50 protein-coding genes and 1 tRNA gene (2 of these 51 only partly in view) are annotated in these 57,055 nt (G+C 70.6%); 31 read left to right on the plus strand and 20 right to left on the minus strand.

Annotated elements, in window-relative coordinates; all coding sequences use genetic code 11:
* Nucleotides 1-657, minus strand: the 5' portion of a protein-coding gene (speB, locus tag ACZ48Z_RS32835; protein ID WP_468739537.1) for an agmatinase. It extends 312 nt beyond the left edge of the window; only the first 657 of its 969 coding nucleotides appear in the window; its start codon is at nt 655-657; its stop codon lies off the left edge, out of view.
* A gap of 295 nt (nt 658-952) precedes the next feature.
* Here speB and ACZ48Z_RS32840 point away from each other — a divergent pair, with 295 nt between their 5' ends.
* Nucleotides 953-1,741, plus strand: a complete 789-nt coding sequence (locus tag ACZ48Z_RS32840) for a phosphatase (protein WP_468739538.1) — start codon at nt 953-955, stop codon at nt 1,739-1,741.
* Here the strand turns inward: ACZ48Z_RS32840 and ACZ48Z_RS32845 are convergent.
* From ACZ48Z_RS32845 to ACZ48Z_RS32860, 4 genes are all read right to left on the minus strand, one after another.
* A complete protein-coding gene (locus ACZ48Z_RS32845; protein WP_468739539.1) occupies nt 1,719-2,717 on the minus strand; it encodes a cation diffusion facilitator family transporter in 999 nt (332 codons plus the stop codon). The two genes, ACZ48Z_RS32840 and ACZ48Z_RS32845, sit on opposite strands and share 23 nt — an antisense overlap.
* Nucleotides 2,718-2,728: 11 nt before the next feature.
* Entirely contained in the window at nt 2,729-3,595 is an 867-nt protein-coding gene (locus ACZ48Z_RS32850; protein WP_468739540.1) for an acyl-CoA thioesterase, read from the minus strand.
* A gap of 34 nt (nt 3,596-3,629) precedes the next feature.
* Nucleotides 3,630-4,787: an acyl-CoA dehydrogenase family protein gene (locus tag ACZ48Z_RS32855; RefSeq protein ID WP_389111243.1), complete on the minus strand. Its 1,158-nt coding sequence runs from the start codon at nt 4,785-4,787 to the stop codon at nt 3,630-3,632.
* 164 nt (nt 4,788-4,951) lie between these two features.
* Complete coding sequence (locus tag ACZ48Z_RS32860; RefSeq protein ID WP_468739541.1) at nt 4,952-5,545, minus strand: SACE_7040 family transcriptional regulator; 594 nt, start codon at nt 5,543-5,545, stop codon at nt 4,952-4,954.
* A gap of 98 nt (nt 5,546-5,643) precedes the next feature.
* Between ACZ48Z_RS32860 and ACZ48Z_RS32865 the strand changes: the two genes are divergently transcribed.
* From ACZ48Z_RS32865 to ACZ48Z_RS32920, 12 genes are all read left to right on the plus strand, one after another.
* A complete protein-coding gene (locus ACZ48Z_RS32865) occupies nt 5,644-7,260 on the plus strand; it encodes a carboxyl transferase domain-containing protein (RefSeq protein ID WP_468739542.1) in 1,617 nt (538 codons plus the stop codon).
* A gap of 6 nt (nt 7,261-7,266) precedes the next feature.
* Entirely contained in the window at nt 7,267-9,183 is a 1,917-nt protein-coding gene (locus tag ACZ48Z_RS32870; RefSeq protein WP_468739543.1) for an acetyl/propionyl/methylcrotonyl-CoA carboxylase subunit alpha, read from the plus strand.
* On the plus strand, nt 9,180-10,100 hold the full coding sequence (locus ACZ48Z_RS32875) for a hydroxymethylglutaryl-CoA lyase (RefSeq protein WP_468739544.1): 921 nt from the start codon (nt 9,180-9,182) through the stop codon (nt 10,098-10,100). Before ACZ48Z_RS32870 ends, ACZ48Z_RS32875 begins: the two co-directional genes overlap by 4 nt.
* A gap of 7 nt (nt 10,101-10,107) precedes the next feature.
* Nucleotides 10,108-11,268 (plus strand): acyl-CoA dehydrogenase family protein, encoded by a 1,161-nt coding sequence (locus tag ACZ48Z_RS32880; RefSeq protein WP_468739545.1) that lies wholly within the window; start codon nt 10,108-10,110, stop codon nt 11,266-11,268.
* Between the two features lie 129 nt (nt 11,269-11,397).
* The gene (locus ACZ48Z_RS32885; RefSeq protein ID WP_468739546.1) at nt 11,398-12,444 is read left to right on the plus strand and encodes an ABC transporter substrate-binding protein; all 1,047 of its coding nucleotides are present in this window, start codon (nt 11,398-11,400) and stop codon (nt 12,442-12,444) included.
* Between the two features lie 42 nt (nt 12,445-12,486).
* Nucleotides 12,487-13,320, plus strand: a complete 834-nt coding sequence (locus ACZ48Z_RS32890) for a siderophore-interacting protein (protein ID WP_468739547.1) — start codon at nt 12,487-12,489, stop codon at nt 13,318-13,320.
* A gap of 138 nt (nt 13,321-13,458) precedes the next feature.
* Entirely contained in the window at nt 13,459-14,901 is a 1,443-nt protein-coding gene (desA, locus tag ACZ48Z_RS32895; RefSeq protein ID WP_468739548.1) for a lysine decarboxylase DesA, read from the plus strand.
* On the plus strand, nt 14,885-16,162 hold the full coding sequence (locus ACZ48Z_RS32900; protein ID WP_468739549.1) for a lysine N(6)-hydroxylase/L-ornithine N(5)-oxygenase family protein: 1,278 nt from the start codon (nt 14,885-14,887) through the stop codon (nt 16,160-16,162). The genes desA and ACZ48Z_RS32900 overlap by 17 nt, the downstream gene beginning before the upstream one ends.
* Nucleotides 16,159-16,710, plus strand: a complete 552-nt coding sequence (locus ACZ48Z_RS32905; protein WP_468739550.1) for a GNAT family N-acetyltransferase — start codon at nt 16,159-16,161, stop codon at nt 16,708-16,710. Before ACZ48Z_RS32900 ends, ACZ48Z_RS32905 begins: the two co-directional genes overlap by 4 nt.
* Nucleotides 16,707-18,479, plus strand: a complete 1,773-nt coding sequence (locus tag ACZ48Z_RS32910) for an IucA/IucC family protein (protein ID WP_468739551.1) — start codon at nt 16,707-16,709, stop codon at nt 18,477-18,479. The genes ACZ48Z_RS32905 and ACZ48Z_RS32910 overlap by 4 nt, the downstream gene beginning before the upstream one ends.
* A 165-nt stretch (nt 18,480-18,644) precedes the next feature.
* Entirely contained in the window at nt 18,645-20,351 is a 1,707-nt protein-coding gene (locus tag ACZ48Z_RS32915; RefSeq protein ID WP_468739552.1) for an RICIN domain-containing protein, read from the plus strand.
* 23 nt (nt 20,352-20,374) lie between these two features.
* Entirely contained in the window at nt 20,375-21,268 is an 894-nt protein-coding gene (locus ACZ48Z_RS32920) for a DUF4429 domain-containing protein (RefSeq protein ID WP_468739553.1), read from the plus strand.
* A gap of 17 nt (nt 21,269-21,285) precedes the next feature.
* Here the strand turns inward: ACZ48Z_RS32920 and ACZ48Z_RS32925 are convergent, their stop codons facing one another.
* A complete protein-coding gene (locus ACZ48Z_RS32925) occupies nt 21,286-22,848 on the minus strand; it encodes a purple acid phosphatase family protein (protein WP_468739554.1) in 1,563 nt (520 codons plus the stop codon).
* A 186-nt stretch (nt 22,849-23,034) separates the two neighbouring features.
* Between ACZ48Z_RS32925 and ACZ48Z_RS32930 the strand changes: the two genes are divergently transcribed.
* Nucleotides 23,035-23,292: a hypothetical protein gene (locus tag ACZ48Z_RS32930; protein WP_468739555.1), complete on the plus strand. Its 258-nt coding sequence runs from the start codon at nt 23,035-23,037 to the stop codon at nt 23,290-23,292.
* 39 nt (nt 23,293-23,331) lie between these two features.
* Complete coding sequence (gene glmS, locus ACZ48Z_RS32935; protein ID WP_468739556.1) at nt 23,332-25,149, plus strand: glutamine--fructose-6-phosphate transaminase (isomerizing); 1,818 nt, start codon at nt 23,332-23,334, stop codon at nt 25,147-25,149.
* 147 nt (nt 25,150-25,296) lie between these two features.
* On the opposite strand, the gene ACZ48Z_RS32940 is transcribed toward glmS, so the two are convergent.
* Nucleotides 25,297-25,857, minus strand: a complete 561-nt coding sequence (locus ACZ48Z_RS32940) for a GPR1/FUN34/YaaH family transporter (protein ID WP_468739557.1) — start codon at nt 25,855-25,857, stop codon at nt 25,297-25,299.
* A 116-nt stretch (nt 25,858-25,973) separates the two neighbouring features.
* Nucleotides 25,974-26,501, minus strand: coding sequence for a universal stress protein (locus ACZ48Z_RS32945; RefSeq protein ID WP_086855635.1), 528 nt, complete (start codon nt 26,499-26,501; stop codon nt 25,974-25,976).
* A gap of 350 nt (nt 26,502-26,851) precedes the next feature.
* Here ACZ48Z_RS32945 and ACZ48Z_RS32950 point away from each other — a divergent pair, with 350 nt between their 5' ends.
* From ACZ48Z_RS32950 to ACZ48Z_RS32965, 4 genes are all read left to right on the plus strand, one after another.
* Nucleotides 26,852-27,157: a hypothetical protein gene (locus ACZ48Z_RS32950; protein WP_468739558.1), complete on the plus strand. Its 306-nt coding sequence runs from the start codon at nt 26,852-26,854 to the stop codon at nt 27,155-27,157.
* 386 nt (nt 27,158-27,543) lie between these two features.
* The gene (locus ACZ48Z_RS32955) at nt 27,544-28,770 is read left to right on the plus strand and encodes a GlxA family transcriptional regulator (RefSeq protein WP_468739559.1); all 1,227 of its coding nucleotides are present in this window, start codon (nt 27,544-27,546) and stop codon (nt 28,768-28,770) included.
* 100 nt (nt 28,771-28,870) lie between these two features.
* A complete protein-coding gene (gene orn, locus ACZ48Z_RS32960) occupies nt 28,871-29,473 on the plus strand; it encodes an oligoribonuclease (RefSeq protein WP_468739560.1) in 603 nt (200 codons plus the stop codon).
* A 77-nt stretch (nt 29,474-29,550) separates the two neighbouring features.
* Nucleotides 29,551-29,623, plus strand: a tRNA-His gene (locus tag ACZ48Z_RS32965).
* A gap of 332 nt (nt 29,624-29,955) precedes the next feature.
* Here the strand turns inward: ACZ48Z_RS32965 and ACZ48Z_RS32970 are convergent.
* Nucleotides 29,956-31,011 (minus strand): LacI family DNA-binding transcriptional regulator, encoded by a 1,056-nt coding sequence (locus tag ACZ48Z_RS32970; RefSeq protein WP_468739561.1) that lies wholly within the window; start codon nt 31,009-31,011, stop codon nt 29,956-29,958.
* A 380-nt stretch (nt 31,012-31,391) separates the two neighbouring features.
* Between ACZ48Z_RS32970 and ACZ48Z_RS32975 the strand changes: the two genes are divergently transcribed.
* The 4 genes from ACZ48Z_RS32975 to ACZ48Z_RS32990 all read left to right on the plus strand — a co-directional run bounded on the left by ACZ48Z_RS32975 (nt 31,392) and on the right by ACZ48Z_RS32990 (nt 36,202).
* Complete coding sequence (locus ACZ48Z_RS32975) at nt 31,392-32,720, plus strand: ABC transporter substrate-binding protein (protein WP_468739562.1); 1,329 nt, start codon at nt 31,392-31,394, stop codon at nt 32,718-32,720.
* A 5-nt stretch (nt 32,721-32,725) separates the two neighbouring features.
* Nucleotides 32,726-33,739 (plus strand): carbohydrate ABC transporter permease, encoded by a 1,014-nt coding sequence (locus ACZ48Z_RS32980; RefSeq protein WP_468739640.1) that lies wholly within the window; start codon nt 32,726-32,728, stop codon nt 33,737-33,739.
* Between the two features lie 11 nt (nt 33,740-33,750).
* Nucleotides 33,751-34,659, plus strand: coding sequence for a carbohydrate ABC transporter permease (locus ACZ48Z_RS32985; protein ID WP_468739563.1), 909 nt, complete (start codon nt 33,751-33,753; stop codon nt 34,657-34,659).
* 103 nt (nt 34,660-34,762) lie between these two features.
* Complete coding sequence (locus tag ACZ48Z_RS32990) at nt 34,763-36,202, plus strand: GH1 family beta-glucosidase (protein ID WP_468739564.1); 1,440 nt, start codon at nt 34,763-34,765, stop codon at nt 36,200-36,202.
* Between the two features lie 81 nt (nt 36,203-36,283).
* Here the strand turns inward: ACZ48Z_RS32990 and ACZ48Z_RS32995 are convergent, their stop codons facing one another.
* The 8 genes from ACZ48Z_RS32995 to ACZ48Z_RS33030 all read right to left on the minus strand — a co-directional run bounded on the left by ACZ48Z_RS32995 (nt 36,284) and on the right by ACZ48Z_RS33030 (nt 46,629).
* On the minus strand, nt 36,284-38,272 hold the full coding sequence (locus ACZ48Z_RS32995) for a beta-galactosidase (RefSeq protein WP_468739565.1): 1,989 nt from the start codon (nt 38,270-38,272) through the stop codon (nt 36,284-36,286).
* Complete coding sequence (locus ACZ48Z_RS33000; RefSeq protein WP_468739566.1) at nt 38,269-39,582, minus strand: glycoside hydrolase family 36 protein; 1,314 nt, start codon at nt 39,580-39,582, stop codon at nt 38,269-38,271. The genes ACZ48Z_RS32995 and ACZ48Z_RS33000 overlap by 4 nt, the downstream gene beginning before the upstream one ends.
* A gap of 26 nt (nt 39,583-39,608) precedes the next feature.
* On the minus strand, nt 39,609-40,514 hold the full coding sequence (locus tag ACZ48Z_RS33005) for a carbohydrate ABC transporter permease (RefSeq protein ID WP_468739567.1): 906 nt from the start codon (nt 40,512-40,514) through the stop codon (nt 39,609-39,611).
* Nucleotides 40,511-41,488 carry a carbohydrate ABC transporter permease gene (locus ACZ48Z_RS33010; RefSeq protein WP_468739568.1) on the minus strand — a complete coding sequence of 326 codons (978 nt, stop codon included), beginning with the start codon at nt 41,486-41,488 and terminating at the stop codon, nt 40,511-40,513. Before ACZ48Z_RS33010 ends, ACZ48Z_RS33005 begins: the two co-directional genes overlap by 4 nt.
* Nucleotides 41,485-42,789, minus strand: a complete 1,305-nt coding sequence (locus ACZ48Z_RS33015; RefSeq protein ID WP_468739569.1) for an ABC transporter substrate-binding protein — start codon at nt 42,787-42,789, stop codon at nt 41,485-41,487. Before ACZ48Z_RS33015 ends, ACZ48Z_RS33010 begins: the two co-directional genes overlap by 4 nt.
* A gap of 200 nt (nt 42,790-42,989) precedes the next feature.
* Nucleotides 42,990-44,456, minus strand: a complete 1,467-nt coding sequence (locus tag ACZ48Z_RS33020) for a glycoside hydrolase family 18 protein (protein ID WP_468739570.1) — start codon at nt 44,454-44,456, stop codon at nt 42,990-42,992.
* A gap of 74 nt (nt 44,457-44,530) precedes the next feature.
* The gene (locus tag ACZ48Z_RS33025) at nt 44,531-45,928 is read right to left on the minus strand and encodes a sensor histidine kinase (protein ID WP_468739571.1); all 1,398 of its coding nucleotides are present in this window, start codon (nt 45,926-45,928) and stop codon (nt 44,531-44,533) included.
* A complete protein-coding gene (locus tag ACZ48Z_RS33030) occupies nt 45,925-46,629 on the minus strand; it encodes a response regulator transcription factor (RefSeq protein WP_468739572.1) in 705 nt (234 codons plus the stop codon). Before ACZ48Z_RS33030 ends, ACZ48Z_RS33025 begins: the two co-directional genes overlap by 4 nt.
* A gap of 98 nt (nt 46,630-46,727) precedes the next feature.
* Between ACZ48Z_RS33030 and ACZ48Z_RS33035 the strand changes: the two genes are divergently transcribed.
* The gene (locus ACZ48Z_RS33035) at nt 46,728-47,228 is read left to right on the plus strand and encodes a hypothetical protein (protein ID WP_468739573.1); all 501 of its coding nucleotides are present in this window, start codon (nt 46,728-46,730) and stop codon (nt 47,226-47,228) included.
* A 25-nt stretch (nt 47,229-47,253) separates the two neighbouring features.
* Here ACZ48Z_RS33035 and ACZ48Z_RS33040 read toward each other — a convergent pair whose 3' ends face one another.
* Together ACZ48Z_RS33040 and ACZ48Z_RS33045 are read right to left on the minus strand one after the other, a co-directional pair.
* The gene (locus ACZ48Z_RS33040) at nt 47,254-48,123 is read right to left on the minus strand and encodes a spermidine synthase (protein ID WP_468739574.1); all 870 of its coding nucleotides are present in this window, start codon (nt 48,121-48,123) and stop codon (nt 47,254-47,256) included.
* Between the two features lie 117 nt (nt 48,124-48,240).
* Nucleotides 48,241-48,627 (minus strand): hypothetical protein, encoded by a 387-nt coding sequence (locus ACZ48Z_RS33045; protein ID WP_468739575.1) that lies wholly within the window; start codon nt 48,625-48,627, stop codon nt 48,241-48,243.
* Nucleotides 48,628-48,891: 264 nt separating this feature from the next.
* Here ACZ48Z_RS33045 and ACZ48Z_RS33050 point away from each other — a divergent pair, with 264 nt between their 5' ends.
* Nucleotides 48,892-50,322 carry a tetratricopeptide repeat protein gene (locus ACZ48Z_RS33050; protein WP_468739576.1) on the plus strand — a complete coding sequence of 477 codons (1,431 nt, stop codon included), beginning with the start codon at nt 48,892-48,894 and terminating at the stop codon, nt 50,320-50,322.
* 144 nt (nt 50,323-50,466) lie between these two features.
* Here ACZ48Z_RS33050 and ACZ48Z_RS33055 read toward each other — a convergent pair whose 3' ends face one another.
* Nucleotides 50,467-51,063: a histidine phosphatase family protein gene (locus ACZ48Z_RS33055; RefSeq protein WP_468739577.1), complete on the minus strand. Its 597-nt coding sequence runs from the start codon at nt 51,061-51,063 to the stop codon at nt 50,467-50,469.
* 208 nt (nt 51,064-51,271) lie between these two features.
* Between ACZ48Z_RS33055 and ACZ48Z_RS33060 the strand changes: the two genes are divergently transcribed.
* The 6 genes from ACZ48Z_RS33060 to ACZ48Z_RS33085 form a co-directional block, all read left to right on the plus strand.
* The gene (locus ACZ48Z_RS33060) at nt 51,272-52,225 is read left to right on the plus strand and encodes a phosphatase PAP2 family protein (protein ID WP_468739578.1); all 954 of its coding nucleotides are present in this window, start codon (nt 51,272-51,274) and stop codon (nt 52,223-52,225) included.
* Complete coding sequence (locus tag ACZ48Z_RS33065; protein WP_468739579.1) at nt 52,122-53,297, plus strand: hypothetical protein; 1,176 nt, start codon at nt 52,122-52,124, stop codon at nt 53,295-53,297. Before ACZ48Z_RS33060 ends, ACZ48Z_RS33065 begins: the two co-directional genes overlap by 104 nt.
* Nucleotides 53,288-54,880, plus strand: coding sequence for a hypothetical protein (locus ACZ48Z_RS33070; RefSeq protein ID WP_468739580.1), 1,593 nt, complete (start codon nt 53,288-53,290; stop codon nt 54,878-54,880). The genes ACZ48Z_RS33065 and ACZ48Z_RS33070 overlap by 10 nt, the downstream gene beginning before the upstream one ends.
* Entirely contained in the window at nt 54,877-56,214 is a 1,338-nt protein-coding gene (locus ACZ48Z_RS33075; protein WP_468739581.1) for an AAA domain-containing protein, read from the plus strand. Before ACZ48Z_RS33070 ends, ACZ48Z_RS33075 begins: the two co-directional genes overlap by 4 nt.
* A 116-nt stretch (nt 56,215-56,330) precedes the next feature.
* Entirely contained in the window at nt 56,331-56,699 is a 369-nt protein-coding gene (locus ACZ48Z_RS33080; RefSeq protein WP_468739582.1) for a hypothetical protein, read from the plus strand.
* A 136-nt stretch (nt 56,700-56,835) separates the two neighbouring features.
* Nucleotides 56,836-57,055: the 5' portion of a bifunctional DNA primase/polymerase gene (locus ACZ48Z_RS33085; RefSeq protein WP_468739583.1), read on the plus strand. 368 nt of this gene lie beyond the right edge of the window; only the first 220 of its 588 coding nucleotides appear in the window; the start codon lies at nt 56,836-56,838; its stop codon lies off the right edge, out of view.

Here is a 57,055-nt window from a genome sequence, read left to right on the forward strand (position 1 = left end):
GCGCCGCATGACGTCCGCCGAGGTGACGATGCCGAAGCCCATCTTGGCGTCGTCGTCGAGGTCCTGCTTGCCGTACAGCGGCCCGCGCGTGCCGACGTGGGAGAGAGCCGAAGTGTCCAGGATCCCCTCCTCGACCGCCCGCCGGAACGGTGTCCCGTGCGTGTACTCCGCGCCGAAGTACGTGTCCCAGGTGTCGAGGTGCGCATCGAAGTGCAGCAGCGCCACCGGGCCGTGCTTCTTCGCGACGGACCGCAGCAGCGGGAGGGCGATGGTGTGGTCGCCGCCGAGGGTCATCAGCCGGGCGCCGGTTCCCAGCAGGTCGTCCGCCGCCGCCTCGATCGTCTCCACGGCCTCGTGGATGTCGAACGGGTTGACGGCGATGTCGCCCCCGTCCGCCACCTGCGCCAGCGCGAAGGGGGACGCGTCCTGCGCCGGGTTGTAGGGCCGCAGCAGCCGGGACGCCTCGCGGATCGCGTTGCCGCCGAAGCGGGCGCCCGGCCGGTAGGAGACACCCGAGTCGAACGGCACCCCGACCACGGCGACGTCGGCCCGGCCGACCTCGTCGAGGCGCGGCAGCCGGGCGAAGGTCGCCGGGCCGGCGTACCGCGGGATGCGGGAGGAGTCGACGGGGCCGCGGGGTGTCTCGTTGCTGCTCATGGGGGATGCCTTCTTTCCTGCGCTTCGTTGCGGAGGCGACGCCGCGGGTGTGAGCGCGGCAGCCGGCCGTAGTGCCTGCCCGGATCCGGGCGGGCCCGTCCGAGTCGACACTAGGCGGCCGGGAAGCGATCGCGACTTGTGCGTTTCGTACACAGCAGTGCGACAGGATGGAGGAAACGTCCATCAGGCCGAGGGTGAGCCGGATTCGCGCTGCGCCGGTCATGATCGCGTGACCCGCGTCCCAGCGTGCGGGATGCGCGGCGACGGTGTGAAGGCGTGCTTCAGAATGGGAGACATGCCGATACCCGGGACACCCAGCCGCGCCGAGCTCGTCGACCACCTCGTGAAGACCCGTATCGCGGGTGAGGTCGCCACCCCGCGTGAGAACAACCTCTCCCACTACCGCCAGCTGGCGAACGGCAACCGTCACTACTGGCTCGGTCTGGAGCTGGGCGACCGGTGGACCGACGAGCAGGACGTGCTCGCGGTGATGGCGGAGCGGGTGGGCGTCAGCGACGACCCGGAGCACCGGTACGGCCAGGACACCATCGACCCCGAGCTGACCGTCGGCGGCCTGGAGCGGATGGCGGCCCGGCTGCGCAAGGCGGCGGACGGACAGCAGCGGGTGCTCTTCGCGACCGGCCACCCCGGCGGGCTCCTCGACGTGCACCACGCCACGGCGGCGGCACTGCGCGCAACCGGCTGCGAGATCGTGGTCATCCCGGACGGGCTGCAGACCGACGAGGGGTACGTGATGCAGTTCGCGGACGTGGCGGTCCTGGAGCACGGCGCCACCCTGTGGCACACCCACTCCGGCGAGCCGATGAAGGCCATCCTCACCGCCCTGGAGCGCGAGGGCCGCCCGCTGCCCGACCTGGTCGTCGCCGACCACGGCTGGGCGGGCTACGCCGGACAGCACGGCGTGGACTCCGTCGGGTACGCCGACTCCAACGACCCGGCCCTGTTCGTGGGCGAGTCGGAGGGCACGGTCCAGGTGACGGTCCCGCTCGACGACCACGTGGTGAGCCCGCGCCACTACGACCCGATGACGGCGTATCTCCTCAGCGAGGCCGGTCTGCGCTAGCTCCCGGCGCCTGCGGCCGCTTCCGTCCCGGCGTCGGATCCAGATACACCCGGCTCACCCCGGGGTACACCGCCCGGATCCGCTCCTCCGCCAGCTCGCAGGCCCACTCGATCTGCGCCGCCGTGGACACGTCCCGGAAGTCCACCTTGGCGGCGACCAGGGCCTCGTGCGGGCCCTGCACGAGGGTCGTCAGTTCCAGTACGGCCTCGATGTGCTCGACCGTGAGCAGTTCGGCCCTGATCCGCTCCCGCATCGGCTTCGGGAGCGGGCGGCCGATGAGGAGTTCGGCGTTGGAGCGGCCGAGCACCCAGGCGACGTACAGCAGGAGCAGGCCGATGAGGAGCGAGGCGGTGCCGTCCCACACCCCGGAGCCGGTGAGCTGCCCGCCCAGCAGGCCGCCGGCCGCCAGCAGCAGGCCGGCGAGCGCGGCCGAGTCCTCCAGGACGACGGCCTTCACGGCGGTGTCGGGGGTGTGGCGCAGGTAGACCTTGAAGGGGGCCCGGAAGCGGGCGGCCTCGCCTCGGGCCTGCTTCAGTCCGGTGCGCAGGGAGTAGCCCTCCAGGAGGAAGGCGAGCGCGAGGACGACGTACGACGCGAGGGGGTCGCCGAGTTCCTCCCCGGCGACCAGGGTGTGGATGCCGTCGTAGAGGGAGAAGACGGCGCCGCCGACGAAGGTCGCCACGGCGGCGAGCATCGCCCAGATGTACCGCTCGGGGCCGTAGCCGAGCGGATGGTCCTCGTCGGCGGGCTTCTCGCTGCGCTTGAGGGCGGTCAGGAGCAGGACCTCGGTGACGGTGTCGGCGACCGAGTGCGCGGCCTCGGAGAGCATCGCGCTGGATCCGCTGATCACTCCGGCGACGGCCTTGGCGGCGGCGATCCCGAGATTGGCGACGGCGGCGACGATCACCGTGGTCGTGGACTCGGTGGTCGTGGACTCCGGGGTGGATGCGTCGCCGCTGTCGTCAGGTGAACTCATGGTCCCCAGTGTCACCTGGGCGCCCGGACGACGCCCTCCTGGATCACCGAGATCGCCAACTGCCCGTCCTGCGTGTAGATACGGGCCTGGCCGAGACCGCGGCCGCCCGAGGCCGACGGCGACTCCTGGTCGTACAGGAGCCATTCGTCGGCGCGAAACGGGCGGTGGAACCACATCGCGTGGTCCAGCGAGGCCCCGACGACGTCACCGACGGCCCAGCCGCCGCGGCCGTGCGCGAGGAGGACCGAGTCGAGGAGCGTCATGTCGGAGACGTAGGTGGCGAGGACGACGTGCAGGAGAGGGTCGTCGGCCAGCTTGCCGTTGGTGCGGAACCACACCTGCGAGTGCGGCTCGCGCGGTTCGCCGAACTTGCCGTACGGCGGCTCCTCGACGTAGCGCAGGTCGATCGCCTCGCGGGTCTCCAGGAACTTCTCCACGACCGCCGCGCCCAGGTGGTCGTAGCCGCGCATCCGGTCCGCGTTGGTGGGGAGCGTCGCCGGGTCGGGAGCGGCCGGCATCGCGGTCTGGTGGTCGAAGCCCTCCTCGTGCCGCTGGAAGGAGGCGGAGAGGGCGAAGATCGGCTGGCCGTGCTGGACCGCGAGGACCCGGCGGGCGGTGAAGGAGCGGCCGTCGTTCATGCGGTCGACGGTGTAGACGATCGGCGCGCCCGGGTCACCGGGGCGCAGGAAGTACGCGTGCAGGGAGTGGGCGAGCCGGTCCTCGGGGACCGTCCGCCCGGCGGCGACCAGCGCCTGCGCCGCGACCTGCCCGCCGAAGACGCGGGGGACGACGGCGGGGCGGGACCGGCCGCGGAAGATGTTCTCCTCGATCTGCTCGAGGTCGAGCAGATCGAGGAGATCCTGAAGTGCCTGGCTCATGGAACTGTTGTACCGGCCGGTGATTCCGCGCGGCTTACAGGCCCATGTCCTTCGCGATGATCGACTTCATGATCTCGCTGGTGCCGCCGTAGATGCGGTTGACGCGGTTGTCCGCGTACAGGCGGGCGATCGGGTACTCGTTCATGAAGCCGTAGCCGCCGTGCAGCTGGAGGCAGCGGTCGATGACGCGGTGGGCGACCTCGGTGGTGAACAGCTTGGCGCTGGCGGCCTCGGCGGGGGTCAGCTCGCCCGCGTCGAGGGCTTCGAGGGCGCGGTCGACGACGGCCTCGGCCGCGTCCACCTCGGCCTGGCAGGCGGCCAGCTCGAACTTGGTGTTCTGGAAGGTGGCGACCGTCTTGCCGAAGACGGTGCGCTCCTGGACGTACTCCTTGGCGAACCGGACGGCGGCCTTGGCCTGCGCGTAGGCGCCGAAGGCGATGCCCCAGCGCTCGGAGGCGAGGTTGTGACCGAGGTAGTAGAAGCCCTTGTTCTCCTCGCCGAGGAGGTCCTCGACGGGAACCTTGACGTCGACGAACGCCAGCTCGGCGGTGTCGGAGGTCTTCAGGCCCAGCTTGTCCAGCTTGCGGCCGATGGAGTAGCCCTCGGACTTGGTGTCCACGGCGAAGAGGGAGATGCCGAAGCGGCGGTCCTCGGCGGTGGGCGCGGAGGTGCGGGCGCAGACGATCACACGGTCGGCGTGGACGCCGCCGGTGATGAAGGTCTTGGAGCCGTTGAGGACGTAGTGCGTGCCGTCCTCGGAGAGCTTGGCGGTGGTCTTCATGCCCGCGAGGTCGGAGCCGGTGCCCGGCTCGGTCATCGCGAGGGCCCACATCTCCTCGGCGGAGACGAACTTCGGCAGGAAGCGCTTCTTCTGCTCGTCGGTGGCGAGCATCTTGATGTACGGCAGGCCGAGCAGGACGTGCACACCGGAGCCGCCGAACTGGACACCCGCGCGGGCGGTCTCCTCGTACATCACGGCTTCGAACTTGTACGAGTCGATGCCGGCGCCGCCGAACTCCTCGTCCACGCGGATGCCGAAGATGCCGAGCTCGGCGAGCTTGTAGTAGAAGTCGCGCGGCGCCTGGCCGGCCGCGAACCACTCGTCGTAGACCGGGACGACCTCGGCCTCGATGAAGGCCCGCAGGGTCTCCCGGAACGCCTCGTGGTCCTCGTTGAACACAGTACGGCGCACCGCCGACACCTCTCTGCGCCTAAGCCGGCGCCGCTCTCGCGTAAGTGGTTGCTCGCCGTGGGGGTTGCTCAATTGATGGTTGCGGTCCCTGGGCTAAGCGCTTGCTCAGAATTAAGGTACCGGTCGGTAGGGAGGGGCGTCCAGAGGTGATCCCGTAACCCTCGTCACGCTCCCGCCGCCCCGAAGGCACCGCGCGCCATCCGGTGCAGCAGCTCTGCCGTGACCGCCCGGCCCGGCAGTGACCCCGGCCGCCCCAGGTGCGGGGTCGAGTTCAGCAGGCCGAAGACCGAGTGGACCGCGGACCGGGCCGCCGGTTCGGTCAGTGCCGGGTACACCTCGCGGACCACCTCCACCCACAGCTCGACGTACTGCCGCTGGAGCTGCCGGACCAGCTTGCGGTCACTGTCGCGCAGGCGGTCCAGTTCGCGGTCGTGGAGGGTGATGAGGGGACGGTCGTCGAGGGCGAAGTCGATATGGCCCTCGATCAGCGAGTCCAGCAGCGCCTGCGGGTCGTCGCCGCCCCACTCGGCCACCCTGCGCTTGCCGCCCGTCAGCAGCTGCCCGCTGATCCCCACCAGCAGCTCCGCGAGCATCGCGTCCTTGCCAGGGAAGTGCCGGTAGAGACCGGGGCCGCTGATGCCGACCGCGGCGCCTATCTCGTCCACGCCCACACCGTGGAACCCGCGCTCGGCGAACAGCCGCGCGGCCTCCTTGAGGATCTGCTCCCGGCGCGTGGGGGAGTCGGTTCTGGTGGCCATGGAAGCAATTCTAGACAGGGAGGTTAGCGGTCGTTAACCTGAGAGAGATGGTTAACGCTCATTAACAGCAGATCACTGGGTGAGGGAGACCGCGGGACATGGATCAGGCACCCGAGCTGACGAGCGCGGCGGACCCCGCGTCGGAGGCCTGGAAGGCCAACGAGGAGGCCCACCGGGCACTCGTGGACGAGCTGCGGGACAAGCTCGCCGCGGCCCGGCTGGGCGGTGGGGACAGGGCCCGGGCCCGGCACACCGCGCGCGGCAAGCTGCTGCCGCGGGACCGGGTGGACGGCCTTCTGGACCCCGGCTCGCCCTTCCTGGAGCTCGCCCCCCTCGCCGCCGACGGGATGTACGAAGGACAGGCCCCGGCCGCCGGGGTCATCGCCGGGATCGGCCGGGTCAGCGGGCGGGAGTGCGTCGTCGTCGCCAACGACGCCACCGTCAAGGGCGGCACGTACTACCCGATGACGGTGAAGAAGCACCTGCGCGCCCAGGAGGTCGCGCTCGACAACCGGCTCCCCTGCATCTACCTCGTCGACTCCGGCGGCGCCTTCCTGCCCATGCAGGACGAGGTCTTCCCGGACCGCGAGCACTTCGGGCGGATCTTCTACAACCAGGCCCGGATGTCGGGGGCGGGCATCCCGCAGATCGCCGCCGTGCTCGGGTCGTGCACGGCCGGCGGCGCCTATGTCCCGGCCATGAGCGACGAGGCCGTCATCGTGCGGAACCAGGGCACGATCTTCCTCGGCGGCCCCCCGCTGGTGAAGGCCGCCACCGGCGAGGTCGTCACCGCGGAGGAGCTCGGCGGCGGCGAGGTGCACTCCCGGGTCTCCGGCGTCACCGACCACCTCGCCGAGGACGACGCCCACGCCCTGAGGATCGTGCGGAACATCGCCGCGACCCTGCCCGCGCGCGGGCCGCTGCCCTGGTCCGTCCGGCCCGCCGTGGAGCCCAAGGTCGACCCCTACGGCCTCTACGGCGCGGTTCCCACCGACTCCCGCACCCCCTACGACGTCCGCGAGATCATCGCGCGCGTGGTCGACGGCTCCCGTTTCGCCGAGTTCAAGGCCGAGTTCGGGCAGACCCTGGTCACCGGCTTCGCCCGGATCCAGGGCCATCCGGTGGGCATCATCGGCAACAACGGCATCCTGTTCTCCGAATCGGCCCAGAAGGGCGCCCACTTCATCGAGCTGTGCGACCAGCGCGGCATCCCCCTGCTCTTCCTCCAGAACATCTCCGGCTTCATGGTCGGCAGGGACTACGAGGCGGGCGGCATCGCCAAGCACGGCGCCAAGATGGTGACCGCGGTCGCCTGCACGCGCGTGCCCAAGCTGACGGTGGTCGTGGGCGGTTCGTACGGCGCCGGGAACTACTCCATGTGCGGGCGGGCCTACTCCCCCCGGTTCCTGTGGATGTGGCCCAACGCCAAGATCTCCGTCATGGGCGGCGAACAGGCCGCATCGGTCCTCGCGACCGTCAAGCGGGACCAGTTGGAGGCGCGTGGGGAGACGTGGCCCGCCGAGGACGAAGAGGCCTTCAAGGACCCGGTCCGCACCCAGTACGAGCGTCAGGGCAACGCCTACTACGCCACCGCCCGCCTGTGGGACGACGGGGTCATCGACCCGCTCGACACCCGGCAGGTGCTCGGCCTGGCCCTGACCGCATGCGCCAACGCGCCGCTGGGCGACCCCCAGTTCGGCGTCTTCCGGATGTGAGGACCCATGTTTGACACAGTGCTTGTCGCCAACCGGGGCGAGATCGCGGTCCGCGTCATCCGCACCCTGCGCGCGCTGGGTGTGCGCTCGGTCGCCGTCTTCTCCGACGCCGACGCCGACGCGCGGCACGTCCGGGAGGCGGACACGGCGGTACGCCTGGGACCGGCGCCGGCCGCGGAGAGCTATCTGTCCGTCGAGCGGCTCCTGGAGGCGGCCGCCCGCACCGGCGCCCAGGCCGTGCACCCGGGCTACGGCTTCCTCGCGGAGAACGCGTCCTTCGCGCGCGCGTGCGCCGACGCCGGGCTGGTCTTCATCGGGCCCCCGGCGGACGCGATCGCCCTCATGGGCGACAAGATCCGCGCCAAGGAGACCGTGCAGGCGGCCGGGGTGCCGGTCGTGCCCGGCGGCCGTGACCCCGATCTCGCCGAGGCCGCCCGCGAGTTGGGCGCCCCGGTGCTGCTGAAGCCCAGCGCGGGCGGCGGCGGCAAGGGCATGCGGCTGGTCCGGGACCTCACCGTCCTCGACGAGGAGATCGCCGCCGCCCGCCGTGAGGCCCGCGCCTCCTTCGGCGACGACACGCTGCTCGTGGAGCGGTGGGTGGACCGGCCCCGGCACATCGAGATCCAGGTCCTCGCCGACGGCCACGGCAATGTGATCCACCTCGGTGAGCGCGAGTGCTCGCTGCAGCGGCGGCACCAGAAGGTCGTCGAGGAGGCGCCCTCGGTCCTGCTGGACGAGGGCACGCGCGCGTCCATGGGCGAGGCGGCGGTCCAGGCGGCCCGCTCCTGCGGCTACCGGGGCGCGGGCACCGTGGAGTTCATCGTCCCGGGCAGCGATCCGTCGTCGTACTACTTCATGGAGATGAACACCCGCCTCCAGGTGGAGCACCCGGTGACCGAGCTGGTGACCGGCCTTGACCTGGTGGAGTGGCAGCTGCGGGTCGCGGCGGGCGAGCCGCTGCCGTACGGGCAGGAGGACGTCCGACTGACCGGGCACGCGATCGAGGCCCGCGTCTGCGCGGAAGACCCCGCGAAGGGCTTCCTCCCGTCCGGCGGCACCGTGCTCCGCCTCCACGAACCCCAGGGCGACGGCGTCCGCACCGACTCCGGGCTCAGCGAGGGCACCGAGGTCGGCAGCCTCTACGACCCGATGCTGTCCAAGGTCATCGCATACGGCCCGGACCGCGCGACCGCGCTCAGGAAACTCCGGGCTGCCCTCGCGGAGACGGTGACGCTGGGCGTGCAGACCAACGCGGGGTTCCTGCGGCGGCTGCTGGCCCATCCGGACGTGGTGAAGGGCGAGTTGGACACCGGGCTGGTCGAGCGGGCGGTGAACGGCCTGGTCTCCACGGACGTCCCGGAAGAGGTGTACGAGGCGGCGGCGGCCGTCCGCCTCGAAGCACTGCGCCCGCACGGAGACGGCTGGACCGACCCGTTCTCGGTGCCGAGCGGCTGGCGGCTGGGCGGCTTCGAGAAGCCCGTCGGATTCCACCTCCGGGTACAGGAACCCGTGGAGTACGTCCCGCGCGGCACCCACACGGTCACCGAGGACCGGGTCACCGTCACCCTCGACGGGGTCCGTCACACCTTCCACCGTGCCGCCGACTGGATCGGCCGTGACGGCGACGCCTGGCACGTGCGCGACCACGACCCGGTGGCCGCATCCCTCACCCGCTCCGCGCACGCCGGTGCCGACTCGCTCACCGCGCCCATGCCCGGCACGGTGACCGTCGTGAAGGTCGCCGTCGGGGACGAGGTGGCCGCGGGCCAGAGTCTGCTCGTCGTCGAGGCGATGAAGATGGAGCACGTCATCTCCGCCCCGCACGCCGGCACCGTCGCCGAACTCGACGTCACGCCGGGCACGACGGTCGCCATGGACCAGGTCCTGGCCGTGATCGCACCCCACGAGGAGGCGGCGAAGTGACCCTGCCCATGACGGTCCCCGAACCCGGCCTGCCCGCCCGCGTCCGTATCCACGAGGTCGGCGCCCGCGACGGCCTGCAGAACGAGAAGTCGACCGTGCCGACGGAGGTGAAGGCGGAGTTCGTGCGCCGCCTCGCCGACGCGGGGCTCACCACGATCGAGGCGACGAGCTTCGTCCACCCGAAGTGGGTGCCTCAACTGGCCGACGCGGAACAGCTGTTCCCGCGCGTCAGCGACCTGGCGGCGGACCTCCCCGTCCTCGTGCCGAACGAACGCGGCCTGGACCGCGCCCTCGCGCTGGGCGCCACCCGGGTGGCCGTCTTCGCGAGCGCCACCGAGTCCTTCGCCAAGGCCAACCTCAACCGCACGGTGGACGAGGCCCTGGCGATGTTCGAGCCGGTCGTCGGCCGGGCCAGGGCGGCGGGCGTGCACGTCCGCGGCTATCTGTCGATGTGCTTCGGCGACCCGTGGGAGGGCGCGGTCCCCGTCCCGCAGGTGGTCAGGGTCAGCCGCGCCCTGCTCGACATGGGCTGCGACGAACTCAGCCTCGGCGACACCATCGGCGTGGCGACACCGGGCCACGTACGGGCGCTGCTGACCGAACTCGACGTCCCGGTCGAGACGTTGGGCGTGCACTTCCACGACACGTACGGCCAGGCCCTCGCCAACACCTACGCGGCCCTCCAGCACGGCGTCACCACGGTGGACGCCTCCGCGGGCGGCCTCGGCGGCTGCCCGTACGCCAAGTCCGCCACCGGCAACCTCGCCACCGAGGACCTCGTGTGGATGCTTCAGGGCCTCGGCATCGACACCGGGGTCGACCTCGGCTCTCTCGTCGCCACCAGCGTCTGGATGGCCGAACACCTGGGCCGACCCAGCCCGTCCCGTACCGTCCGCGCCCTCTCCCACCAGGAGTGACCCACCGATGGACCACCGCCTCTCCCCCGAGCTGGAAGAACTCCGCCGCACGGTCGAGGAGTTCGCCCATGACGTAGTGGCGCCGAAGATCGGCGAGTACTACGAGCACCACGAGTTCCCGTACGAGATCGTCCGCGAGATGGGCCGCATGGGCCTGTTCGGGCTGCCGTTCCCCGAGGAGTACGGCGGGATGGGCGGCGACTACCTGGCCCTCGGCCTCGTCCTTGAGGAACTCGCGCGCGTGGACTCCTCGGTGGCGATCACCCTGGAGGCCGGCGTCTCCCTGGGCGCCATGCCGATCCACCTGTTCGGCACCGAGGAGCAGAAGCGCGAGTGGCTGCCCCGGCTGTGCTCGGGCGAGATCCTGGGCGCGTTCGGCCTCACGGAACCGGACGGCGGCAGCGACGCCGGGGCGACCCGCACCACGGCCCGCCTCGACCCGGACACCGACGAATGGGTCATCAACGGCACCAAGTGCTTCATCACCAACTCCGGCACCGACATCACGGGCCTGGTCACCGTCACCGCGGTCACCGGGCGCAAGCCGGACGGCAAGCCGCTGATCTCCTCGATCATCGTGCCGTCGGGCACCCCGGGCTTCGCGGTCGCGGCGCCGTACTCGAAGGTCGGCTGGAACGCCTCCGACACCCGTGAGCTGTCCTTCTCCGACGTCCGGGTCCCGGCGGCGAACCTGCTGGGTGAACAGGGCCGCGGCTACGCCCAGTTCCTGCGCATCCTCGACGAGGGCCGGATCGCCATCGCCGCTCTCGCGACGGGGCTCGCGCAGGGCTGTGTGGACGAGTCGGTGAAGTACGCGAAGGAGCGGGTGGCGTTCGGGCGGCCCATCGGCGCCAACCAGGCCATCCAGTTCAAGATCGCCGACATGGAGATGAAGGCCCACACGGCCCGCCTCGCCTGGCGGGACGCGGCCTCGCGCCTGGTCTTGGGCGAGCCCTTCAAGAAGGAGGCGGCCCTCGCCAAGCTGTACTCCTCCACGATCGCCGTGGACAACGCCCGCGACGCCACCCAGGTCCACGGCGGCTACGGCTTCATGAACGAGTACCCGGTCGCCCGTATGTGGCGCGACTCCAAGATCCTGGAGATCGGCGAGGGCACCAGCGAGGTCCAGCGGATGCTGATCGCGCGGGAGTTGGGGCTGACAGGTTAGGGCGCAGCTCACAGGGCACCCACGGCTGCGGTGGGGCGGCGCCCACCCTCTGGACATTCGGTGAGGTTAGGCTAACCTACGTTCGAACTTGTCCGGCGGGCGCTCCGCCCCGTTCGAAAGCAGCCACACATGTCCAACGCACGAGCCGCCCATCTCACCCGCCGTGGCCTCCTCGCCGCGGGAGGCGCACTCGGCCTCGGTGCCGTGCTCGCGGCCTGCGGTGACGACGACTCCGGCAGCGCGGGCTCGAGCAAGGAGACCACGGCCGCGAAGTCCGGCCCCTGGACCTTCAAGGACGACCGCGGTACGACCGTGAAGCTCGACAAGGTCCCCACGAAGATCGTCGCCTTCGTCGGCGTGGCCGCCGCGCTCCACGACTACGGCATCGAGGTCAAGGGCGTCTTCGGCCCCACCAAGACCAAGGACGGCAAGGCCGACGTCCAGGCCGGCGACATGGACGTCAGCAAGCTGACGGTCTTCGGCAACGTCTGGGACCAGTTCAACGTCGAGGAGTACGCGGCCTTCGCGCCCGAGGTCCTCATCACCACGATCTTCGACAGCGCGGGCACCCTCTGGTACGTCCCCGCCGCCTCCGCGTCCAAGATCGCCAAGCTGGCCCCGAGCGTCGGCATCTCCGTCTACGACCGCCAGCTCACCGCGCCGCTCCAGCGGGTGTGGGAGCTGGCCGAGTCCCTCGGCGCCGACATGGCGGCCGCCAAGGTCACCGACGCGAAGAAGCGGTTCGAGGCGGCGTCGGAGCGACTGCGGGCCGCCGCCAAGGCGCACCCCGACATCAAGGTGCTCGCCGGGTCCGCGGCGCAGGACGTCTTCTACGTCTCCGGCTCCAACCTCTCCGTCGACCTGGAGTACTTCAAGGCCCTCGGCGTGAACTTCGTGGAGCCGCCGGCGTCGGTGCTGAAGGCGAGCGGCGGCTGGTTCGAGAGCCTGAGCTGGGAGAACGTCGACAAGTACAAGGCGGACATCATCATGATGGACGACCGTACGGCGACGATCCAGCCGGCCGACATCACCGAGGCGACCTGGAAGCAGCTGCCCGCCGTGAAGGCCGGACAGGTCATCTCGCGCTCGCCCGAGCCGATCCCGTCGTACGACAAGTGCGTGGCGATGGTGGAGAACCTCGCGAAGGCGATCGAGACCGCGAAGAAGGTCAGTTAGTCCCCCGAGCAGGCATCCCTGACGTCGATTCAGGAGTTACCCATGACTACGGCCGTAGCCGCCCCGTTCCGTTTCTTTTCCCTCCAGGTCGAACGGACGAGGCGGCTCGGGCCGTCTCTCGTCCGGGTCAGCTTCAGCGGGGAGGACGTCCGGCACTTCTTCTCCGACGGACGCGATCAGTCCCTGTCCCTGTTCCTCCCCGCCGAAGGGCGGACCGAGCCCGGTGTTCCCGTCGAGCTCGGGGACGGCTGGTGGCAGGCCTGGCGGGAGCTGCCGGACGAGGAGCGCGCGGTCATGCGGTCGTACACCCTCCGGGGTCTGCGGCGCGATCCCGACGAGATCGACATCGACTTCGTGCTGCACGAGCCCGCCGGGCCCGCGTCCCGCTGGGCCGCGCGGGCCTGCGCCGGGGACAGGGTCCAGTTGCTCGGGCCTGCGGTCGCCGACAACCGGGCGATCCGGTTCCGGCCGCCCGAGGACACCGATCTGGTGCTGCTGTGGGGCGACGAGACCGCGCTCCCGGCCGTCTCGGCGATCCTCGAATCGCTGCCCGCAGGACAGCGTGCGCGGGTCTGGCTGGAGGTGCACGACGCCGGGGACATCCAGGATCTGGTCACCGAGGCCGATGCCGAGATCACCTGGCTCGTGCGGGACAGGACCGGGGCCGAGGCGACCCCGCTGGCCCTCGGCGCGCTGCGCGATGCCCAACTGCCGCCCGCCGAGCGGCCGTACGTCTGGATCGCCGGTGAGTCCGGGTGCGTGAAGGAGCTGCGGCGGCACTTCGTGCGGGAGCTCGGGATCGACCGGCGCCGGGTCACGTTCGTGGGCTACTGGCGGCAGGGGATGACCGAGGAGCAGCTGCGCGCGGCTGAATAGCCCTCGTCGACGTGACGCCGGTCACGGGTGAGGCGAGGTTTCCCTCGCGTTAAATTAGGTTAGGCTTACCTAAGTTGAAGCCGTGGTTCCGCCCCGCTCCTGCCCCCGCCCCGGATCGTCCCCACCGGAGGACCCCTCATGCGCTCGCACCTGCTCAATGACACGACCGCGGAGAGCTACCGCCGCTCCGTGACCGAAGGAATCGAGCGGGTGGCGGCCAAACTCGCCACCACCACAAGGCCGTTCACCGGCGTCACCGTCGACGACCTCGCCCCCCGCATCGACGGCATCGACCTCGACAAGCCCCTGCTGGACACGGCGGCGGTGCTCGACGAGCTGGAGGACGTGTACCTCCGCGACGCGGTCTACTTCCACCACCCCCGCTACCTCGCCCACCTGAACTGCCCGGTGGTCATCCCGGCCGTGCTCGGGGAGGCGATCCTCTCCGCCGTCAACTCCTCCCTGGACACCTGGGACCAGTCGGCCGGCGGCACCCTCATCGAGCGCAAACTGATCGACTGGACGACCGCGCGCATCGGCCTCGGCCCCGTCGCCGACGGCGTGTTCACCTCGGGCGGGACGCAGTCCAACCTCCAGGCACTGCTCCTGGCCCGCGAGGAGGCCAAGGCCGACAGCTTCGCCAGGCTGCGCATCTTCGCCTCCGAGGTCAGCCACTTCAGCGTGAAGAAGTCCGCCAAGATCCTCGGTCTGAGCCAGGACTCGGTGGTCTGCATCCCCGTCGACCAAGACAAGCGCATGCAGACCGTCGCCCTCGCTCATGAGCTGGAGCGCTGCCGTCGCGACGGTCTGGTACCGATGGCCGTCGTCGCCACCGCGGGCACCACCGACTTCGGTTCCATCGACCCGCTGCCGGAGATCGCCGAGCTGTGCGATCAGTACGGCACCTGGATGCACGTGGACGCGGCCTACGGCTGCGGGCTGCTCGCCTCCGTGAAGTACCGGCACCGCATCGACGGCATCGAGCGCGCCGACTCGGTCACCGTGGACTACCACAAGTCCTTCTTCCAGCCGGTGAGTTCGTCCGCCGTGCTGGTCCGAGACTCCTCGACCCTGCGCCACGCCACCTACCACGCGGAGTACCTCAACCCGCGCCGCATGGTGCAGGAACGAATCCCCAACCAGGTGGACAAGTCCCTCCAGACCACCCGCCGCTTCGACGCGCTCAAGCTGTGGATGACCCTGCGCGTGATGGGCGCCGACGGCGTCGGCCAGCTCTTCGACGAGGTCTGCGACCTGGCCGCCGAGGGCTGGAACCTGCTTGCCGGCGACCCGCGCTACGACGTGGTCGTCCAGCCGAGCCTGTCCACCCTGGTCTTCCGCTACATCCCCGCCGCCGTCACGGACCCGGCCGAGATCGACCGCGCCAACCTGTACGCCCGCAAGGCCCTGTTCGCCTCCGGCGACGCGGTGGTCGCGGGCACGAAGGTCCAGGGCCGCCACTACCTGAAGTTCACCCTGCTCAACCCCGAGACGACGGTCGAAGACATGTCCGTCGTCCTCGACCTGATCGCCGGCCACGCCGAGCAGTACCTGGGAGAGTCCCTTGACCGCGCGTCCTGACAACCCGTCCACCACCTACGACTTCGTGGGGATCGGGCTCGGCCCGTTCAACCTAGGCCTCGCGTGCCTCACCGAACCCATCGACGAGCTCGACGGGATCTTCCTGGACTCCAAGCCCGACTTCGAGTGGCACGCCGGCATGTTCCTGGACGGCGCCCACCTCCAGACCCCGTTCATGTCGGACCTGGTCACCCTCGCCGACCCGACCTCGCCGTACTCCTTCCTCAACTACCTGAAGGAGAAGGGCCGGCTGTACTCGTTCTACATCCGCGAGAACTTCTATCCGCTGCGGGTGGAGTACGACGACTACTGCCGCTGGGCCGCGAACAAGCTGGGCAACGTCCGCTTCGGCACGACGGTCACCGAGGTGACGTACGAGAGCGACGTCTACGTCGTGAGGACCTCGGCCGGCGACGAGTTCCGCGCCCGCCACCTGGTCCTCGGCACCGGCACCCCGCCGTACGTCCCGGAGGCCTGCCGGGGACTGGGCGGCGACTTCATCCACAACTCCCGCTACATGCAGGAGCGTTCGGAGCTGGTGAAGAAGGAGTCGATCACCCTCGTCGGCTCCGGGCAGTCCGCCGCCGAGATCTACCTCGACCTCCTCGGCGAGATCGACGTCCACGGCTACCGGCTGAACTGGGTGACCCGCTCCCCGCGCTTCTTCCCCCTCGAATACACCAAGCTCACGCTGGAGATGACCTCCCCGGAGTACATCGACTACTACCGCGAGCTGCCCGAGGCCACCCGCTACCGGCTCACCGCCGAGCAGAAGGGCCTGTTCAAGGGCATCGACGGCGACCTCATCAACGAGATCTTCGACCTGCTGTACCAGAAGAACCTCGGCGGCCCGGTCCCCACCCGCCTGCTCACCAACTCCTCGCTGAACAGCGCGCGTCACGAGAACGGCACGTACACGCTCTCCTTCCGCCAGGAGGAGCAGGAGAAGGACTTCGAGATCGAGTCGCAGGGCCTGGTGCTGGCCACCGGCTACAAGTACGCCGAGCCCACGTTCCTGGCACCGGTCAAGGACCGCCTGCGCTACGACTCGCACGGCAACTTCGACGTGTCCCGCAGCTACGCCATCGACGTGACGGGCAGAGGCGTGTTCCTCCAGAACGCCGGCGTCCACACGCACAGCATCACCAGCCCCGACCTGGGCATGGGCGCCTACCGCAACAGCTCCATCATCCGAGAGCTGCTCGGCACCGAGTACTACCCGGTCGAGAAGACGATCGCGTTCCAGGAGTTCGCCGTATGAGCGCCACCACCGCAGGCACCTTCACCTTCCGCCCCCTCGACCCCCTGAAGGACGCCGAGTTGCTGCACGGGTGGGTGACCCACCCCAAGGCGGCGTTCTGGATGATGCAGGACGCCACGCTGGTCGACGTCGAGCGCGCCTACATGGACATCGCCGCCGACGAGCACCACCACGCGGCTCTGGGCCTGGACGAGCACGGCGTCCCCGCCTTCCTGATGGAGAGGTACGACCCCGCGCACCGGGAACTGGTCGGCCTGTACGAGCCGCGGCCCGGCGATGTCGGCATGCACTTCCTGACCCCGGCGACCGACCGGCCCGTGCACGGCTTCACCCGGTCCGTCATCACCGCCGTGATGGCCCACCTCTTCGAGGACCCGGCCGTCCAGCGGGTCGCCGTGGAACCGGACGTCTCCAACAAGGCCGTCCACGCCCTGAACGAGGCGGTCGGCTTCGTGCCCGAGCGAGAGATCCAGAAGCCGGAGAAGAAGGCCCTGTTGAGCTTCTGCACCCGGGATCAGTTCTTCATGGCGACGGGGGTGACCGCATGAGCCTCGCCGACGCCGTGGCCCATCTCTCCCCCGAACGCTGGGAGACCGCCAACCGCCTGCTGATCCGCAAGGGTCTCGCCGAGTTCGCGCACGAGCGGCTGATCGAACCCGAGGAGACGGACAAGGACCAGTACGTCGTCCGCAGCGACGACGGCAAGACCCGCTACGACTTCACCGCCGTCCGCCGCGCCCTCGACCACTGGCAGGTCGACGCCGGCTCGATCACCCGGCACCGCGAGGGCACCGAACTCCCCCTCGCCGCACTGGACTTCTTCATCGAGCTGAAGCAGACCCTGGGCCTGAGCGACGAGATCCTGCCGGTCTACCTGGAGGAGATCTCCTCCACCCTCTCGGGCACCTGCTACAAACTCACCAAGCCGCGGATCCCGGTCGCCGAACTCGCGAAGAGCTCCTTCCAGGACATCGAGACCGGCATGACCGAGGGCCACCCCTGCTTCGTCGCCAACAACGGACGGCTCGGCTTCGGCATCCACGAGTACCTCTCGTACGCCCCCGAGACCGCGAGCCCGGTCCGCCTGGTCTGGCTCGCCGCGCACCGCTCGCGCGCCGCGTTCACGGCCGGGGTCGGCATCGAGTACGAGTCGTTCGTACGGCAGGAGCTGGGCGGGGAGACCGTCGAGCGCTTCCACGGCGTCCTGCGCGACAAGGGCCTCGACCCGGACGACTACCTCCTCATACCGGTCCACCCCTGGCAGTGGTGGAACAAGCTCACCGTCACCTTCGCCGCCGAGATCGCCCGCGACCTGCTCGTCTGCCTCGGCGAGGGCGACGACGAGTACCTGGCCCAGCAGTCCATCCGGACCTTCTTCAACACCTCGCACCCGGAGAGGCACTATGTGAAGACGGCCCTGTCCGTCCTCAACATGGGCTTCATGCGCGGACTCTCGGCCGCCTACATGGAGGCGACCCCGGCCATCAACGACTGGCTCGCCGCACTCATCGACGGCGACCCCGTGCTGAAGTCCACCGGTCTGTCGATCATCCGCGAGCGGGCCGCCGTGGGCTACCGGCACCTGGAGTACGAGGCGGCCACGGACCGCTACTCGGCCTACCGCAAGATGCTGGCCGCGCTGTGGCGCGAGAGCCCGGTCCCCTCCCTCCGGGACGGCGAGTCGCTCGCCACCATGGCCTCGCTGGTCCATGTCGACCACGAGGACCGGTCGTTCGCGGGCGCGCTCATCGAGCGGTCGGGCCTCACCCCGACGGACTGGCTGCGCCGCTACCTGCGCGCCTACTACACCCCGCTGCTGCACAGCTTCTACGCCTACGACCTGGTGTACATGCCGCACGGCGAGAACGTCATCCTGGTCCTCAAGGACGGCGTGGTCGAGCGCGCGATCTACAAGGACATCGCCGAGGAGATCGCCGTCATGGACCCGGACGCGGTGCTGCCGCCGGCGGTCGAACGGCTGCGCGTCGAGGTCCCGGACGACAAGAAGCTGCTGTCGATCTTCACGGACGTCTTCGACTGCTTCTTCCGCTTCCTCGCCGCGAACCTCGCCTCCGAGGGGATCCTGGAGGAGGAGGACTTCTGGCGCACGGTCGCCGAGGTCACCCGCGACTACCAGCGCTCGGTGCCGGAACTCGCCGACAAGTTCGAGCGGTACGACATGTTCGCGCCCGAGTTCGCCCTCTCCTGCCTCAACCGCCTCCAGCTGCGCAACAACAAGCAGATGGTGGACCTGGCGGACCCGTCGGGCGCGCTCCAGCTGGTCGGCACGCTCAACAACCCCATCGCCGGCCTGTAGCAGCCCAACCACCAGGCGGGGCACGGGAGTACGGTCCTCCCGAGCCCCGTCTGTTTCCGGCTTTTCTCGTCGCTGTTGAGCACACGGCGGGGACAGCATCGTCATAGTGAGTGCCACTACGGTCCGCATCCTGCCGTGACCGCGCTCCCTGGAGACGAGACGACGATGCCCGAGCACACGCCACAGCAGGTTCTGCACGACCCGGCGTACGGCATCCCCGCGGAGGACGCCGCGGCCGTCCACGCCTACGCGGGCGCGTTCTGCGGCAGACGGGACGCCGCCGCCCGGCTCGCCGCCGAGGTGCTCGCGGGACAGCGGGGGCCCGCCGTGCGCCCGGCGCTCCTGGCCGACGTACGGCGGACGGCCTTCGAATGGCTGGGCGACGACCGCTCCGGGCTCCTCCGCCCCGGCTTCCGGGACTGGGCCCGGCGGGCGGCCGAGACCTTCGGCACGACGGACACCCTGCGGCTCGTGGAGCACAACGCGCTGCTGCTGCGGACGTTCACGGAACTGGCCGACCAGGAGCGCATCGCGCTGTGGCTGTGCCTCGCGGAGGGCGAACCTGCTTTCGCGGCACGCGTGTTGAACACCTCGGAGGACTTCGCCGCGTCGATGGCCGAGTCGGCCCGCTCCCGGCTCGCCGACACCTTCCTGCGGCTGCGCACCGAGCACACGTCCGACGCCCGCTGCGTGCACTACGGCGGCATGCTCGGCGCGATCGCCCGCGGCACCCACCGCGAGACCCCGCCGGACCTCGAACAGCACCTGGAGACCTGCGAGTTCTGCACCCACGACATGGCACTGCTGCGCACGCTCACGTCGGGAGGGCCACAGGAGCTGCGGCCTCTGCTGGTCGACCGGCTCCTGGTGTGGGGCGGCCCGGCGTACCGGGCAGCGAGACCGACGGCGCCGACGCGCACCGCCGGGAGGCCGTCGGCGGCCTCGGGGAAGGTCTCGCCGGCCGGGCCGGGAGCGTCGGCGGAAAGGGGTTCGCGCGCCAGGCCGGGTTCATGGGCGAGGGTGGCCGCACGGGTCGGACGAGGACGCGGGTCCGGACCGGATCCGGAGATGGGCCCGCCCGCGACCGGCACGACCGGGCCCGGCCCGACGGCACAGCCCGACAAGGGCGTCCCCGGCGCCTCCCCGGTCCCCCACGCCCCCGACAGCCCTGGCACCCCCGCCCCGCCGGGCGCCGCGCCCACGTCTCCCCCCTCCACCGTTCCGGCCCCGCGACGCCCCGTCGTCGCGATAGCCGTCGCCGTCGTGGTCACCGCGGTCGCCACCGCCGTGGCCCTCAGCCTGTGGTCCGGGACGCAGACCGGAACGGCCGTCGACTCCTACGGTCCGCCGTACCGGGCACCCTCACCGGTCCCGTCGGCCCCGGTCTCCGCCTCGGCCTCCCCGGGCGCGGGGACCGTGCTCGCGACCGTCGCGCTGCAGAGCACCGGCAGTCCGGGCCGGTGCGTCGCGGGCGCCGCCGGTGGCTCCCGGCGCAACGGCCCCGCGACGGCCGTCTGCGACGAAGGCGCGGCGCAGCAGTGGCGGGTCGTCGACATCGGGGGCGGGGCCGTCGCTCTCCAGCACGTGGCGTCGACGTTCTGTCTGGACATCGCGGGCTATCGCGCCCTGGGCGATCCCATGCAGATGCGGCCGTGCGCCTACCAGCAGGGCGACAGCGCCCCCTACCCGGAGGACCAGGCGTTCGTCCTGAGGACCCGGCAGGACCAGACCTTCACGCTGGTCTGCCAGGACAATCCCGCCATCGCCGTGGGAATCAGCAACGGCGAGATCCGCATGCTGTCCACCGCGACCGCGGGCAGGGCGATCCGCTTCGCCCTCGACGACGCCCTGGACAGGGCACTGGGCAACTGAGCCCCGAATGCCAGAATTTGCCCATGGCGGAAATCCTCCAGAAGGACGGCACATGGGTCTTCGACGGCGACGCTCTGCGGCTGACTCCGGGAAGGGACAAGAACGTCGGACTGCTCCGCAGGGCACTGGGTGAACTCGTCGTCCCGTTGGGCGCGTTGGTGGGCATCTCGCTCGAACAGGGCAAGAGGAGCGGCCGGTTGAGACTGAGGTTGCGCGACGGCGCCGACCCCCTGCTGCACGCGACCGGCGGCCGGCTGTCCGAACCGCACGACCCCTACCAGCTGACCGTCGAGTCGGACCGCTACGGCGTGGCCGAGTACTTCGTGGACGAGGTCAGGAACGCGCTGCTCCTGGACCAGGTCCCGGCCGACCCGGTCGACGGGTACCTGCTGCTGGGCCCGGCCGTGCCGCTCTCCGTGTCCGCGGGCGACGGCACCGCCGCCTTCGACGGCGAACACATCCGCCTGGAGTGGAACTGGAAGACGGAGGACGCCAAGGCCGCCGCGGGAACCCGCACCCTCGCCGTGACCGACGTCGTCGCCGTGGAGTGGCAGCCCGCGGCCGGTCTGGAGAACGGCCATCTGCGCTTCACCGTGCGGCACGCCCCGACCAAGGCCCCGCCGAAGTACGACCCCAACGCGGTGGAGCTGTGGGGCTTCAAGAAGGACCCGCTGATGGCGCTGGTCGCGGCGGCGGTCCAGGCCAGGCTTCCGCACCCGGCCCGGGCCGCCGCCGTCGGCGTACCCGCGAAGAAGGACCCGCGACCGGAAACGCCTTCCCCTCCGGTCGCCCCCGCCGAGGACGGCCACGACGCCCTCCTGCGCCGTCTGCGCGAGCTCGGTGAGCTGCACCGCACCGGAGTGCTGACGGACGAGGAGTTCGCGATGGCCAAGCAGGCGGTCCTCAAGCGAATGTAACGGCCTTTGCGGGGCCGCTACTTCGCCCTGCGCGCCACTGTGAAGTGGTCGATGCGGTCACCGGTCTCGGCGATGCCCGACACCTTCAGCTTGGCGTAGTGGCCCCGGGGCGCGGGCTCGACGTCCACGCGCAGGAAGGAGTAGTTGAGGTAGCGCACCCGGGACCAGGTGACGGTCTCGTTGACCTTGCCGTCCTTGGTGTTGATGAAGGAGGCGACGGAGTCGACCTCGTTCAGGTGCCCCTCGTAGGAGTCCGGCGCGGTGAACGCGTACAGGCTGCGGCCGGCCGCGCCCGCCGTGACGTAGACGACGCCCTCGGTCTCGGAGTAGGCGGTCTCGCCGATCGGGAGCTTCTTGACGACCTTGTCGCCCTTGATGACGTCGGTGCGCTCGTACTGGTGGTTGTGGCCGTTGATGACCAGGTCCACCGTGTACTTCTCGAACAGCGGCACCCACTCCTGGCGCACGCCCCCCTCCGAGGCGTGCGCGGTGGAGGTGCAGTAGGCGCAGTGGTGGAAGAACACGACGATGAAGTCGATGTCCTTGGACGCCCGGTACTTCTTCAGCTGCGACTCGAACCACTTGGTCTGGGTGCCGCCGGAGATGCCGAGGTTGGCCGGGATCTCGAAGGAGACGTCGTTCGGGTCCAGCGAGATGATCGCCGTGTTGCCGTGGACGAAGGAGTAGACGCCCGGCAGGTTCTTCTTGTCCGGCCCGTTGTCGGGGAGCGTGAAGCGGGCCTCCTCGCCGCCGTAGCCGTTGGGCGAGTACCAGGCCTCCATGTCGTGGTTGCCGAAGCTCACCATCCACGGCACGGATTTGGCGACCGACTCGGTCTGGGCGAGGAACTGGTCCCAGGTGCGCGAGTCGAAGACAGTGTCGGAGGCCTTGCCCTGGCCGGCCGGGTCGGCGTAGGCGATGTCGCCCGCGTGCAGGTGGAAGGACGGGTTCTGGCCGAGGATCAGGCTGTCGTTGGCGAGCGCGTGGTAGCTGACGCCCTGGTCGCCGAAGGCGGTGAAGGTGAAGGGCTTCTTGTGGGCGGGCGCGGTGGTGAAGGTGCCCAGGGTGCCGGTCAGGTGCGGCTCGGCGGGGTCGAAGCCCTGGTGGCCGACGCCGTAGTAGTAGGTCTGGCCGGGGCGCAGGTGGGTCAGCTTGGCGTGGACGTAGTACTGCGTGTGGTCGCCGCTCGCGCCGACGCCGGCGGGCGTGTAGAGGCTGCGGACCTCGGCCTCGATCTTGCGTGAGAGGTCCCAGGGGTGGGCGCCGATGCGGACGAAGGGCTTCTTGACCGCGACCGGGACCTGCCACGAGACGGTCATCTCGGTGCGGGCGTCGGTACCGAAGGCGAGGTGGCGGCCGAAGGGGGCGACCAGGGAGCCGTCGACGGTCGCCGCGGAGGCGAAGGTCTGGGTGGGCGTGGCGGCCTGGGCGACGGCGCCCGGGACGAACGCGCCACCCGCGACGGCGCCCAGCGTGACGGCGCCGCCCCTGATCATGGTGCGCCGCGAGAATCTGGCGCGCAGGTACTCGTGCTGTTCGGCCATGCTCATGCGCTCGGCGAGCTGGTCCGGTACTCCCATGCGAGGAATGTCCATGGCGTCTGAAACTCGTCTCTCTGAGCGACGTCCCGCAAGACGCCGTATGGACAGTCCGCGAACAGGGACTCATGAGAGATTCAATGTTCGCCCAAGGATTTCTAACAGGCCGTTGCCCGATATCGGGCAGATTTCTTGCATAACGCGCCGACGTCCCTCAGGATCTACCGGGTGCACGACGAACTCGTTGATCATCTGACGCGGTCCACGCCCCTGAACCGGGGCGAGGCGCTGCGGGTGATCCAGGACGTGCTCGCCTACTTCGACGAGACGACCGCGGAGTTCGTCCGTCGCCGCCACCGCGAACTCCAGGCCGAAGGCCTGGTCAACGCGGAGATCTTCGGACGGATCGAGGCGGACCTGACCTACCGGGCGGTGGCCCCGCCGGAGCTCACGCTCAGGCAACTGCGCCGCATCGTCTACGGCTGATCCACCGAGATCGCCGGGAACGCTGAGGAATACGTATATATGTGCGGAATCGTCGGATACATCGGGAAGCGCGATGTGGCGCCCCTGCTCCTGGAGGGCCTTCAGCGCCTGGAGTACCGCGGCTACGACTCGGCGGGCATCGTCGTCACCTCGCCGAAGACGGCGGGCCTGAGGATGGTCAAGGCCAAGGGCCGGGTGCGTGACCTGGAGGCCAGGGTCCCGGCCCGCTTCAAGGGCACGACCGGCATCGCGCACACCCGCTGGGCCACCCACGGCGCCCCCTCCGACGTGAACGCCCACCCGCACATGTCGGCCGACAGCAAGGTCGCCGTCGTCCACAACGGCATCATCGACAACGCCTCCGACCTGCGGCGCAAGCTGGAGGCGGACGGCGTCGAGTTCCTCTCCGAGACCGACACCGAGGTCCTCGTCCACCTCATCGCGCGCTCCCAGGCGGAGAAGCTGGAGGACAAGGTCCGCGACACCCTGCGGGTGATCGAGGGCACCTACGGCATCGCCGTGATGCACGCCGACTTCAACGACCGCATCGTGGTGGCCCGCAACGGCTCCCCGGTCGTCCTCGGCATCGGCGAGAAGGAGATGTTCGTCGCCTCGGACATCGCCGCGCTGGTCGCCCACACCCGCCAGATCGTGACGCTCGACGACGGCGAGATGGCCACCCTCAAGGCCGACGACTTCCGCACCTACACGACGGAGGGCACCCGCACCACGGCCGAGCCCACCACCGTCGAGTGGGAGGCCGCCTCCTACGACATGGGCGGCCACGACACCTACATGCACAAGGAGATCCACGAGCAGGCCGACGCCGTGGACCGCGTCCTGCGCGGCCGCATCGACGACCGCTTCTCCACCGTGCACCTGGGCGGCCTCAACCTGGACGCCCGCGAGGCCCGCCAGATCCGCCGGGTGAAGATCCTCGGCTGCGGCACCTCGTACCACGCGGGCATGATCGGCGCCCAGATGATCGAGGAGCTGGCCCGCATCCCCGCGGACGCCGAGCCGGCCTCGGAGTTCCGCTACCGCAACGCGGTCGTCGACCCCGACACGCTCTACATCGCGGTCTCCCAGTCCGGTGAGACGTACGACGTCCTCGCGGCCGTCCAGGAGCTGAAGCGCAAGGGCGCCCGGGTCCTGGGCGTCGTGAACGTGGTGGGCTCGGCGATCGCCCGCGAGGCGGACGGCGGCATCTACGTGCACGCGGGCCCGGAGGTCTGCGTGGTCTCCACGAAGTGCTTCACCAACACGACGGTGGCCTTCGCGCTCCTCGCCCTGCACCTGGGCCGCACCCGCGACCTCTCCGTCCGCGACGGCAAGCGGATCATCGAGGGGCTGCGCAGGCTGCCCGCGCAGATCACCGAGATGCTGGAGCAGGAGGAGCACATCAAGAAGCTGGCCGAGCAGTACGCCGAGGCCCGCTCGATGCTCTTCATCGGCCGCGTCCGGGGCTACCCGGTGGCCCGCGAGGCCTCCCTGAAGCTGAAGGAGGTCTCGTACATCCACGCCGAGGCCTACCCCGCCTCCGAGCTCAAGCACGGTCCCCTGGCCCTGATCGAGCCCGCCCTGCCCACGGTCGCGATCGTCCCGAACGACGACCTCCTGGAGAAGAACCGCGCCGCCCTGGAGGAGATCAAGGCCCGCAGCGGCAAGATCCTTGCGGTGGCCCACCAGCACCAGGAGAAGGCCGACGAGACGATCGTGGTCCCGAAGAACGAGGACGAACTGGACCCCATCCTGATGGGCATCCCCCTCCAACTCCTCGCCTACCACACGGCGTTGGCCCTGGGCCGGGACATCGACAAGCCCAGGAACCTCGCCAAGTCGGTAACGGTCGAGTAAGCGCCCGTAGGGGCGCGGGGAACTGCGCGAGCAACCCCCACGCACCCGCAGAGGCCACCCAACGGAACGGACCCCCACGCGATGCCACCATCCACGGAGGGTCCGTTCTCGTCGCCGGGGAGCCGCCCAAACCCCCGGCCCGCGCAGCTACCCGGTGGCCGTCACGCCCCGACCCGCCGCACGCCTCGGAAGCACCGTCGGCCAGTGCGCGAGCGCAGCGGTCGCCGCGTACCAGGCAACGGCACCCGCAGCCACGGCGAACCAGCCCCCGACCTTGCCCAGCCCGTCATTGCCCGCGAACACACCGATCGCGAGCAGGACAAGGGAAACGAAGAACAACCCGTAGGTCCCCTGGGCGAGTTGGTCGCCACCGGCGAAGGTCAGCGAGAGCGCCACAAGGGCGAACAGCAACAGGAACAGCCCTGCCGCGCTGCCGGAGGCGTCCGCGGACACGGCCCAGGTGAACCACAGGGCCCCGAGGGCCGAGAACGCCGTGCCCCCGACGGAGTCGCCGTCGCGGAAGGCGAGCAGTCCTGCCACGAAGAGGGCAACGCCCCCCACGTACTGGGCGATTGAGACGGCGTCAGCCGCCGTCACGCCGTTGATCACATCGGTGTGGCCGAGTCCGAACGCCAACAGGGTGATACCCAGGGCCAGTCGGCCGACCACGGTAGTGGTCGCGCTTCCCGCGGAGACGTCTTTGTCCACAGCGGGCTCCCTTCGTGCGTGTGCAGTTGTACGGTGACCGATATATGCCCTTCACAAGGGCACAAACACCTCTGCGCACGAGGAAATTCACACATCCCACCTGGGAGAACGGCGAGTTACGGGATCACGATGACGGGCCGCTTCGCCCGCTTGGCGAGCCGTCCCGCGACGGACCCGAAAATGCGCCCCACGAGGCCGTGGGTGGAGCCGACGACGATCGCGTCCGCCTCGTACTCCCGCCCGACCTCCTCGAGTTCGTGGCAGATGTCCCCGCCGCGCTCGACGAGGATCCAGGGCACCTCGGCCAGATAGTCCGCACAGGCCAGCTCAAGGCCGAGCACCTCGGTGCGGTGGTCCGGCACGTCGACGAAGACCGGTGGCTCGCAGCCGGCCCACACGGTGGTGGGCAGCCGGTTCGCGACGTGCACGATGATCAGGCCCGAGCCGGAGCGATGGGCCATGCCGATCGCGTAGGCGAGGGCGCGCTCGCTGGATGTCGAGCCGTCGAAGCCCACGACGACGCCGTGCTTGAAGGCGGGGTCGCAGGAGTGGCGTGGCTCTTCCGCCGCCAGGGGCTCGGCCGCCGTGGGATCGGCGACAGGCCGCTTGCGGTCCGCTGGTTCGAAGAATTCGTGACCGGCCATGGCTGTCTCGGCGTTGTGATCCTTATACGGGAGGAACGACGGTGAGCGGCGGAGCTGTGTCCGGGAATCATCTTCCCAACCCCATACCCCCAAGGGTACGGCGGCACGCTTCCTTTGGCCCAGATCCCGTCCTCGGAGCGTGGGGGTTCCAGGGAGCATGCACGAGGGGGCGCCCGTAACGCAATGGTTGCTGCGTTGTACAGGCGGTTTGCACAGGATTCACGTACCCGCCCCTGCGCCCCCGGCCCCGCCCGTGCCCACCGAACGGCCCCCGGCGCAGTGACCGACCGGTCGAACGCGCGTTGACCCCCGTGAGCCACGCCGCAGGGAGACGCCACAGGGAGCACACGATGACCGGACACCGACCGCCCTCCGAGGACTCCACCACCGACCTGGTCCGCTGGGCGGCCTTCAGCTGCGTCCTGGTCCCCGTGGTCCTCGTCCTCTACGGCACCTCGCTCGGCGGCGCCACGGGCACCGCGCTCGGCCTCGCCGCCGTCACGGCCGTCTGCCGTATCCTCCTGCGCCAGTCGGAGCGCGGCGCGGCCCGCCTGACACAGGAGGACCGGGCGCCCCATCGCGGCCACCGGCACAGGAGCGGCGGCGGGGCCCGTCGAGGCGGTCGTCACACAGGGGGAAGCTCACCGGTCGGCTGACCGGTTTTCATACACCGGGCCGACTCTTTTCAGCCAACTTCCACGGTGCGCGTGTCCCTTGGTCCAACCACCCCCCAACCCCCGTTCCACCTGCACGGATAGGGTCTCCGGGGCCCTGCGCACCCTACGTGGATTAGCCACTGCGACAAGGCGCACTTCCCTGCACGGCCCACGAGTGCAACGCTTCGTGATCGAATGCTTTACGCCAAGTTGCCAAGTCGACAATGTGCCGGATGACGAACTGGTCACGCCGACACCACGGGACACAGTAGATTCGATCTTGACGTCTTACGGCGGGGGACTCGTGCAGGACCGAGGGGAAACGTGCTGGAGCGACATGCCCGACAAGTTAGGGGCGCCGCGACCACCGAGGGGGGCTTAGCAGTATGAGCCACGACTCCACTGCCGCGCCGGAAGCCGCGGCCCGGAAGCTTTCCGGGCGACGCCGCAAGGAGATCGTCGCGGTGCTGCTGTTCAGCGGCGGCCCCATTTTCGAGAGTTCCATACCACTGTCGGTGTTCGGGATTGACCGCCAGGACGCCGGCGTGCCCCGCTACCGCCTGCTGGTGTGCGGCGGCGAAGAAGGCCCACTGCGGACCACAGGGGGCCTGGAACTCACCGCGCCACATGGCCTGGAAGCGATCTCACGCGCGGGCACGGTCGTCGTGCCGGCCTGGCGCTCGATCACTTCACCGCCGCCGGAGGACTCGCTCGACGCACTGCGCCGGGCGCACGAAGAGGGCGCCCGCATCGTCGGGCTGTGCACCGGCGCATTCGTGCTGGCCGCCGCCGGCCTGCTGGACGGCCGCCCCGCGACGACACACTGGATGTACGCGCCGACGCTGGCCAAGCGCTATCCGTCGGTGCACGTCGATCCACGGGAACTCTTCGTGGACGACGGCGACGTACTGACCTCGGCCGGCACCGCGGCCGGAATCGACCTGTGCCTCCACATCGTGCGGACGGACCACGGCAACGAGGCGGCCGGCGCGCTGGCCCGCCGCCTGGTGGTCCCGCCGCGCCGCTCGGGCGGCCAGGAGCGCTACCTCGACAGGTCTTTACCAGAGGAGATCGGCGCCGACCCGCTCGCCGAGGTCGTCGCCTGGGCGCTGGAGCACCTCCACGAACAGTTCGACGTGGAGACGCTGGCGGCGCGGGCGTACATGAGCCGTCGTACGTTCGACCGCCGGTTCCGCTCGCTGACGGGTTCGGCCCCTCTCCAGTGGCTGATCACACAGCGGGTGCTGCAGGCGCAGCGGCTGCTCGAGACGTCGGACTACTCGGTGGACGAGGTCGCGGGCCGCTGCGGCTTCCGCTCGCCGGTGGCGCTGCGCGGGCACTTCCGGCGGCAGCTGGGTTCGTCCCCTGCGGCCTACCGGGCCGCGTACCGGGCGCGCCGTCCGCAGAGCGACAAGCCGGTGGACAGCGACGGGTCGATGGGGGGCCCCACGGGTCCCGCGCCCAGCGCCCCCGTGCCGCTGCACCCGGAGGGCGGCCCGGTCCCCCTGCAGACCCGCCGCACCCCCGCTCCCGTGGGCCCGCCGTCGGAGAACGGCCGCGAGCTGTACGTCGGCAGCCGGGCGAGTCTGCCGGGGCAGCGCAGCGGAGCCTGACGTCCTGACGCCGGGCGGGCCACAGAGCCCGCCCGGCGTTCCGGGTGCCCGACGCCGACGCGGGGCACCCAAAAGCGGACGTCAGCCGTAGGGTGTTCGCATGAACGATCGCATGGTGTGGATCGACTGCGAGATGACCGGCCTCTCGCTGTCCGACGACGCTCTCATCGAGGTTGCCGCCCTCGTCACCGACTCCGAGCTCAACGTGCTCGGCGACGGTGTGGACATCGTCATCCGCCCGCCGGACCAGGCGCTGGAGACGATGCCGGAGGTGGTGCGTCAGATGCACACCGCGTCCGGGCTGCTCACGGAGCTGTCCGGCGGCACGACGCTCGCCGACGCCGAGGAGCAGGTCCTCTCCTACGTCCGCGAGCACGTCAAGGAGCCCGGCAAGGCGCCCCTGTGCGGCAACTCCGTCGGCACGGACCGCGGCTTCCTCCTCCGTGACATGGCCACGCTGGAGAGCTACCTCCACTACCGGATCGTGGACGTCAGCTCCGTCAAGGAGCTCGCCCGGCGCTGGTATCCCCGGGCCTACTTCAACAGCCCGGACAAGAACGGCAACCACCGCGCCCTCGCCGACATCCGCGAGTCCATCGCCGAACTCCGCTACTACCGCGAGGCGATCTTCGTCCCGCAGCCCGGCCCCGACTCCGACACGGCGAAGACGATCGCCGCGAAGCACGTCCTGCCTGGGCGTTAAAAGCCGGGCGCGAGCACCCCTTCAGACCCTGTACACTTTTTCTCGGCCGGTCGGAGAGATCCGAACAGCCGAACATGGTGGGTGTAGCTCAGTTGGTAGAGCACCTGGTTGTGGTCCAGGTGGCCGCGGGTTCAAGTCCCGTCACTCACCCTCAGCACCTGAGCCGGTGACCTTGGAGACAAGGTCACCGGCTCAGGTCGTTTCCGGGACCGGGCACGTGCCGGTCGTGAGCGTGGCCCTCGCTCACCGGAAGCCGCTCGGTCGGCGGCCGGAACAGCCCGGACTGATCCCGGAGCCGGAAGCAGGCCGCTTCCGCAGCACGGCCTGAGCCGCCCCGCCTCCGCCAACTCCCGCAAACCGCAGTGAAGTCGGGCCGGGATCGCCGGTGCCGGGACGTTCACCGGAAGGACCGCGCCCGGTTGAGCGACCGTCGACCGCGATCAGCCCGGCGGGACACTCCGGCCGGGCCGTGGTCGCCGACGTCAGGACGACGCCCGCTCCACCAGTTCCGTGGCCAGTACCACCTGCCTGCGCTCCAGCCCCCGGGAGACGGCCGGGCGGCGGTCGGCGATCTCCGTGAGGAGGAGGTCGATCATGCGGCGGCCCATTTCCTCGATGGGCTGGCGGACGCTGGTGAGGGGCGGGTCCATGTGACGCGCTATGGCCGAGTCGTCGTAGCCGATCAGAGCCACGTCGGCCGGGATGCTCCGGCCCTCCTCGCGGAGGACCTGGCGGGCGCCCGCCGCCATGACGTCGGAACCGGCGAACACCGCGTCCAGGTCGGGGCGGCGGGTCAGCAGCCTGGTCATGGCGCGGCGGCCGCCCTCCTCCGTGAAGTCACCGGGTTCGATCAGCCGCTCGTCCACCTCGTGGCCCGCGTCGAGCAGCGCGTCGCGGTAGCCGTCGACGCGGCGCTGGGCGCCGTACACGTCGAGGCGGCCCGTGATGTGGGCGATCGCCCGACGGCCGCCGGCCAGCAGGTGCTCCACGGCCGAGCGGCCGCCGCCGTAGTTGTCGGAGTCGACCGAGGGGAGCGTCTCCCCGGCTGAGCGCGGGCCGCTGATCACCGCGGGGATCTCCAGCTGGGACAGCAGATCGGGGAGCGGATCGTCGGCGTGGACGGAGACCAGCAGGACGCCGTCGACCCGGTGCGCGGCCAGGTACTGGGCCAGCCGGCGGCGTTCGCGGTCGCTACCCGCGAAGATCAGCAGGAGCTGCATCTCGGTGTCCGAGATCTCGGCGCCGACACCCTTGAGCATGTCCGAGAAGTACGGCTCCGCGAAGAACCGTGTCTCCGGCTCGGGCACCACCAGCGCGATCGCGTCCGTGCGGTTGGCCGCCAGGGCGCGGGCTGCCGTGTTCGGGACGTACCCGAGCTCCGCCACCGCCGCCTCGACCGCCGCGCGGGTCGCGTCGCTGACCCGGGGCGAGCCGTTGATCACCCGGGAGACGGTCCCCCGGCCGACGCCGGCGCGCGCGGCGACCTCTTCGAGGGTGGGCCGGCCACCGCTGCGGCTCCGCGCTCCGTGGCTTGCCATTGGGCTCCGCCTTCCGCCGTTGTCTGGACGCTGGCCTGGAATTTAACAGTCCCGCCTGGTGCGGCGGCCGTCGCGGTGGCCGTCGCCCCGCGCACCCGCTCCGGCCTGGACGGCCTCGCCTCCGCCGCCGGGACGGGCCGAGGACGGGCCGAGGTGGGTCCAGTTAACAGGCTGATAACTGAAGGCATCTCCCCGCGTCGACTCCCTTGACACCCTCGCTCCAACCCGCGAACCTTCAACACATCACCGGTGGGAGCGCTCCCACGGTACCTGAGACATAAACATCCCGCACGTTCCCCGCCCGAGCCGCAGCAAGAACTAACGGGCCCAACAACGCAGTTGGCCGGGGGGTCGGCACGTCAGGGCAACAGGAGGACGCAATGCGAGCACGTACCCGAACCGCCCGCAAAACGGTGGTCCTCGCCGCCGTAGCCGCGCTGGGCGCGGGGCTGCTGGCCGGCTGTGCCGACGACGGAAACGACGGAGACGGTTCCGGCTCGTCTGACGGCAGTGGCAAGGGCAAGACCACGATCACGGTGGGGCTGTTCGGCACCATGGGCTTCAAGGAAGCCGGCCTCTACGCCGAGTACGAGAAGCTCCACCCGAACATAAAGATCAGCCAGAACGTCATCGAGCGGAACGAGAACTACTACCCGCCGCTCGTGAACCACCTCACCACCAACAGCGGTCTGATGGACGTCCAGGCCGTAGAGGTCGCCAACATCGCCGAGGTCACCGCCACGCAGGCGGACAAGCTCACGGACATGTCCAAGGTCGCGGGCGTGGACAAGAGCAACTGGCTGGACTGGAAGTGGCAGCAGGCCACGACGAAGGACGGTCAGACGATCGGCCTGGGCACGGACGTCGGTCCGATGGCGATCTGCTACCGCAAGGACCTCTTCCAGCAGGCCGGTCTGCCCACGGAGCCCGACAAGGTCGCCGCGCTGTGGGCGGGCGACTGGTCCAAGCTCGTCGACGTCGGCGCGCAGTACAAGGCGAAGGCGCCCAAGGGCACCTACTTCATGGACTCCCCCGGTGGTCTGCTCAACGCGATCCTGAGCAGCGAGAAGGAGAAGTTCTACGACGCCTCCGGCAAGGTCATCTACAAGACCAACCCCGCCATCCGCGCCGGGTTCAACCTGACCGCCAAGGCCGCCCAGGAGGGTCTGGTCCAGCCTCAGACGCAGTTCCAGCCGTCCTGGAACACCACGATCGCCAAGAGCAAGTTCGCCGCGATCGCCTGCCCGCCGTGGATGCTCGGCACGATCAAGGGCAACGCGCAGCCGGACTCGAAGGGCAAGTGGGCCGTGGCCACCTCGCCCAAGAGCGGTAACTGGGGCGGCACCTTCCTTACCGTGCCGAAGAGCGGCAAGCACGTGAAGGAGGCCCAGGAGTTCATCACCTGGCTGACCGCGCCGAAGCAGCAGGCGACGCTGTTCAAGGTGCAGGCGAGCTTCCCGAGCGCCCCGGCCGCCTACACCATGCCCGAAGTCACCGGAGCCACCAACGAGATGACCGGTTCGGACAAGATCGGCCCGGTCTTCGCCGAGGCGGCCAAGTCGGCCCCGGTGCAGGTCATCGGCGCGAAGGACCAGATCATCATGCAGGGTCTGTCGGACAACGGCGTCATCCTGGTGACGAAGGGCAAGTCGCCGGTGGAGGCCTGGAACACGGCGGTCAAGACCATCGACAACAACCTGGACCAGTGACCCGTATGGCCACCCGCAACGACACCGCCGCGCCCCCCGCCAAGGAGGGGGGCGCGGCCCCGGGCCGCCCGCCGGCCGACGCGGTATCGCCCGAGGCGGCCAAAAAGCGCGCCCGGCTGTCCCGCCGCTGGCAGCGGGACATGCGCTGGAGCCCGTACGCGTTCGTCTCGCCGTTCTTCCTGCTGTTCGTCGCGTTCGGGCTGTTCCCCCTGATCTACACCGGCTGGGCCTCGCTGCACCAGGTGGAGCTGACGGCGCCGACCGACATGAGCTGGGTGGGGCTGCGCAACTACACCCGGATCTTCGACGACGAGTTCTTCTGGAACGCGGCGAAGAACACCCTCACGATCGGCATCATCTCCACCGTTCCGCAGTTGCTGATGGCCATGGGCATCGCCCACATCCTCAACTACAAGCTGCGCGCGTCGACGTTCTACCGGGTCGTGATGCTCGCGCCGTACGCGACCTCGATCGCCGCCGCCTCGCTGGTGTTCGTGCTGCTCTTCGGCCGCGACTACGGCATGATCAACTGGGCGCTGCACTTCGTCGGCATCGACGCGATCGACTGGCAGGGCGACAAGTGGCCCTCGCAGATCGCCGTCTCGACGATCATCATCTGGCGCTGGACCGGCTACAACGCGCTGATCTACCTCGCGGCGATGCAGGCGATTCCGCAGGACCTGTACGAGTCGGCGGCCCTGGACGGGGCGAGCCGCTGGCGGCAGTTCCTGCATGTGACGCTGCCGTCGCTGCGTCCGACGATCCTGTTCACGGCCGTGGTGTCGACGATCGGGGCGAGCCAGGTGTTCGGCGAGCCGCTGCTGTTCGACGTCAACAAGGGCTCCTCCGGCGGCGCGGAACACCAGTTCCAGACGCTCGGTCTCTACCTGTACGAGCAGGGCTGGGTCAACCAGCACCTGGGCCGCGCCTCGGCGATCGCCTGGACGATGTTCCTGATCCTCATCGTGATCGGCATCGTCAACTACGCCATCTCGCGCCGGCTGCGCGCCAGCAGTTAGGAGAACCGGCCGTGACGACCACCTTGACCAAACCCCAGGCCGACGCGGCGCCCGAGCCGCCGAAGCGCTCACGCGGCCTGAAGGCCGCACGCGCGGGCGGGCAACTGCACGCCGGCCCCGTCGCCTACCTCATCCTCATCGTGTTCACCGTCGTCTCGCTGTTCCCGCTGGTGTGGACGGCGATCGCCGCCTCGCGCGACAACAACAGGCTGGCCGAGTCGCCGCCGCCGTTCTGGTTCGGCGGGAACCTCTTCAAGAACCTCGACCTCGCCTGGAACGACGCCAACCTGGGTGAGGCGTTCTTCAACACCACGTTCGTGGCCGGGGTTTCGGCGATCACCGTCGTCTTCCTGTCGACGATCGCCGGGTTCGCCTTCGCCAAACTGCGGTTCCGCGGCCGGGGCGCCCTGATGCTGCTCGTCATCGGCACGATGATGGTGCCGCCGCAGCTGAGCGTGATCCCGCTGTACATGATGGTCGCCAAGCTCGACTGGACCGACCAGCTCCAGGCAGTGATCTTCCCGTCGCTCGTGAGCGCGTTCGGTGTGTTCTTCATGCGGCAGTACCTGATCCAGGCGCTGCCGGACGAGATCATCGAGGCGGCCCGGGTGGACGGCGCGAGCAGCTGGCGGGTCGTGTGGCATGTGGTGTTCCCGACCGCGCGCCCCGCGATGGCCGTGCTGGGCATGCTCGTGTTCGTGCAGACCTGGAACGACTTCCTGTGGCCCTTCCTGGTCCTGACCCAGACGGGCAACCCGACCGTGCAGGTCGCGGTCGCGGGCCTCGGCCGCGGCTACACCCCCGACCAGTCCCTGATCATGGCGGGCGCGCTGCTCGGCACGCTGCCGCTGCTGATCGTCTTCGCGATCTTCGGCAAGCAGATCGTGGGCGGCATCATGCAGGGTGCCGTGAAGGGCTGACCTCGGCTTCCCGGGGGGCCGGGCCACTGTCGCTCCGGCCCCCTTTCACTCTCCCCTCCCCTCTCCACCAGTCGGTCTTACGACCTCCATTGGGAGCGCTTCCATGCCTGAGTCCGCAACGCCGGCGACCCCGGTGACCTTTCCCCCCGCCTTCCTCTGGGGCGCCGCGACCTCCGCGTACCAGATCGAGGGGGCGGTGCGGGAGGACGGCCGTACGCCCTCCATCTGGGACACCTTCAGCCACACTCCCGGCAAGACCTCGGGCGGTGAGCACGGTGACATCGCTGTCGACCACTACCACCGCTACCGCGAGGACGTGGCGCTCATGGCCGACCTGGGCCTGACGGCGTACCGTTTCTCGGTCTCCTGGTCCCGGGTGCAGCCGACCGGCCGCGGTCCCGCCATCCAGCGCGGCCTGGACTTCTACCGCCGGCTGGTGGACGAGCTGCTCGCGCACGGCATCAAGCCGGCCGTGACGCTCTACCACTGGGACCTGCCCCAGGAGCTGGAGGACGCGGGCGGATGGCCGGAGCGCGACACCGCGTACCGCTTCGCGGAGTACGCGCAGATCGTCGGGGAGGCCCTCGGCGACCGGGTGGAGCAGTGGATCACCCTCAACGAGCCCTGGTGCAGCGCCTTCCTGGGCTACGGCTCCGGAGTGCACGCCCCGGGCCGCACGGACCCGGCGGCCTCGCTGAAGGCCGCGCACACGCTCAACCTGGCGCACGGGCTCGGCACTTCGGCGCTGCGGGCGTCGATGCCGGCCCGCAACTCGGTGGCGCTCAGCCTCAACTCGTCGGTGGTGCGGCCCTTCTCGCAGGACGCGGCGGACGTGGCGGCGGCGCAGAAGATCGACGACCTGGCCAACGGCGTGTTCCACGGGCCGATCCTGCACGGGGCGTATCCGCAGACGCTGTTCGCGGCGACGGAGCTGATCACCGACTGGTCGTTCGTCGAGGACGGCGATCTCGCCCTGATCAACCAGCCGCTCGACGCACTGGGCCTCAACTACTACACGCCCACGCTGGTTTCGGCGACCGACGCGGACACCAGCGGTCCGCGCGCCGACGGCCACGGCGCGAGCAGCCACTCCCCCTGGCCGGGCGCTGACGATGTCACGTTCCACCAGACTCCTGGTGAGCGCACGGAGATGGGCTGGACGATCGACCCGACCGGCCTGCACGACCTGATCATGCGGTACACGCGTGAGGCGCCGGGTCTACCGCTGTACATCACGGAGAACGGCGCGGCCTACGACGACAAGCCCGACCCCGACGGCCGGGTCCACGACCCGGAGCGCATCGCGTACCTGCACGGCCACCTCGCCGCGGTCCGCCGCGCGATCGCCGACGGCGCGGACGTGCGCGGCTACTACCTGTGGTCCCTGCTGGACAACTTCGAGTGGGCGTACGGCTACGAGAAGCGTTTCGGCGCGGTCTACGTGGACTACACGACGCTGGAGCGGACACCCAAGTCGAGCGCCCTCTGGTACGGCCGGGCGGCCCGCTCGGGCACGCTTCCGGAGGTCCAGAGCATCCAATAGCCACCACCGGACGGGGACGGGGGCGGAGGGGACGGGGGGCGGCAGCCGAGGGGGTGCCGCGCCCCGCCGTCAGCGACACGCTCAGCGTGCTTCCCGTACGACCACGACATCGCCCGGCGCCACGGTCACCCGGCCGCCGTCGATGCCCTTCGCGGTCAGCAACTCGGTGGCACGCGCGGCGACTTGCACCTCCGCGTCCCGATCACCGTGGTTGATCAGGAAGAGGTAGTCCGCGTCCTCGCCCCTGCGCAGCACCGCCTCCACGCCCTCGGGCGTCTCCCGGACCGGCTCCACGCCCGCCTCGGTGCGGATGCGGTCGAGCAGACCGGCGAGCGTGTCGGGGTCCGGGTGGGTGGCCAGGTACCAGGCCGTGCCGTCGCCGTGCGTGTGCCGGGTCACCGCCGGGACCCCGGTCAGCGGCCCCGAGGTGTACGACGTCACCGCCTCGGCGCCCGCCAGGCGGACCCGTTCCGACCACAGCGACGCCGTACCGCCGCCGTCGAGGGTGACCGTCTCGCCGGGCAGCAGCGGGAACAGTTCGTCCGTGCTGACGCCGAGCGTCTCGCGGAAGGCGCCCGGGTAACCGCCCAGGCGGATGTGGCAGTTGGTGTCGACGGCTCCGCTGTGGAAGCCGACGGCGAGGGTGCCGCCGCGTGCCGCGAAGTCGGTGAGGTTGGCCGCCGACGCGTCGTCCACCAGGTACAGGGCGGGGGCCAGGACCAGGCGGTACTGCGACAGGTCCGCCGACGGGTGGACGAAGTCCACGGCCACGCCGGAGCGCCACAGCGGCTCGTACCACGACCGTACGACGTCCAGGTAGCGGACCGACTCGCTGGGCTGCGAGGGGAGTTCCAGGGCCCAGCGGGCGTTCCAGTCCCAGGCGACGGCGACCGACGCAGGGCTCGAACTGCCCCGCACCTGCGCCAGCGCCTTCAGGTCCGCGCCCAACGCCACCACGTCACGCCAGATCTGGCTGTCCGTGCCCGCGTGCGGCAGCATCGCCGAGTGCCACTGTTCGGCACCGGCCTTCGCGGCCCGCCACTGGAAGTAGGCGATGCCGTCGGCGCCACGGGCGACGTGTGCGAGCGCGTTGCGGCGCAACTCCCCCGCCGTCTTGGCCCTGTTGACCGGCTGCCAGTTCACCGCGCCGGTCGAGTGCTCCATCAGCAGCCACGGCCCGCCGGCCAGCGAGCGCACGATGTCGCCGCTGAGCGCGATGTCGATCTCCGACTCGGGGTCGGTGGAGCGCAGGTAGTGGTCGTTGGAGACGATGTCCAACTCCGGTGCCCAGCGCCAGTAGTCGAGGGCGTCGAAGTTGTACATCACCATGAAGTTGGTGGTGGCCGGCACGGAGGGGGCCGCTTCCCGCAGCACCTCCCGCTCCGCCTTGTACAGCGACAGCAGCTCGTCCGAGCAGAAACGACGCCAGTCCAGCTGGTGGGTCGGGTTCGGCACGGCACCTGTGGCGCGGGGCGGGATGATCTCGTCCCAGTCGTAGTACCACTGGCTCCAGAACGTCGTACCCCAGGCGTCGTTGAGGGCGTCCAGGTCCCCGTACCGGGAGCGCAGCCAGCGCCGGAACGACTCGGCGCTCACATCGCAGTGGCACTCCGGGTTGTGGCAGCCGTACTCGTTGTGGATGTGCCACATCACGACGGCCGGGTGGTCGGCGTACCGGGCGGCCAGAGCGCCCGTGATCCGCAGGGCCGCCTCGCGGTACGCCGGGCTCGACGGGCAGAACGTCTGGCGGCTGCCGTACGACAGCCTCCTGCCGTCCCTGTCGACCGGCAGCGCGTCCGGGTGCTTGCGGAAGAACCAGGCCGGCGGGGCGGCCGTCGGGGTCGCGAGGTCGGCGGCGATGCCGTTCTCGTGGAGCAGGCCGAGGATCTTGTCGAGGCGCGTGAAGTCGTACTCGCCCTCGCGCGGTTCGAGGAGCGCCCACGCGAAGATGTTGACGCTGACCATGTTCACGCCCGCCTCGCGCATGAGGCGTACGTCCTCGGCCCAGACCTCCTCGGGCCACTGCTCGGGGTTGTAGTCGCCGCCGTAGGCGATGCCCTCGGGGATCATCGGTCAACTCCTGTGAGAAGGCGGCGTGTTGTCTCCACGCCCCACTGGTCCAGGGAAAGCAGGCGGTCGCTGGAGGCCATCAGGCCGCCGGTGGCCTCCACGTGGGCGGCCCAGCGCTCGCGCGTCTCGACGGCCGGGCGGGCCATCAGGCAGTCGGGGTCGTTGACCCAGAGACGGCCGTGCTGCCACTGGCGGCCGACGCCGGTGAACTCGGCCGGGTCCTGGCCCGGCTGGCTGAAGTCGTCGGCCTCGGAGCGGCGGTGCGGGGCCGTGTCGGGGCTGACCCGCATCGCGTCGAACAGGCCGATGGAGGGCAGGACGGGCGCGCCGCAGCCGAGCAGGTAGGCGTCCTCCCCGATCGCCTCACGGATCAGTCCGATGCCCGCGCGGTACGCCTGGAGCGCGTCCTCGCAGCCGTGCCGTACACCTTCCAGGGCGCCCGCGTAGAGGAAGTCGACCTTGAAGTAGTCGTAGCCCTCCGCGCGCAGGGTCCGGAAGACCTCGGTCAGGTAGGCCGCCGCCTCCGGGTGGGTGGTGTCCAGGACGTTCAGGTCGTGGCCCCAGTTGCGGCCGGCGTGCAGGAAGCCGCCGTCGAGGTCCTTGACCAGCCAGTCGGGGTGTTCGGCGGCCAGGTCGCCGGCCGGGTCGACCAGGAAGGGGGCCGTCCAGATGCCGGCGCGGCGGCCGCGGGCGCGGATCGCGTCGGCGATGCCCGCACGGGAGCGGAAGCGGCCGGAGAGCGTGAGCCAGTCGCCGAGGGCCTTCTGGTAGCCGTCGTCGATCTGGACCACGTCGATGGGCAGGTCGAGGGTGTCCATCGCACGGAGGTTCTCGTGGATGTCGTCCTCGGTGACCTCGGTGAAGTACTCGTACCAGGAGCACCAGACGGTGGGCGCCGGGCGCGGGGCCGTGACCCCGAGGCCGGCGGCCCACTCGGCCAGCGTGGCCTGGATGTCCGTACCCGTGAACTCCTTCACCGGACCGTCGGCGCTCACCTCGGCGGTGTCGCCCTCGACGACCAGGCGGATCGACGGGACCTCACGCGTGGGTTCAGCCGCCGCCCACAGCCGCACCGGCGATCCGTCACCCGGATCGAGCGCCAGCAGGCCCTCGCCCTGGAAGGCGCCTTCGGGGACGGTGACGCCCGGCCGGTAACAGACCGTCGCCCAGTTGTCGTTCGTCGGGCGGTACGGCTTGTCACCGAGGGCGTAGGCGCCGCTGGGGCTCCAGGACTGCCAGCCCTCCTCGTGGACGCGTGCCTCGCGCGCGTCCACGGGCACGGAGGCGACCGGTGTGAAGGGGTGGGGCACGGTGTTCTCTTTCAAGTGAAGGGCGGTCAGCCCTTGTTGGCGCCCAGGGTGAGTCCGCTGACGAACTGGCGCTGGAGTACGAAGTACACGATCAGGGTGGGGATCGCGGTGAGGAGGGCGCCTGCGGCGACCAGGTTGGGGTCGGTGAAGTACTGGCCGGAGAGGTTGTTCAGGGCCGAGGTGATCGGCATGTTCTCGCCGGTGGAGATCAGGACGATGGCCCAGAAGAAGTCGTTGTAGATCCAGATCGACAACAGGGTGCCCAGGGCGGCCATCGCGGGCTTGCACAGCGGCAGGACGATCTGCCAGTACATCCGCCACACCGACGCGCCGTCGACCAGGGCGGCCTCGGTCAGTTCGTGCGGCAGCATCCGCATGTAGTTGGACAGGACGAAGGCGCAGAACCCGGACTGGAACGCCACATGGATCAGGACCAGGCCCAGCGCGGAGTCGTAGAGCTTGCCGCTCATGGTGATGCCGGGCAGGTCGATGAGCAGGTACAGCCGGTACAGCGGGGTGATGATGACCTGCTGGGGCAGCAGGTTGCCGGCGGTGAACACCAGCAGCAGCGCGATGTTGAGGCGGAAGTCGAAGCGGCTGACGTAGAAGGCCACCATCGACGACAGCAGCAGCGTGACCAGCACGGCCGGGACCGCGATGATCAGCGTGTTGCCGAAGTAGTGCATCATGTCGGACTGCGTGAACGCGTTCTTGAAGTTGTCGAAGTTGAGGGTGTCGGGCCAGGACACGTAGCCCTTGTCGCTCGTCTCCGCGTAGGGGCGCAGGGCGGCGAAGACCGCCCACAGCAGCGGGGCGAGCCAGGCCAGCGACGTGCCGATCAAGAACACGTGGAGCAGGACGCGGGCGGGGCGCAGCGGGGTGCGCTGCTTGCCCGACACCGGGGCCGGGGCTGTGGCGGTCAGGGCGCTCATGCGCTGCGCTCCTTCCGGAAGGTCGAGATCAGGTAGGGGATGATCACGACGAGGGAGATCACCAGGAGGACCACGGCGATGGCGGAGCCGTATCCGATGCGGCTGGACTCGCCGATGATGTTGTTGGTGATCAGGATGGAGAGCAACTCGGTGCCCTGGGCGCCCTTGTTGAAGACGAACACCAGGTCGAAGGCGCGCAGGGCCTCGATGATGGTGACGACCAGGACGACGGTGTTGGTGGGGCGCAGGGTGGGGAAGATGACGTTCTTGAACGTCTGCCACTCGTTGGCGCCGTCCAGCGAGGAGGCCTCGCGCAGGGACGGGTCGACGCCCTTCAGTCCGGCCAGGTAGAGGATCATCATGTAGCCGGTGTGGCGCCAGGACGCGGCGATCAGGACGGCCCACAGGTTGAGTTTGGGGTCGCCGATCCAGTCGATGTAGTGGCCCGGTTTGTTGGCGCCGATGAGGCTGTTGATGAGGCCGGTGTCGGGGTTGTAGACCAGCTGCCACACGAAGCCGGTCACCGCGAGGGAGACCACGACGGGCAGGAAGAACGCCGTCTGGTAGACCCGGGAGAAGCGGATGTTCTTGTCCAGCTGGACGGCCAGGAACAGTCCGAACGGGGTCGGGATGCAGATGAGCACCACGAACCAGATGACGTTGTGCTGCAGGGCGGGCCAGAACTGCGGGTTGTCGGTGAACAACTGCTGGAAGTTGTCCAGGCCGACCCATTTGATCGAGTCGAAGCCGATGCCGTCCCAGCTGGTGAAGGCCAGGGCGATCGAGGCGAGGGCGGTGACCCAGACAAGGGCCACGTGCAGGACCGTGGGCACGCCGGCCATGAAGCCGAGCGTGATCCGGTCACGACGGGTCAGCAGGCGCTTGCGGCCCTGCGGAACCTTCTTGACAGGCGCGGGCCCCGAAGGCGGCACGGCGGCCGCCTCCGGGGTCTTCGTGGGGGTCTCGGAGCTCATGAGGATGCGAAGATCGTCTTCTTCTGGCGTTCGATCGAGGACAGCAGGCTGTCGACGCCCTTGGGGTTCTGCAGGAACTTCTGCAGCGCGGGCTGCATGACCGTCGAGGTGAAGTCCGGGCGCGAGTCACGGTCCATGAACTGGGTGAGGCTCTTGGCGCCGGTGATCATCTCGTACGCCTTCTTCTGCAGGGCGGTGTACGAGGAGGTGTCGGCCTTGTTGGAGGCGGCCACCACGCTGGTGTCGGACTTGAGGTAGATCTGCTCGGCCGCCGGGGTGCCCAGGTACTCCAGGAGCTTGGTGGCGCCCGCCTTGTTCTTCGGGGACTTGCTGAGCATGAAGCCGTCGGCCGGCGCCTCGACGGTGTCCTGGCCGTACGCGGAGTTGATCTCCGGGAAGGCGAAGAAGTCGAGGTCGTCCAGGTCGGCCTTGTTGGTGAACTGCTGCGCCACGAAGGTGCCCAGCACGTACATGCCGGCCTTCTTCGCCACCAGGGTCTGGGCGGCGTCCTGCCAGGTGCGGCCCATGAAGCCGTCCTGGTGGTAGGGCAGGATCTCGGCCCAGTGGTCGAAGACGTTCTTGACCTTGGCGTCGGTCCAGGAGGCCTTGCCCGCCATCAGCTCGACGTGGAAGTCGTAGCCGTTGGTGCGGAAGTTGAGCTGGTCGAAGGTGCCCATCGCCGGCCAGGCGTCCTTGTCGCCGAACGCGATCGGGACCAGGCCGTCCTTCTTCATCTGCTTGCACAGGGCGAGGAAGGCGTCCCAGGTGGTGGGAACCTCGTAGCCGTGCGCCGCGAAGACGCTCTTGCGGTAGAAGATCGCCCACGGGTACGTGACCAGCGGCACGAAGTAGTACTTGCCGTCCGCGCCCTTGCTGAGCTTCTTCATCGCGTCGGGGAAGTTGCCCCCGATCTTGTCCCACACGTCGTCGATCGGGGACGCGAGGCCCTTCGCCGCGAAGAACTGCATGCGGTAGCCGGCGAACCAGTTGAACACGTCGTCCGGCGTGCCCTGCAGGTAGGAGTTGATCTGCTCCTGGAAGGTGTTGTGGTCCTTGGTGTTGACCTTGACCGTGACACCGGACTGCTTCGTGAACGCCGTGTAGATCTCCCCGTAGGCCTTCTTCGGCACGGCGTCCGACTGGTTCGAGCCCAGCGTGACGGTCTTGGGGTCCGAGGAGCTGCCGCTGTCGCCGCAGGCGCTCAGGAGGGGGATGCCGGCGCCGAGCAGGGCGGCACCGCCCACACCCTTGAGCACACCACGGCGGCTGGGAGCGGGGAGGGAGGACGAGAGATCTGACATGGACGGCTCCTGAAGGCAGGGGTCCGGTCATGGAGGGTTTCGAAGACCGGTCTTAATCGACCAGAAATCAACTTGACCGAACACGGTGGCGCTATGACAGCCGTATGTCAGGTCATGCGTCAATAGGTACTGGCCCGATTTGTCGAAACGTGACCGACATACCTGCCTCCCGGTGACACACGAGCTTCACCTCTCCAGGGTCAGTTGTACTCCCCGAAAGCCTTCGAGAAGGCGGACGCGCCCTGGACGATCGAACTACAGGTCGCTTCGGCGGCAGGCTTCGCACCGCCGGGGCACTGCCTGTCCCGGGTCGCCGACCACATCGACAGCCCTCCGAGGCCCTTCGCCTTGGCGAAGGAGACCAGCTGGGCCGCGTCGTCGACCGTGAAGATCTCGGAGGCCACGTCGTTGACACCGATCATCGGGGTGACGGCTACCGCCTTCCAGGCCGCGCTGTCGGACAGCCCGAGGACGCTCCTGACCTGCGCCTGGGCCGCGGTGGCGGCCTGCTCGGCATAACCGCCCATGTCTCCGCTGTACGAGGGCCCGTAGTCCATCGCCATGATGTTGACGGTGTCGATGCGCACCCCGTTGGTCTTTGCGTTGGAGAGCAGGTTCACCCCGTCCTGGGTGAGTCCCTCGGGCATGACGGGCAGGGTGAAGGAGACATCGAGGTTCGGACGGTCCCGCTGGATCCTGGCGATCGCCTGGGCGCGGCGGGTGTTCGCGGCCGCGTTCGGCAGTGCGCCGCCCTCCACGTCGAAGTCGACCTTGGTGAGGCCGTACGCGTCCACGACCTTGCCGTACGCCGCCGCCAGCGCGTCCGCCGAGGAGCAGGTCGTGGCCAACTCGGAGCCGGAGGCGCCGCCGAAGGAGACCCGGACGTCCCCGCCCTTCGCCCGCAGAGCCCCGATCTGCCCGGCGACGGCGTCGCTCGCGAGGTCGCTCACCCCGCCCCACTTGGGCGTGCAGCCGCCGCCGTCGGTGACGAAGGCGAGGTTGTAGTCCTTCACGCCGGTGGCGGCGGCGCTCGCGAGGAGGTCGAAGGCGGGGTAGAGGGAGGTGTCGACGTAGGGGGCGAAGCCGGCGGTGGTGCCTGTGCCCTTCGTGGGCGTGGGGGCCGGTGTGGTGCCCTGGGTGGGCGTGGCCGTCGGGGCCGGTGTCGTGCTCCGGGTCGGCGTGGCGGTGGGGGTCGGTGTCGCGGGCCCGGTCGGGCGGCCGCTCGGCTCCGGGGTCGCGGTGTCGTCGGCGGAGCACCGCGCGCCGTCGACGAGACAGCCCTTCGGGTCCGCCGTGCCGTTGACGACGAAGCCGACGGTGACCGACTCGCCTGGTGCCAGCCCGTCCGTGTCCCACTTCGCCGACGTCACGGTCACGTGCTGTCCGGCGACGGCCGACTCGGCGTTCCACAGCGAACTCAGCCGCGTGCCCGCCGGCAGGTCGAACTCCAGTTTCCAGGCCCGGTCCGCCGCCGTGCTGTTGTTGGTCACGACGTACTGCGCGGTGTAGCCCGTCGACCAGTCGCTGGTCCTCGTGTAGGCGGCGCCGACCCCGGCCGCCTGGGCGGTGCCGCTCAGCAGGACCGCGCCGGTGCCCACCACGGCGGCGGCGACCACCCCGCCGATCACCTTGTTCCTGCCGTTCACTCTGCGCCGATGGATGCTCATGGCGTGGCACGCTAGCGATCCGGAATCGGGCAAATGACCTGATCGGGGCGGGCGTAGAGGATCTTAGGGCGCGCTTAAGGAAGGGATCGGGACCGGTTAAAGGTCGAGACCAATCTGCCCGTTCGGCGGCGGCGCACCCGGTGTCCCCGGCGCTCCGGTGCCCGTCCCTCCAGCTGGATCCAGATCCGCACCTCGGTGCCGCCCAGCACCGACGACCCGATCCGCACGTCCCCGCCCGTCGACTCGGCGAGCCTGCGCACGATGTCGAGTCCGAGCCCGGTCGACCCGGCGCTGCCCGAACCCCGTCCGCGTGCCATCGCGGCCTCGGGGTCGCGGATCCCGGAACCCGCGTCGGAGACGAGCACGATCACCGCGTCCTCGCCGTTGTGCACGTCGACCGCGAACGCGGTGCCCTCCGGGGTGTGGCGGAAGACGTTGCCGAGCAGGGCGTCCAGCGCGGCCGCGAGGTCGGCCCGGGCCACGGGTATGCGCACCGGGCGCTCGGTACCGGCGACCCGCCACTTGCGGCCCTCGTCCTCGGCGAGCGCCGACCAGAACCCCATCCGCTCCCGGACCACCTCGGCCGCGTCGCACCCGGCGCCCGGCCCGGCGGCCGCGGTCTGCGGCTTGGCCTCGCGGGCGGTACGGATGATGGTGTCGACCTCGCGCTCCAACTGCGCGACCGCGGCCCGGGTCTGCTCGGCGGCGGGACCGTCCCCGAGCGAGGCCGCGTTGAGCCGCAGCACGGTCAGCGGGGTGCGCAGCCGATGGGACAGGTCGGCCGCCAGCTCCCTCTCGTTCGCGAGCAGTTGGACGACCTGGTCGGCCATGGAGTTGAACGCGACCGCCGCGAGCCGCAGTTCGGTCGGCCCCTCTTCCGGAACCCTCGATCCCAGCTTCCCCTCCCCCAACTCGTGGGCGCCCTCGACGAGTTTCTGCGCGGGCTGCACCATCCGCACGCCGAGGCGGTCGGCGACCGCGACCGAGCCGACGACGAGGGCGATACCGACGCCCGCGAGGACCGCCCAGGCGGTCGCGACACCGTTGCTCACCTCGGACTCGGGGACGTAGACCTCGACGACGGCTATCGCGCCCGAGCTGAGCGCGACCGGCTGCAGCAGGGTGGAGCCCCCGGGCACCTCGGTGGTGGAGGCGCGGCCCAGCTTCCGCACGGTCGCGACGTCCTCGGCGGCGGCGCGTCGCCGACCGATGTCGACCGCCCGCTGACCGCGGCTCGCCGGTATGTGGACGGCCATCCCGGAGTCCGCGCCCGCGGAGGCGACGACCCGCTCCAGCTGGTCGCGGTCGGTCGTGATGGACAGGGCCGGGGCGACCGCGGCGGCCTCCCGCTCGGCGTTGGAGAACGCGCGGTCCCGGGCCATCTCCCTGACGACGAGGCCGAGCGGGATCGCGAAGGCGACCACGACCATGGTGGTGACCGCAAGGCAGACCTTGACGAGGGCCCATCTCACAACGGCAGCCCCCCGCCCGGTGGTTCCAGCTTCACGCCGACGCCCCGCAGGGTGTGCAGATAGCGGGGCTGTGCGGCGGTCTCGCCCAGCTTCCGCCGCAGCCACGACAGATGGACGTCGATCGTCTGGTCGTCGCCGTAGGACTGCTGCCAGACCTCGGCGAGGAGTTCCTTGCGGGGAACGACCACGCCGGGGCGGCCGGCCAGGAAGGCGAGCAGGTCGAACTCGCGGCGGGTGAGGTCGAGGCGGGCGCCGTCCAACTCGGCCTGGCGGCGCAGCGGGTCGACGCTCAGCCCACCGACGCGCAGCACCGTCTCGGACGAGGCGTCACCGCCGACGGCCCGGGACCGTCGCAGGACGGCGGCCATGCGGGCCGAGAGGTGCTCGACCGAGAAGGGCTTGGTGAGGTAGTCGTCCGCCCCCGCGTTCAGCAGGCGGACGATCTCCGACTCGTCGTCCCGCGCGGTCGCGATGATCACCGGGACGTCGGTGATCCCGCGCAGCATCTTCAGTGCCTCGGACCCGTCGAGATCGGGCAGACCGAGATCCAGGATCACCACGTCGAAACGGAAGTGGGCGACCTCGCGCAGCGCCTCCAGCGCCGTCCCGACACTGCGCACGGTGTGTGCCGCGTCGGTCAGGTGCCGGATGAGCGCCGAACGCACGAACTGGTCGTCCTCGACCACGAGCACACTTGCCATGCGCCGCACCGTACGCCATGCGGGGGACCCGGATCCGCGCCTGTGGATAACTCGGTCCATGTGCGGACCGTGAGGCGCGTGAGGCACTATGACGGGCGATGCGCAGAGGACTCGTACACGTACTGGCCTGGCTGCTCGCCACGGGCGCGGCGGTCACGCTGTCGTGGTGGGGCGTCCACACGGTCATGGCGGGCACGGCCTACGACCCGCCGCGCGCCCTGCCCATCACCGCGGCCGACGCGACCACGCAGCAGTCGAGACCGCTGGCGTCGCCGACCCCGACGAAGCGGGCGGCCCCGTCGAGGACTCCGTCACCGAAGCCGAGCGCCGCGCCCGCCCGGCCGACCCCCTCCAGGAGCCCTTCTCCCAGCGCTTCCGGTCAGGTCAAGAGCTACGACACCGACGGCGGCCGCGCGGTCTTCGACCTCGGCAGGACGTCGGCGACGCTGGTGTCCGCGACTCCCGGCGCGGGCTGGTCGATGCAGGTGTGGAAGACGGAGTCGTGGATCCGGGTGGAGTTCACCTCGGGCGCGGACCGGGTGTCGGTGTTCTGCACATGGCACGACGGACCGCCGAGGGTGGAGATCGGCACCTACTGAGTCGGCGCGCCACCGGCCCACAGCGTCACCGGAACACCGAGGGCGGCGGCGCCGGTGACGCGATCGCCGCCGCGTCCGTCACCGGTACGGCGCCTCCGGTGAAGTCGCGGAGCCCCTTGCCGTGTTCGACGCGGCCCGGGTGCGGGTCGGACGCGGCACGGCGGGTCAGTTCCGCGATCGGCAGGGGGGTGTCGGCGGCGACCAGGACGGCGTTGCCGAAGCGTTTGCCGCGCAGGACGGTCGGGTCGGCCACGAGGGCGAGTTCGGGGAAGCGGGCGGCGACGGTGGCGATCTGGCCGCGCAGATGGGCCAGCGGCGGCCCGTCGGCGAGGTTGGCGGCATAGTGACCGCCCGGCCGCAGCACCCTTCGGACCTCGTCGAGGAACTCGGTGGAGGTGAGGTGCGCGGGGGTGCGGGCGCCGCTGAACACGTCGGCGATCACGAGGTCCGCCCAGCCGTCGGCCACCTTGGCGAGACCTTCCCGGGCGTCGACGGACCGTACCCGTATCCGTGCGTTCGGATCCAACGGGAGCTTCTGCCGCACCAGTTGCACGAGCGCGGCGTCCCGCTCGACGACCTGCTGGGTGGAGCGGGGGCGGGTGGCGGCGACATACCGGGCGAGGGTGAGGGCCCCGCCGCCGAGGTGCACGGCGTGCACGGGCTTGCCGGGGGGCGCGACGAGGTCGATGACGTGGCCGAGCCGGCGCTGGTACTCGAAGGAGAGGTGGGCCGGGTCGTCCAGGTCCACGTGCGACTGCGGTGCGCCGTCGATGAGCAGCGTCCACGCGCGTGTGCGCTCCCGGTCGGGGATGAGCTCGGCGAGGCCGCCGTCCACCGGTTCCACGACGGCTTCGGCGGCGGCGTTGCCACGACGGGAACTCCTGGACTTGCCCATGACGCCATTATCGGCGGCGGGGGGCGGTCTCGCGTCCGCGGGCCCGGTGGGGGACGGCCGCACCCACACGGCGAGGCCGCCCGGCGACGGGGTCCCGCGCCCCTCAGGCGGGGACGGTCACCGGCAGTTGTCCGCGGCCTCGATGAGCCTCGCCGCCTCGCCCAGCGCCGCCCGCAGCACCGCGGGGTCCGTCGCGAGGTCGGCGTCCCCCGGCGGCAGCAACCAGTCCGAGCCCTCGACGGGCGGTTCCGGCTCCGGGGTCAGCCGCAGCCCGCGCCCGTTGGTCTCCGTGCACGTGCTCCCGGGAACGTCCCACGCCGCCGCCGTCCCCGGTGGCACCAGGAACCCCAGCGTCTTGCCGCCGTCGTCGTGCAGCACCGGTCCCACCGCCTCGCTCACCCCCCGCCGCAGGATGTCGACGGCCTCCAGGCCGTGTCGCGTCGGCACCGTGACCACGTCACAGGACACCTGTGCGCAAGGATCGACGCTCGGGCTGATCTCCATCGCGGCCTCCACCAAGGAACCCTCGTCCGACTCCGAGGAGTTCAACGCGCGCTCGCGTCAAGGGCTACGGCGGAAGTCCGCCGCAAAGGATGGCAGTTCATGGCAGATCCCGGATGAGATATCCGGTTTGTAGCCAAACCCCGCGTGGCGGCCCGGACACAGCGGGTACGTTCTTGCCCGCCGGAAACAGGGCGTCACACTGACAAACCAGTCAACTCGCCCCACCTCCGGCATGGTTCGACGGTTGCACGAGAGGACCCGGCCATGGCGTCGTCAATGGTGACCCCGTCCCAGTCCCCCATGCCACCGAGGCCGAACCTCGCGTTCCGGCGCCTGCGCGGCCAGCGCTCGCCGGCCGAGTTCGCCGCGGCGGTACGACGGTCCGCGCGTGAGATCGGCGAGCGGGTCAGCTGCGACGCGCGCTATGTGGGCCGCGTCGAGGCGGGCGAGATCCGCTGTCCCAACTACGCGTACGAACGGGTGTTCCTGCACATGTTCCCCGGCCGCACGCTCGCCGATCTGGGCTTCGCGCCCCGCGCATCCGTACGCGGACGCCGGACGCGCACGACCGCGGATGAGACGCAGGGGGCCCGCGAGCCGTATGACACGCAGGACACGCACGACCCCGACGAGACGTACGACGACTACGAGGAGAGCGACGTGCTGCGTCGCGCATTCATGACCGGCGGGGGCGCCACGGTGGCCGCCGCCTCGCTGGGCCCCTTCGGGCTCGCCACCGACGCCGCGGCCGTCCCGCCCGCGACCACCGGTGCCGGACGGCTGTTCCGCCGCGCCGGGGCGAGCCAGGCGGGCGCCCTGGAAGAGGCCGTACGCAGAATCCGGCTGCTCGACGACCGGCACGGCGCGGACGGTCTGTACCGGCGTGCGGCGGCTCCGCTGCGCGCCGCCTATGCGCTGCTGGACGCGGGCGCGACCCGGCAGACGACCGCCGACCGGCTGCTCGCGGGCGCCGGTGAACTCGCCATCTCCGTGGGCTGGCTGGCGCACGACTCGGGCCGGTTCGACGACGCCCGCTCGCACTACGCGGAGGCGCTCGCGACGGCCCGGGTGACCGGTGACGACGCCCTGGAGGCGCACGCCTTCTGCAACACGGCCTTCCTCGCGCGCGACGCGGGCCGCCCGCGTGAGGCGGTGCGGTCGGCGCAGGCCGCGCAACGGGTCGCGCGGCCCCTGGGCTCGGCCCGCCTGATGTCGCTGCTCGCGCTGCGCGAGGCGGGCGGCTGGGCGGGGCTCGCCGACCGCACGGGATGCGAGCAGGCCCTCGTGCGCGCCCAGGTCCTCTTCGAGCGGGGCACCTGCGACGTGGACCCCGAGTGGATGAGCTTCTACGGCGAGGCGGAACTGGAGGGGCTGGAGGCGCAGTGCTGGTCCGCCCTGGGCGACTGGCGGCGGGCCGCCCGGCACGCGCGCCGGGCCGCGGATCTGCAGGACCCGCACTTCACCCGCAACATCGCGCTGTACACGGCCGAACTGGCCGACGACCTGGCCCGCGGCGGCCACCCCGACGAGGCCTCGGCGGCGGGCCTGCGGGTGCTGGAGCTGCTGGGCGAGGTCCAGTCGTCCCGCGTCCAGACGATGCTGGCCGGGACGGCAAGGGTGCTGCTGCCGCACCGGAGGGCGTCGGGGGTGTCGGCGTTCCTGGAACGCCACGCGTCCCTGCCGCGAACGGCGTGACGGGCAGTTGTTCGGGTGCGGCCCGGTGGGGGCTGGTCGCGCAGTTCCCCGCGCCCCTAGGTCGGTGCAGTCATGGTCTGCCCAGCTGTACCCACTCAGGGGCGCGGGGAACTGCGCGACCAGCCCCCACTCAGCCGCACCCGGCTACGACCCCTGATGCCCCACGTCGTTCCAGCTCTCGATCGCAGGCTCCCCGTAAGCCCAACCGAGCACCGAAAGGGACGTCGGATTCAGCCGTATCCGTGCCGCGAAGTCGACCGGCAGACCCAGCCAACGCGCTCCGATCGCCCTGAGGATGTGCCCGTGCGCGAACACCAGCACGTCCCGGTCGGCGGAACGCGCCCACGCGACGGCCTCGTCCGCGCGCGCGGTGACCTCCGCCGGGGACTCCCCCCGCGGCACCCCGTCCCGCCAGATCAGCCAGCCCGGCCGCACCGCCTGGATCTCGTCCGGGGTCATGCCCTCGTACGTGCCGTAGTCCCACTCCATGAGCGTGTCCCAGGTGGCCGCCCGCTCCCCGAACCCGGCCAGTTCGCACGTCTCACGCGCGCGTGCCAGGGGGCTCGTGCGGATCTCCACCCCGGTCAGGCCGTCGTAGGGCGCCCGGTGGAGGCGTTCCCCGAGCAGCTTGGCCCCCCGTCGGCCCTCCTCCAGAAGCGGCACGTCCGTCCTGCCCGTGTGCTTGCCGGACAGCGACCATTCGGTCTGTCCGTGCCGGGCCAGCAGAACGCGCGGTGCCATGAAGAGACCTTTCCGGGGGAAAGCGGAGGCGGAACCCCTCCATCATCCCGCACCCTGTCGGAGGGCAACCCGGCGGGCGATCTCTGCGTCTTTGAAGGCCGAAGGCGCTGTGTGGGGCCGATCCACGAGGGCCCGCACATACGCCGTAAAGTGGCACGACCGGACGACGACCGCCGGACGCCGCGCGAAACGAAGGGGAAAGGATCGGATGCCGCAGACCGAGACACCAGGCACCGAGGCAGCCCCGGGGACGCGGCTGCGCTGGTGGACCGAGCTGCCTCTGATCGTGCTGGTGTACGCCTGCTACAGCGCGGGCCGGCTTCTCGCCCCGAACGATGTCAGCGGCGCCGTCGACCACGGACTGACGATCCTGAGGATCGAGAAGGTCCTGCGCATCAACGCCGAGCATCCCCTGAACCGGCTGTTCACCAGCGAGAGCTGGATCGGCGTACCGGCCGACTTCTGGTACGCCTCGCTGCACTACCTGGTCACGCCCGCCGTCCTGATCTGGCTGTTCCGCTCCCACACCGCGCAGTACCGCGCGGCCCGCACCTGGCTGATGACGTCCACCTTCATCGGCCTGATCGGCTTCACCCTGCTGCCGACCTGCCCGCCCCGTCTCCTCTCGGCGGGCCACGGCTTCGTCGACACGATGGCCCAGTACAGCTCGTACGGCTGGTGGGGCGGCGAGGCGAGCGCCCCCCGGGGCATGGGCGACATGACGAACCAGTACGCGGCCATGCCGAGCCTGCACGTGGGCTGGGCCCTGTGGTGCGGTGTGATGCTGTGGCGGTACGGCAGGACGCGTACGACGAAGGTCGCGGCCGTCGGCTACCCGCTGATCACCACGATCGTGGTCATGGGCACCGCCAACCACTACTTCCTCGACGCGGTCGCGGGCGCGGCCGTGATGGGACTCGGGTTCCTGCTCGCCCCGTACGTCACCCGCGCCGCGAACCGGGCCACGGCGGGCGTCCGGGCCCGGATATCCCCCGCCCCGGTCGTCGCACGTGACGCAGAGCCCTCAATTGTCAGTGACGGATGCAAGACTTCCGCGGGTGAGCACATTCCACGGCAGCGCGAGTCACGGTTCGCAGACGGAGCCGAGCCGAGTCCCTCTCCCGCGGACGCGGGGGACGGCGCTCCGGCAGCGGCTCGCTGAGCTGCGCGGCCCCGAGGTACCGGCCAAGGCACTGGACGCGCGCGCCCTCGCGGCGCTCGCCGCGAACCCCGGGTGCCGGCGGCGCGCGATCCTCGACGGCTCCGGGGTGGACAAGACGGCGCTGGCGAGCGCGCTCGGTTCGCCGTCCGCCTTCGGACAGTCGCAGTTCGCCCTGACGCGGGGCAACGCCTTCGAGGCGAAGGTCAAGGCGGACGGCGGCGCGGAGCTGCTGCGGCTGGTGCACGAGCGGCTGGACCGGACCGCCGAGCCGCCCGCGAACGCCCGGGTCCCCGACCTCACCGCGATCGGCCCCGAGGGCCGTACGGCCCGCACCGCACTGGCGTTGCGCGAGGCCGGCGGCACCCAGGGGTGGACGCTGCTCGACCACCCCATGCTCGCCCTGGACGTCGCCGGCTCCCCCGCCTACCTGGAGCCGGACGCCGTGGTCGTGCACCCGGACGGCAGCTGGACCGTCGTGGAGATCAAGTCCTTCCCGATGCTGGACGGTTCGGCGGACCCGTCGAAGGTGGGCGCCGCCGCCCGGCAGGCCGCGGTGTACGTCCTGGCGCTGGAGGAGGTCGCGGCCCGTATGGACCCGGCCCCCACGGTCCGCCATCGGGTCCTCCTGGTCTGCCCCAAGGACTTCTCCAACCTCCCCACGGCCTCCGCCGTCGACATCCGCAAGCAGCGCGCGGTCACCGCCCGCCAGTTGACCCGTCTCACCCGTATCGAGGACATCGCCGACGCCCTCCCCGAAGGCACCTGCTTCGCCCCGGACCTGCCTTCGGCCGAACTGACCGCCGCCGTCGAGTCGGTCCCGGCGGCCTACGCCCCCGAGTGCCTGTCCGCGTGCGAACTCGCCTTCCACTGCCGGACCAGCTCCCGCGAGGCCGGTGCGGTGACCTCCCTGGGCCGCTCGGTGCGCGCGGAGCTGGGCGGCCTGGCGACGGTGGAGGACGTCCTGGCGGCGGCCCGGGGAGAGGCGGGCGACCCCGACGACCCGGCGGTGGCGGCGCTGCGCAGGGCGGCGGAACTGCGCGCCGAAGCCCTGGGGGTGACCGCATGTCGCTGATCACCACGCTCGCCCGGCTGGAGGCCGTCAGCACCGGCCGTGCCCAGCCCGCCGCCACCGTCCGCCACCGGCACCTCGCCGACCGCCCCCTCGTCCTCGTGCCGCTGACCACCGCGGGCGAGGCCGGTGCCCCGCTCGGCGCGCTCGTGGGCACCGACCGGGACGCGCCGCACCTCCTGGTCGTACCGCAGCCGCGCGACCGGGACCTCAGGTTCGCGTTCCTGGCCGAGCTGGCGGATGTCGTCCTGCCGTACGTCGACGAGTACGCGGAGGCGGTCGAGGCCGCCGAGCGCAACGAGACCGATCCGGAGACCGGCAAGCGGGTCAAGGTCGAGGTCGAGCTGTGCGCGGACGCCCCGCAACTGATCCTGCCGAGCCGCGCGGGCGTCGATTTCGTACGGCTGCTCGGGCGGTCCATGCGTTTTCGGCGTACGGCGGAACAGGACCCGGAGACCCCGTATCCCGCCCCGCCCCGGGTGCCGCTGCTGGGCCGCTGGCTGACCCACTTCGGGGAGCGGGCCCGGGTCCCGGGATCCTCGCTGCTGCTGGCGATGACGGACGTACTGGCCCGGCACTGGTCCACCGGCCAGTCCACTCTGGAGGACCAGCACCTGGGCGCGCTGCTGGCGTGGATCGACCCGCCCGAGGGCCGTTCCGGCGCCGAGGCCGCGCTCACCGCCGAACTCGCCAGGGACGACCGCGGCCAGCTGCTGCACCCGCCCGCCGGGCCCGCCACCGACCCGGCGTTCGACAACAAGCTGCTCGCCCCCGCCCTGGAGCGCTACGACCGCGCGCGTACCGCCCTGGCAGCCGCCGAGGACGGACTGGAGGCCGACGACCGGCTCGGTGTGCTCACCGCCGCCGAGCGGGAGATCCGCGCCCTGGTCGTGAGCCGGACGCGCCCCACCTGGGACGCGGTGTGGCGGGGCCTCGACCTGCTGCGGGAGCTGCCCGAGGGCGCGCATGTGCAGGAGCGGTGGACGCGCGACCGCTGGTCGTTCACGAGCCACCGGGACCGTGTCGTCGCCGGTGAGCCCCCGCAGCCGCGCCGCGACGACGCGGTCACCGCCGCCAACAAGCTCGCCTCACGCGAACGCGAACAGGCCCGCCTGGAGGCGCAGGAGGCGCTCGACGACCCGCTGGTGATGGCCGGGCGGCGGCTGGCCGGGGAGGCCTTCGCCGGGGAGGTCACGGACGTCGTCATGACGTACAGCGAGGGCAAGCGGCCGAGCCCGCGCCCGCTGGTCACCGTACGGACCGACGACCGGCCGCATCTGGGCGAGCGGGCCAAGGTGTACCGCTCCCTGGGCGGCAAGCCGCAGTCCGCCGAGTTCGTGGCGTACGAGGAGGAGGGCGCGCTGATCGTCCTCAAGGTCCTCGACAAGATGGGCCGCGGCAAGGAGCCGGAGACCGGGTCCGTGCCCGAGAAGGGCGACCGGGTGTGCTTCACGCTCTTCGAGCACGAGCAGCGCGGCGGAGCGAAGCTGCCCGACCCGGAGAACACCCCGTGGACGCACGGCGGGCCGCCCGGTGAGGCGGTGCAGGAGAGCGCCGATCCCCTGACCCAGGAGGACGTCCTGTGACCACCCGCGCCTTCGACCCCGGCGCCGAGGCCGGCCGGGCCACCGCCGCCATCCTCCACGACACCCTGCACGGCACCGACCGCGGTGTCGTGGTCGACTCCCCGCCCGGCGCCGGGAAGTCCACGCTCGTGGTCCGGGCGGCGCTCGAACTGGCCGATGCCGGGCGCCCGTTGATGGTGGTGGCGCAGACCAACGCCCAGGTCGACGACCTCGTCCTCAGGCTCGCCGAGAAGAACCCGGACCTCCCCGTCGGCCGGCTGCACAGCAGTGACGCCGACCCGTACGACAAGGCGCTGGACGACCTGCCTCAGGTCCGCACATCGGCGAAGGCCGGCGAGCTGGCCGGGCTGCCCGTGGTGATCTCCACGGCCGCCAAGTGGGGGCACGTCAAGGTCGACGAGCCGTGGGCGCACGCCATCGTGGACGAGGCGTACCAGATGCGCTCGGACTCGCTGCTCGCGGTGGCGGGGCTGTTCGAGCGGGCGCTGTTCGTGGGTGACCCGGGGCAGCTGGACCCGTTCGCGATCGTGGGCAGCGAGCAGTGGGCGGGGCTGTCGTACGACCCGTCGGCCTCGGCGGTGACGACCCTGCTGGCGCACAACCCGCAACTGCCCCAACACCGCCTGCCGGTGTCCTGGCGGCTGCCCGCCTCCGCCGCGCCGCTCGTCTCCGACGCCTTCTACCCGTACACGCCCTTCCGTAGCGGCACCGGCCACGACGACCGCCGGCTCGCCTTCGCGATCCCCTCGGACGGCTCGGGTCCCGACCGGGTGATCGACGCGGCGGCCGAGTCGGGCTGGGGTCTGCTGGAGCTGCCCGCGCGGCACACTCCCCGCACGGACCCCGAGGCGGTACGGGCGGTGGCGGCCGTCGTACGACGGCTGCTGGACCGGGGAGGGGCCGCCACGTCGGAGCGCTCGCCCGACCCGGCCCCCCTGACGGCCGACCGCATCGCCGTCGGCACGGCCCACCGGGACCAGGCGGCCGCCGTCCGCGCGGCGCTCGCCGACCTGGGCGTCGGCGGCGTCACCGTCGACACCGCGAACCGCCTCCAGGGCCGCGAGTACGACGTCACGGTGGTCCTCCACCCCCTCTCCGGCCGCCCCGACGCCACCGCCTTCCACCTGGAGACCGGCCGCCTGTGCGTCCTGGCCTCCCGCCACCGCCACGCCTGCATCGTGGTCTGCCGGGCCGGGGTGAGCGACCTGCTGGACGACTACCCGTCCACGGAACCGGTCCAGTTGGGAACCCTGGTGAAGTTCCCGGACGGCTGGGAGGCGAACCACGCGGTACTGGCGCGGCTGGCCGAACACCGGGTGCCATGGCAACCGTGAGCGCCACCGCCCCCGCCGGACGGAATCCGGCCCTCTTGCACGGGCGCGGGACAATGGACGGTGGCCCGGCCGCAGGCGGGCCGTCGGTACGGACGACGTACGAGGAGGATGAAGACATGGCGGAGCCCACGCCGCGTCGGAACGAACCGCGGCTACGCCCCGCGCCCCTGCTGTTCGAGCCCACGCAAGTCGCGGACGACCCGGAGCACTTCTTCGACCTGGAGTCGATCGACGACCCCCGCGCGCTGCTGGCCCGGTCCACCGAGCTGGCGCACGCGTTCCGTGCCGCGGCCGACCGGGCCGTGGAGTTCCAGGCGATGGCGGCGGCCCAGCTGGCCGACCCGCGGCGCTTCGACCGGCTGACGACGGCGGACATCGCCGAGCGCGCCGAGTGGACCGAGGACTACGCGAAGAAGATGGTCGAGTTCGGCCGGGACCTGCTGGGCGGCGCGGAGGGCGGGGCGGGGCACGCCGATCCGGTGTGAACTGTTGCAGCCGTGACTCTCGTCAAAAATCCTTGGCATATGCCAGGTGGGCAAGATACTCCTTGCTGCCCCGCCCTGTCCCGGTTTCCCGCAACCCTCGGAGACGGTCCGCTCACGCCCGGTAAATGTAGGTGGCATGAGCACACGCGACGAACCGTTCTCAGACCGCTTCGACGTCTCGGGCGTCACCGCGGACGGAGCCGCCTGGCTCGCCTCGGCGGGACCGTACCCGCGCAGCACCCTGGCGTTCTGGGAGGAGCGGCCCACCGCCCCGGTGGTACTGCCCTGCGGTACCGCCTTCGACGTGATCAGCGCCCCCGCGGTCTTCGGGCGCGGGATGGTCGACCGGCTCTGGG

This window comes from Streptomyces sp. NPDC031225 (assembly GCF_055570355.1).

Bases quoted from the DNA above. Each gene is read 5' to 3' on its own strand.
- ACZ48Z_RS32840 (WP_468739538.1), top strand. From the start codon at position 953: ATGCCGATACCCGGGACACCCAGCCGCGCCGAGCTCGTCGACCACCTC.
- ACZ48Z_RS32845 (WP_468739539.1), bottom strand. From the start codon at position 2,717: ATGAGTTCACCTGACGACAGCGGCGACGCATCCACCCCGGAGTCCACG.
- ACZ48Z_RS32850 (WP_468739540.1), bottom strand. From the start codon at position 3,595: ATGAGCCAGGCACTTCAGGATCTCCTCGATCTGCTCGACCTCGAGCAG.
- ACZ48Z_RS32860 (WP_468739541.1), bottom strand. From the start codon at position 5,545: ATGGCCACCAGAACCGACTCCCCCACGCGCCGGGAGCAGATCCTCAAG.
- ACZ48Z_RS32865 (WP_468739542.1), top strand. From the start codon at position 5,644: ATGGATCAGGCACCCGAGCTGACGAGCGCGGCGGACCCCGCGTCGGAG.
- ACZ48Z_RS32870 (WP_468739543.1), top strand. From the start codon at position 7,267: ATGTTTGACACAGTGCTTGTCGCCAACCGGGGCGAGATCGCGGTCCGC.
- ACZ48Z_RS32880 (WP_468739545.1), top strand. From the start codon at position 10,108: ATGGACCACCGCCTCTCCCCCGAGCTGGAAGAACTCCGCCGCACGGTC.
- ACZ48Z_RS32885 (WP_468739546.1), top strand. From the start codon at position 11,398: ATGTCCAACGCACGAGCCGCCCATCTCACCCGCCGTGGCCTCCTCGCC.
- ACZ48Z_RS32890 (WP_468739547.1), top strand. From the start codon at position 12,487: ATGACTACGGCCGTAGCCGCCCCGTTCCGTTTCTTTTCCCTCCAGGTC.
- desA (WP_468739548.1), top strand. From the start codon at position 13,459: ATGCGCTCGCACCTGCTCAATGACACGACCGCGGAGAGCTACCGCCGC.
- ACZ48Z_RS32905 (WP_468739550.1), top strand. From the start codon at position 16,159: ATGAGCGCCACCACCGCAGGCACCTTCACCTTCCGCCCCCTCGACCCC.
- ACZ48Z_RS32910 (WP_468739551.1), top strand. From the start codon at position 16,707: ATGAGCCTCGCCGACGCCGTGGCCCATCTCTCCCCCGAACGCTGGGAG.
- ACZ48Z_RS32915 (WP_468739552.1), top strand. From the start codon at position 18,645: ATGCCCGAGCACACGCCACAGCAGGTTCTGCACGACCCGGCGTACGGC.
- ACZ48Z_RS32920 (WP_468739553.1), top strand. From the start codon at position 20,375: ATGGCGGAAATCCTCCAGAAGGACGGCACATGGGTCTTCGACGGCGAC.
- ACZ48Z_RS32925 (WP_468739554.1), bottom strand. From the start codon at position 22,848: ATGGGAGTACCGGACCAGCTCGCCGAGCGCATGAGCATGGCCGAACAG.
- glmS (WP_468739556.1), top strand. From the start codon at position 23,332: ATGTGCGGAATCGTCGGATACATCGGGAAGCGCGATGTGGCGCCCCTG.
- ACZ48Z_RS32945 (WP_086855635.1), bottom strand. From the start codon at position 26,501: ATGGCCGGTCACGAATTCTTCGAACCAGCGGACCGCAAGCGGCCTGTC.
- ACZ48Z_RS32950 (WP_468739558.1), top strand. From the start codon at position 26,852: ATGACCGGACACCGACCGCCCTCCGAGGACTCCACCACCGACCTGGTC.
- ACZ48Z_RS32955 (WP_468739559.1), top strand. From the start codon at position 27,544: ATGAGCCACGACTCCACTGCCGCGCCGGAAGCCGCGGCCCGGAAGCTT.
- orn (WP_468739560.1), top strand. From the start codon at position 28,871: ATGAACGATCGCATGGTGTGGATCGACTGCGAGATGACCGGCCTCTCG.
- ACZ48Z_RS32970 (WP_468739561.1), bottom strand. From the start codon at position 31,011: ATGGCAAGCCACGGAGCGCGGAGCCGCAGCGGTGGCCGGCCCACCCTC.
- ACZ48Z_RS32975 (WP_468739562.1), top strand. From the start codon at position 31,392: ATGCGAGCACGTACCCGAACCGCCCGCAAAACGGTGGTCCTCGCCGCC.
- ACZ48Z_RS32980 (WP_468739640.1), top strand. From the start codon at position 32,726: ATGGCCACCCGCAACGACACCGCCGCGCCCCCCGCCAAGGAGGGGGGC.
- ACZ48Z_RS32990 (WP_468739564.1), top strand. From the start codon at position 34,763: ATGCCTGAGTCCGCAACGCCGGCGACCCCGGTGACCTTTCCCCCCGCC.
- ACZ48Z_RS32995 (WP_468739565.1), bottom strand. From the start codon at position 38,272: ATGATCCCCGAGGGCATCGCCTACGGCGGCGACTACAACCCCGAGCAG.
- ACZ48Z_RS33005 (WP_468739567.1), bottom strand. From the start codon at position 40,514: ATGAGCGCCCTGACCGCCACAGCCCCGGCCCCGGTGTCGGGCAAGCAG.
- ACZ48Z_RS33010 (WP_468739568.1), bottom strand. From the start codon at position 41,488: ATGAGCTCCGAGACCCCCACGAAGACCCCGGAGGCGGCCGCCGTGCCG.
- ACZ48Z_RS33015 (WP_468739569.1), bottom strand. From the start codon at position 42,789: ATGTCAGATCTCTCGTCCTCCCTCCCCGCTCCCAGCCGCCGTGGTGTG.
- ACZ48Z_RS33020 (WP_468739570.1), bottom strand. From the start codon at position 44,456: ATGAGCATCCATCGGCGCAGAGTGAACGGCAGGAACAAGGTGATCGGC.
- ACZ48Z_RS33030 (WP_468739572.1), bottom strand. From the start codon at position 46,629: ATGGCAAGTGTGCTCGTGGTCGAGGACGACCAGTTCGTGCGTTCGGCG.
- ACZ48Z_RS33035 (WP_468739573.1), top strand. From the start codon at position 46,728: ATGCGCAGAGGACTCGTACACGTACTGGCCTGGCTGCTCGCCACGGGC.
- ACZ48Z_RS33040 (WP_468739574.1), bottom strand. From the start codon at position 48,123: ATGGGCAAGTCCAGGAGTTCCCGTCGTGGCAACGCCGCCGCCGAAGCC.
- ACZ48Z_RS33045 (WP_468739575.1), bottom strand. From the start codon at position 48,627: ATGGAGATCAGCCCGAGCGTCGATCCTTGCGCACAGGTGTCCTGTGAC.
- ACZ48Z_RS33050 (WP_468739576.1), top strand. From the start codon at position 48,892: ATGGCGTCGTCAATGGTGACCCCGTCCCAGTCCCCCATGCCACCGAGG.
- ACZ48Z_RS33055 (WP_468739577.1), bottom strand. From the start codon at position 51,063: ATGGCACCGCGCGTTCTGCTGGCCCGGCACGGACAGACCGAATGGTCG.
- ACZ48Z_RS33060 (WP_468739578.1), top strand. From the start codon at position 51,272: ATGCCGCAGACCGAGACACCAGGCACCGAGGCAGCCCCGGGGACGCGG.
- ACZ48Z_RS33070 (WP_468739580.1), top strand. From the start codon at position 53,288: ATGTCGCTGATCACCACGCTCGCCCGGCTGGAGGCCGTCAGCACCGGC.
- ACZ48Z_RS33080 (WP_468739582.1), top strand. From the start codon at position 56,331: ATGGCGGAGCCCACGCCGCGTCGGAACGAACCGCGGCTACGCCCCGCG.